Here is a 57,671-nt window from a genome sequence, read left to right on the forward strand (position 1 = left end):
CCAGGCTGCCCTGGATGGACCACCGCCGCGACGGCTTCCAGGCGGGCGTGCGCCGCCACGGTCTGCGCGGCCAGGAGATCTCGGCGCCCGGCGACGACCCCGGCGAGATCGTCGCGGCGACGCGCGAGCTCCTGGGCGGGCGCGCCAGGCCGACGGCCGTGGTCGCCGCCGGCGACTGGCTCGCGCTGGGCGTCTACACCGCCGCCCGGGCCGAAGGTCTCAGCATCGGCGCCGACCTGGCCGTGGCCGGTTTCAACGACCTTCCGGTCACCGCTTTCCTGCAACCCGCCCTGACCACCGTACGGCTGCCGCTGCGCCAGATCGCCGGCGCGCTCGTCAACCGCCTCCTGAAGACCGTCGAGGACGGCGTCACCCCCCAGGCCGGCCTCCTGCTCCCCGGCGAGCTCGTGGTCCGGGCCAGCTCAGGTGGGTAGTCCTCCCCCGAGATCGGAACACCTATGGAAATCAGTTCGTCGTGCCCGGAGATCGTGGCGATGTTCGAATGGGCGCGGGACCGGGCACTGCGCTGGGCGCATCCCGGCGGCTCGCGAGGGCCGCTGAACGTCGACGAACGGCAGCCGTCCGGCACGGGCGAGGGTGTCTACCTGCCGTCCTACTGGGCCGGATACGCCCACCGCAGCGGCTTCTACTCCCGTGACTTCGCCCACCAGTTCGCCGGCGCCCACCTGCTCGGCCTGGCCGAGGCCAACCTGACGATGCTGCGCCGCTTCGCCGCCTCGGCGACGCCGGAGCACGGCTACTACCCGGTGTGGGCGTTCAACTTCGACGGCTCCTACCTGGCCATCGACTACCGGGGCCCCGATGACTTCGTCCGGGAGGTTCCCGCCGTGTTCGAGCTGGTCGAGCGGGCCGAGCTCGGCCACCGCTGGACCGGCGACCCGGCCTACGTGGACGACCCCGTGCTGCGGGACTTCTACCGGCACGCCACAGGGGAGTTCGTCACCCGGCACGGTGCCGGAGGGCCCGTCGCGCGCGGCACGGGCGGCGGCATCTTCCAGGGTGTCGCCAGCTACAACGAGCTGAGCGGCGAGCCGCTGGCCGAGGCGGGGGACGGGATCGCCGCTCAGTACCAGGCGTATCTGGCGATGGCCGCGCTGTCGCGGGCCGGGGGCGCGGACGGTGCCGCCTTCGAGCGGCGGGCCGCCGAGCTCAAACGGTATTTCAACGAGACCTGGAGCGGCCGGGGCACCGGTGCCGAGATGGTCAGGGCCTACACGGTGGACGGGCGGGCGATGACCGGCTGGGGCCGGGAGAACAGCTGGTTCATGCCGCTCAAGGGCATCGTCGACTACGGCCCGCGCAACGACGACTACCTCGACTTCGTCGACGCCCAGGCGTCCGGCCCCGGCCGGCCGGAGAACGTCGAGGCGCTCACCTACCTGCCCGACACGTTCTTCCGCCACGGCCGCGGTGGCACCGCCTGGAAGTGGATGCGGGAGATCTTCGCCGTACGCGACCGGCCGCACGTGGCCGGCGGGCTGAACGGCGACTACCCCGAGGTGCCGTTCACCCTGGTCGGGCAGGTGGTCGAGGGTCTGCTCGGGGTCCGCCCCGACGCCCCCGACGGCGCCGTCAGCACCCGTTCCCACCTGCCGGAGGGCATCGACCAGCTGGAGGTGAGCGGCATCCCGCTCGGCGACGGGCACCTCGCCGTCCGGCACGACCGGCACGCCAGCACCCTCACCAACCTGTCCTCCCACGTCTCCTACCGCTGGACGGCTCACCTCCCCGGCGGCCGCACCCGTGTCCAGCACGTCCCTCCAGGCCGCACGGTCACCGCGAGCTAGTGACCTCGGCCGGGCCCGCCGTACAGGGGGCGTCGCCGCAGACGTCGACCACCAGGCCGTCGCGGAGGAAGTGGGCCTTCTGCACGCGGGCCCGCGGGTCGTTGCGCGGGTCCTCGTGGGGATCGCGACCGTACTGCGGGCCGAGCGGCGGGAGGTTGGCCGCCGGGGTCGCCGGGGCGCCGCTGTCCCAGACCACCATGGCCGAGCCGGCGTACGGCCTGCGGGGCATGGACCTGATCCCCCAGTAGGGCGCCAGGTCGGGGCTCCGGCCGGCGGCGACGGCGGGCTGGCGGACCCGCGCCCCGACCGTGCGCGCCTCCACCTCGGCCGTCACCGTGGAGACCTGGTGGTCGCCGAAGGCGACGTGCAGCAGCACGCGGTGGCGGGGCGAGCCGGGCAGGGGGTCGTCGGCCAGGTGCTGGGCGTAGCCGTCGGTCTCGGCGCGGTCCCAGAGCATCTGCATCAGCGCGAAGCAGACCTGCTGAGTGAGCCTGTCGGGGTAGGCGCCGTCCATCAGCCGCTGGAACGGTTGGAAGTCCACGCTGCGGTTGAGCAGCGTGCTGTAGTTCATCCCCGGCACGCCGAGCACGGCGTTGCGCACGTCGGGCGAGACGGCGACCAGCGCGCCGCCCGCGATGGCGCCCTGGCTGTTGCCGTCGTAGGCGAGATCGGCCCGCCGGTCGATCAGCGATCTGCCCCGCCCGTCCTGGAAGGCGACGTGACCGGCGAAGCCGTCCCGGGTGAGCATCGCCCGGCCGAGGAGGACGAAGTTCAGCAGGCTCTGCTGGAGCCGGTCGGTGACCGTGCCGAACCGGGATAAGTCTCCGAACACGCCCGCCACGTGCTGAACGTCCTCGTCGGACATGCCGATCCACTTGGTGGCGCAGAAGGCGAAGCCGTGCTCGCCGGCCATCGCCCGCACGTTGCGGGCGCGCACCTCGGTGGCCTTGCCGAGCAGGCCGTGGCCGTACAGCGCGGGATGCGCGGGCCGCCGGAAGGCCGAGCGCGGGATCTCGCACTGGTACTGGGCCTTCACCGTGTCACCGAGCGGGCGTGGCAGGCCGTCGGGCCCCCGGTTGAGGTTCGAGCCCGGCGGACCGCCCGGCCTGTCGAGATAGTTGGGGACCAGGATCTCCCCGGTGACCTCGCGGGCGATCGAGGGGTCCTGCTCGGGGGTGAGGTCGGTGACGGAGGAGACCGTGAACTTCGGTGAGCGGCCCCTGAGCCCGCGCAGCGCCTGGTCACGCATCGTCAGCACGGGACCGGCGATGCCCTGCTCGCTGGCCACGGTGAAGTCCCAGGCCAGGTGGAGTCCCTCGGTGTCCACCCCGGCCCTGGCGAGGTCGGCGAGCGTCCGGTGGAGCGCGTGCTGCCGCGCGGCGAGCGGGTCGCCGGCGGGCAGTTCCTCGCCGAGGAGCCTGGCGAAGGTCTGCGGGACCGGCAGCTCCTGGCCCGCGGCGTCCTTCAGCCGGCGCAGGGCGACGGCGTAGCGGTGGCCCTCGCGGAAGTTCTTCGCCGGCCTGACGATCAGCGCCTGCCGGGCGGGGTCGGCGGTGCCCGCGTCGAGCTCCGCCCAGTACGGCCAGCTCTCCCCGGTCCTGGTGTCGACGATCACGATGGGGGCGTCGTTGCGCAGGGACCACCCGATGTCGGTGACGGGCGCGGCGCCGGTCTTGGCCAGGTCGAGGCCGGGCACGTGGGCCAGGAGCATGGAGCCCGGGGAGAACCCGTCGGCGCCGTTCCACCGGGCCGGGTCGATCGGGGTGCCCGCCGCGTTGCGGGGCATGGCCTCGGCCGAGAGCGTCACCCGCACTCCGGTGCGGGTGCGCGCGGTCTCGGTGAACCAGTCGTTGGGGAACGGCAGCAGGCACTCCGGACCGGCGACGGGATCGCAGCCGCCCGCGGACGGCGGCGGCGGGGCCACGAGACCGGGGGCCGGACCGGGGGCGGGACCGGCCCAGGCCGGTGCGGTCGTCGACGTCACGGCCAGCGCGAAAGCCGCCACCATCGTGCGCAGGCGCATGCGCCTCCCTCCTCGAACCTCGACATGATCTAGCCGCAGCAGACCTCAGGACGGGGCGCTCGTCAATGGATGGGGTGGGAAAACGATCTGAAACGCCACCTCTCCCGGACGGCCGACGGCGTTGAGGACCTCCGGGCGCGTCCCCCGCCGGGCGGGGACCGAGGTGATCACGGATGGCGTGCCGCCGCCGGGCCGTCCCGGCTCGGCGACGCCAGGGGACGCCAGGATTTGACTTCCGCCACCACTCCCCTTAAACATTTCACTAATCAAATAGTGAAAGGTGTCGGCGGTGATCGAATTCCACCTCGACCGGGGGTCGGGGGTGGCGACCTACCTCCAGCTCGTCCACCAGGTCCGGCACGCGCTCCGGCTCGGCCTGCTGCGGCCCGGTGACCGGCTGCCGACGGCCAAGGAGGTCGTGACCCAGCTCGCGATCAACCCGAACACGGTGCTGAAGGCCTACCGGGAGCTGGAGCGGGAGGGGCTGGTCACCGGGCGGCCCGGGCTGGGCACGTTCGTGGAGCGGTCGCTGGGCGCGGCGTCCATGAACGACCGCGCGCGGCTGCGCGCGGAGCTGGTCCAGTGGGTGCGCAACGGCCTCCAGGCCGGCCTGGACCAGGAGGACCTGCGGGCGCTGGTCGCCACGGTCCTGACCGACACCTTCCGGGAGGAGATCGCATGAGGGCGGCACTGGAGGCCACCGGCCTGGGCATGCGCTACCGGCGGACCTGGGCGCTGCGCGACTGTTCGGTGACGGTGCCGCCCGGCCGGGTCGCCGCGCTGGCCGGACCCAACGGCGCGGGCAAGACGACCCTGCTCCAGCTGGCCGTGGGCATGCTCACCCCGACCGCGGGAGAGGTGCGGATCTTCGGCGCCCCGGTCCGTGAGCACATGGAGCGGGTCGCGTTCATGGCCCAGAGCAAGCCGCTCTACCCCGGGTTCCGGGTGGAGGAGATGCTGAGGTTCGGGCGCGGGCTCAACCCCCGCTGGGACGAGGCCTCGGCCCGACGGCGGCTGGCGGAGCTGGGCATCCCGCTGGAGCGCAAGGTCGGCCGGCTCTCGGGTGGCCAGCGGACCCAGGTGGCGCTGACCGTCGCGCTGGCCAAGCGCCCCGACCTGCTGGTGCTGGACGAGCCGCTGGCCGACCTCGACCCACTGGCCCGCGACGAGGTGATGCGGAGCCTGATGGCGGCGGTGGCGGAGACGGGGCTGACCGTGCTGCTGTCCTCGCACGTCGTCTCCGAACTGGAGGGCATCTGCGACTGGCTGATCGTGGTCAACGGGGGCCGGGTCCAGGTCAGCGGCGACATCGACGACCTGGTCGCCGGACACCGCCTGCTGACCGGACCCGCCGGGACCGCCGACGCGCTCGCCGCCCGGCTGCCGGTGATCTCGCGGGGCGGCACCGGGCGGCAGGCCACCCTCCTCGTCCGCGACACCGGGCCGCTGCCCGACCCGCGCTGGAGCGCCCGCCCGGTGAACCTGGAGGAGACGGTCCTGGCCTACCTGCGCGCCCCCGACCTCGCCGCGCTCCCCCGCCCCGCCCTGGCTCCGGCACGCTGACCCGTCCGGCCCCGCACGGATCCGAAAGGAACCCCTCTTGCTCTGGCTGACCTGGCGACAGCACCGCGCGCAGATCCTGGCGACCGGCGCGCTGCTGCTCGTCCTGGGAGTCCTGCTGCTGGTCTCCGGACTGCGGGCCTCCGCCCACATCGCCGGGCACGCCCCGCCCGGCTGCCCCGGCCCGGCGGCGGCCTGCTCGGATGTGAACACGACGCTCTACCAGGACTACTACAGCCCCGTCTTCCTGGTCTTCGGCCTGCTGCCGTTCTTCGGATCCGCGCTGATCGGCGCGTTCTGGGGCGCGCCGCTGCTGGCGGCCGAGTTCGAGCGCGGCACCAACGCGCTCGCCTGGACCCAGTCCGTGCCGGCCGGGCGCTGGCTGGCGGTCAAGCTCGGCGTGCTCGGCGGCCTGGCCGCGCTCGCCGCCCTGGTCCTGTCGGCGATGGTCAGCCTGTGGCTGCCGGTCTTCCGCGGCGTGATCGGCGACAAGTCGATGGAGCCCGGGACGTTCACCATCACCGGGGTCGTCCCGGCGGCGTGGTGGCTGTTCGCGTTCGTCCTGGGCGCCGCCGCCGGGACGCTGCTCCGCCGCACCGTCGCCGCGATGGCGGTCACCGTCGCGGTGGTCTCGCTGGCCGTCCCGGCCGTCTTCTTCTCCCGTGACTCCTACGCCGAGCCGGTGCGGGCCGTCACCGGCGACCGCCTGGCGATCTATGACAGCGGCGCCGATCTGGTCCGCGAGGCGTGGGTCGACCCGGCCGGCCGGGAGGGGGCGGCCCCGCCGGCCGACGTCTGCCCGCCGCCCCCCGGGATGGACGCCCGTTCCGAACGGGCCCAGCTGCTGAAGGACGAGTGCCTGATCGACGCCGGCTACCGGATCGCCGTCTATCACCACCCGACCGACCGCTTCTGGCGCTTCCAGTGGACCGAGACGGGCATCCTGCTCACCGGCACCCTCGTCGTCGGCGGCCTCGCCGTCACCCGCACCCTCCGCCGCCGGAACTGACGGCTCCCCGCCGAGCCGCCGAGCCGCCGACGTACGCGAGGAGCACGCCGGTCGCGTCGACGGCCCGGCGTGGCCGTCCGTCACATGAAGTCCACCTCCGCGTGCGGCAGGCCGCCCGACAGCGAGGGGAAGCCGGGGCCCCGGTCGAAGAACGGGGCCCCGTCCGGCGCGAGCGCCCGGAGCTCGGCGCGGCGCAGGGCGGTGGCCTCGGCGTCGACCCGGAGGTCGTCACGGGGACCGCTCAGGACGACCCCGTAGTCGTCGCGGGCCCCCTCGGCCGAGACCTTGCCGTCGCGGACGTCGGCGGCCACCAGCGCGGGGTCGCGCTCCAGCGGCGAGCCCCAGCCGCCGCCCCCGGTGGTGCGCACCCGGATGACCTCACCGGCGCGGACCGGCGAGTCGTCCACCAGGCCCTCCATCTCCCGCCCCTCGATCTCCACGACGAACGGCCGCCCGGCCCGCCCGCCGTTCACACCCCAGCAGGACAGGATCGAGCGGTCGGCGATGGACATGAACGAGGCGTCGCGCAGCATCCGCAGGTGCTTGTCGTATCCGAGGCCGCCGCGGTAGAGGCCGGGGCCGCCGGAGTCCTGGGCCAGGCCGAGCCGTTCGACCCGGAACGGCCAGCGGGACTCGGCGAACTCGACCGGTATGTTGCGCGAGTCGGGGACGACGTGGATGGTGTCCTCGCCGTCGGCGTACCATCGGCCGCCGGAGCCGCCGCCCAGCACCTCTCTCATCAGGTACGGCCTGCCGTCGGCGTCGTCGCCGTAGACGCCGGTGTAGCGGATGGTCTCCTGGTCGGCGGGCATCCGGCCGCCGGTGGCCTTGGCCAGCACCCCGGCCAGCACCCCCAGCAGCCGCAGGATCACGAAGGTGCGGGCGTTCGTCGGGGCCGGGAAGACCGGGGTGAGCAGCGTCCCCTTCTCCGGGAAGCGCATCTCGATGAGCGGGACGACGCCCTCGTTGACGTCCAGCTCCGCCATCCGCTCCGGGGTCTCGGCCAGGTTGCGCAGGATCGGCGCGAGCCATTTCTTCAGGAACACCCCGTCGGCGTAGTCGCCCGCGTGGTTGATCGGCCCCTTGGCCTGCGGTGACGTGCCGGTGAAGTCGATGACCAGCGGCACCCGCGCGCCGTGGTCGACGGTGAGGGTGATCCGCTGGGTGTGCAGGCGGGGCTCGTCCACGCCGTCGTGCTCGGCGTAGTCCTCCCACACGTGCGTGCCCTCGGGGATCCTGGCCAGCAGCTCCCTGCGGAACGTCTCGGTGGTCTTGGAGATGATCGCGTCGAAGCACGCCTCGACCGCCTCGCGCCCGTAGCGGTCGAACAGCTCCCCCAGCCGCCGCGCGCCCATCAGACAGGCCGAGCACTCGGCGTCGAGATCGCCGGCGAGGGAGTCGGGCATCCGCGAGTTACGGGTCATGATCGTGAGCGCCGCCCGGTTGGGCACGCCCCGGTCCCAGAGCTTGATCGGCGGGACCATCAGCCCCTCCTCGAACACGCTGCGCGCGTGCGAGGGCATCGATCCGGGGACCGCCCCGCCGATGTCGTCGTGGTGCCCGAACGCCTGCACGAAGGCGACCACGGCTCCGTCGTGGAAGACCGGGACCGTCACGCACAGGTCGGGCAGGTGCCCGATGCCGCCCTCGGACAGGTAGACGTCGTTGTGGAAGAACACGTCGCCGGGGTTCATCCCGTCCACGGGGAAGTCCCTGACGACGGGCTGGACCAGCGCCGAGTAGGACCTGCCGGTCAGCTTGCGCAGCCGTACGTCGTGGATGCCCGCCCTGAAGTCGTGCGCGTCACGGATCATCGGCGAGCGGGCCGTGCGCGCGATGGCGGTCTCGACCTCCTTCTCCACCGACGCGAGCGTGCCCTCCACGATCTCCACCAGCACCGGGTCGGCGCTCGTCGGCTCACCGCGCACGGCGCACCTCCAGATTCCCGAACTCGTCCATGGCGGCCGTGAAGCCGGGGTGCACCGGCAGCGTGGAGCCGTACTCCTCGATGACCGCCGGGCCGGGGACCACCGATCCGGCGCCCAGGTCGGCACGGCGGTGGATCGGCGCCGGGCCCCACCCGTCGTAGAAGACCTCGCGGGCTGTCACCGGCCGGGGCTCGGCGGCGCCGTACGGCCTGCGCCCGATGGCCGGGCGGGTGATGGGGCCGATGCCGGAGACGCGGAGGTTGACCCACTCGACGCCGTGCCGGGGGTCGTCGCGGTAGCCGTATCCGTAGAGTCTTCGGTGCGCCTGGTGGAAACGGTCCAGCACCTCCGCGCGCCAGGTCTCGTCCAGCGGCCCGGCGGGGGCGGGCACCCGCACCTCGTAGGCCTGGCCGTAGTAGCGCAGGTCGGCGCTGCGCGCGTAGATGTGCCGCTCGGCGGCGAACCCCTCGCGGTCGAGGGCCTCGGCCGCCTGCTCCTCCAGGTCGCCGAAGATCTCCGCGGCGTCGTCGAGGGAGAGCTCCCGCGTGACGAAGGTGCGCACGTAGTCGTTCTTGACGTCGACGGTGAGCAGGCCGAACGCCGACACGTTGCCGGGGTCGGGCGGGACGATCACCGACGGCAGGCCGAGGATGTCGATGAGCCGGCAGACCAGCAGCGGCCCCGAGCCGCCGAAGGCGACCATCGGGAAGTCGCGCACGTCCAGGCCGCGCTTGACCGTGATCTGGCGGATCGCGTTGGACTGGTTGAACGCGCTGATCTCCAGGACGCCGGCCGCGGTCCGCTCGGGACTGAGCCCGATCTTGCCGGCCAGCGCCTCGATCCCCTGCCGGGCCGCGTCGGCGTCGAGCGGGATCTCCCCGCCGAGCAGGTGCGGGGGGACCCGCCCGAGGAAGACGTGCGCGTCGGTGACGGTGACCTCGGTGCCGCCCCGCCCGTAGCAGAGCGGGCCCGGGTCCGCCCCGGCCGACCTGGGGCCGACCTTCAGGGTGCCCTCCGGGGAGATCCACGCGACGGACCCGCCGCCCGCCCCCACGGTCACGATGTCGATCATCGGGATCTTGCACGGGTAGCGGCCGATGCCGCCCTCGGTGGTCAGCGAGGGCTCCCCGTCGATCACCACCGCGACGTCGGTGGAGGTGCCGCCGCCGTCCAGTGTGATCACCGACGGGTGCCCGGCGGTGGAGGCGATCAGCGCGGCGCCGAGCGCGCCCGCGGCCGGTCCGGACAGCACGGTCGTGATCGGCTGGTGCACGACCTCGGCGGCGGACAGCACGCCGCCGTTGCTCTTCATCACCGAGAACGGCATGCCGAGCCGGTCGGCGAGGTTGGCGATGTAGCGGCGCATGGTCGGCTTGACCGCGGCGTCCACCAGGGTCGTCACCGACCGTTCGTACTCGCGGTATTCGCGCAGCACGTCGCTGGAGATCGAGACGACCGCGCCGGGGTGCTCACGTTCGATGATCTCGCGCATGCGGAGCTCGTGCCGGGGGTTGGCGTAGGAGTGCAGCAGGCACACGCCGATCGCGGTGATCCCCCGCTCGCGGAACCATCCGGCCACGGCCACGGCCTGCGCCTCGTCGAACGGGCGGACCTCGGCGCCGGTGTGGTCGAGGCGTCCGCCGACGGTCTTGACCCGGTGCACGGGGACGATCCGGGGTGGTTTCACCCAGAAGTAAGAGTTGCCGTAGCCGTCGGGGACGCTCTGCCTGGCGATCTCCAGGATGAACTCGAAGCCCTCGGTGGTGACGAAGCCCAGATCCGTGATGCGGTCTTCGAGGAGCTGGTTGGTGGCCACGGTGGTGCCGTGCACGACCGCCGACACGGTCTCCACGCCCGCCTTCCGCAGGACCTTCCGCACTCCCTCCATGAACCCGTCAGCGGGGTTGGCGGGTGTGGAGGGAGTCTTGGTAGTGGTGATCTCACCGGTCTGTTCGTCCACCGCGACCACGTCGGTGAACGTGCCCCCGGTGTCGACCCCTATACGGACGCTACGCATGCCCCCGTGTCTACCCAGTCCTGCGGAGGCGGCAAATCGGCGGACCCTGCCGAAGCTGGGCCGCGTCCTTGGGCACTGTTAGCGGCGGCGCGGACCCATGGTGGAGCCGATCACCGCGTCGGCGTCGTGCGCGTGCACCTTCGCGGCGAGCCGGATGGCCATCTCGTTGGTACGGCGCAGCTCGGCCTCGACCCGGTCCTTGCCCGACTGGCCGACCTGGACCCCGAAGTAGGCGCCGATGATCGCACCCGAGACGCCGACCAGGCCGGCGAAGGGGGCCGCGGACTCGCCGTTGCGCATCGCGATCACCACGAAGGCGACCAGGAGCACCACCAGGCCCGTGACGACGACGTAGAACCCGTAGCGCCAGCGGGCCGCCTCCGCCTGGGCGGCGACGGCCTCGTCCTCGGTCATCATCGCCGCGAGCGCGACGGGTATCTCAGCGGTCTCCGCCGTGGACGGCATCGCCGGGGACGTGGCCGCGGGGATCTTGTTGAGAGGTGGAGCAGAGGCTTTGGCGGTCGTCACAGACCCTCCCACTTTCCGATAGGCAAAATGAATCTCCCATGCTTTTCGCAGTCAAGCCAAGCCGGACCAGGCTATGTCACCGCGAGGTCTCCCATTCCTACCAGCGCACCGCCTACCCAAACGCTCCCGGCCGACCCACTAGGCTGACCCCCCGTGACCGAATCGTCCGCGCTCTCCGCCGTCCCCCTCAAATCCCGTGACGGGGTGCTGCGCTTCTACTTCGGCCCGATGGACTGCGGCAAGTCCACGCTGGCCCTGCAGATGAACTACAACCACGGCCGTCAGGGCAGGCGCGGCCTGGTGCTGACCAAGCACGACCGCTCGGGCGGTCCCCAGCTCACCAGCCGGATAGGGCTGGGCAGCGACGCCATCGAGGTCGTCGACGACCTCGACCTGGTGGCCCTGGTCCGCGGCCACCAGCAGCCCGTCGACTACGTGATCTGCGACGAGGCGTGCTTCTACACGGTCGCCCAGATCGAGCAGCTCGCCGACCTCACCGACGACTTCGGCATCGACGTCTACGCCTTCGGTCTGGCGGCGGACTTCCGGTCGCAGATGTTCCCCGCCGCCCAGCGCCTGTTCGAGCTGGCCGACGAGATCAGCCGCCTCCAGGTGGAGGTGCTGTGCTGGTGCGGCCGTCCCGGCCGGCTGAACGCCCGCGTGGTCGGCGACAAGCTGGTGCGGACCGGCGAGCAGGTGATCATCGGGGACACCGGTGACGCCCCGATCCGCTACCAGGTCCTCTGCCGCCGCCACTACCGCGCGGGCGACCTCGGCCACTCCTGAGCCCGGCCTCCCGGCCGGGTCCCCGCCCGGGAGGTCCGTGGCGCCGGCGGACGGCGCGTCAGACCGCGCAGTGGCCGTCGTCGTCGCAGGCCTCCCCGGCCGCCCTGGGCGCCGGGCTCCGGCCGGTCCGCTCGGCGACCTCCTCCAGAGCGGCGAGCAGGGTGTCCTCGGGCTGGGCGCCGGAGACGGCGAACTGCCCCTCGAACAGGAACAGCGGGACGGAGCCGACGCCCAGGGCCCGGGCCCGGGCCAGGTCCTCCTTCACCGCCGCCGTGCCGTCCTCGCCGTCGAGGTCCGCCCGGACGCCGAGCCCGGCGGCCAGATCGGCGAGGACCTCCCGCGAGCCGACGTCGAGGCCGTCGGTGAAGTGCGCGCGGAAGAGGGCGTGGAGCGCCTCCTCCCCCTTCCCCTGCTCGCCGGCGAGCCGGATGAGGCGGTGCGCGTCGAAGGTGTTGGCCTGGACCGAGCGATCGAAGTCCAGCCTCAGCCCGTCTTCGGCGGCGACGCCCGTCACGTGCGCGAACATCTGCGCGGCCCGCTCGGCCCCGCCGAACTTGGCCGCCGCCCACCTGAGGGTCGGCTCCCCGGTGGACTCCGCGTCCGGCGCGAGCTGGAACGGCCGGAACTCCACCTCCACCTCGCCCCCCTTGGCACGGTAGCGCTCGACGGCGCGGGCGAAGCGGGTGTGGCCGATGTAACACCAGGGGCAGACGACGTCTGAGTAGATTTCAACCTTCACGGAGTGCTGCAACCGGCACGGCGGCCCGCTGATTCCGTACGGCGCGGTCGCCGGGCACCACGCCCCGGAGGACCAGCCCCACATGATCGCCACGGCCGTCGCGGAACGGGCCGACAGACACGTGCTCCGCCGCCCCCCGCCCTGGGGACCGTGTCCGCGCCCCGGGCCTCAGGGGGAGCTCCGGGCCTCAGGGGGAGCTCCGGGTCGCGGGCGGGCGTCCGCCGTCCGCCCGTGGTCTCTCGGGACTACCTGCGGACCCCCTACTTCAGAGCTACCCGGAAGCCCGCCGAGCTACGCGGAAGGTGCGTTCTCCGTGGGGACGCCGGTCACAAGGGGTGATCCATAACTTCGGTGCCGGAATCACGACAGAGATCCGGTATGGAAGGACCATCCCATGGCGTCCCGCCTGCGCCGTACCCTGCTCGCCGCACTGGTCACCGCCTCGGTGGCCGTGCCGGTGTCGGGTGCGGCCCGCTCCTCGGCCGTCCCGGCACCCGTCCCTGCGGCCCTCGCCCCGATGCGGTCCGCGACCCCCGCCGCCCTCGCCGAGCGGTACGCCGCCGGCCGCGAGGGCATCCGGGCGGCCGAGCGGATGGCCGCCGGCGACGGCCACCGGTGGCGGGCCGCGACGCTGCGCGCCATGGCTGACCCGGCGCGGCAGTTCCTGTTCTTCGACGGCCGCGGCGGCGGCCGCACCGCGGAGGTCTTCGGCGATCTGTCGGCGGCCGAGCGGATCGCCGTGCTGGTCCCCGGCAGCGACACCAACCTCGACAAGTACGGGCTGCTGCGCGGTGGCGCGCTGAGACTGCGGCAGGAGCTCGGCGACCGGTCCGCCGTCATCGCCTGGCTCGGCTACCGGACACCCAGCCTGATGAGTCTTGCGGTGCTGACACCCGGCCGCGCGGATGAGGGCGCCCCCGCCCTGCGCGCGTTCGTGCGGGAGCTGAGCGCGGCCCGGCCCGCCGCCCGGATCTCCCTGGTGTGCCATTCCTACGGCTCGGTGGTCTGCGCGCGGGCCGCGTCCGGGCTGGACGTCGCGGACATCGTCCTGTACGGCAGCGCGGGCGTCGGCGCCGGCAGCGCCGCCGCGCTGCGCACCCGGGCCACCGTCTGGGCCGGCCGGAGCGCCGGCGACTGGGTCGCCGGCGTGCCGCACCTGCGGCTGCGACTGCCCTTCGCGACGGTCGGACTCGGGACCGACCCGGTCTCGCCGGAGTTCGGCGCCCGGATCTTCGCGGCGGGCGACGGCGGTCACAGCGACTACCTCAGACCCGGCTCCACGTCCCTGAGGAACATCGCCCGCATCGTCGCCGGACAGTCCCCGGCCGGTCAGGACCGTGATGCGTGACCTCGCCCGCAGAACCGTCATGCGTGGTCTCGTCCGGCGGATCGCTCAGGGCCGTCATGCGTGACCTCGCCCGCAGAACCGTCATGCGTGACCTCGTCCGGCGGGTCGACGCGGCGACCCCGCCCGGCCGCGACCGTGCCCTCGACGCGCTGCGCGCCCTGGCCATCCTCGGCGTGGTGCTCGGTCACTGGCTGGTGACCGCCCTGGTGGCCGACAGCGGCACGGTGCACACCGCCAGCCCGCTCCGGCACCTGCCCCAGCTCACCCCCGTCTCCTGGCTGTTCCAGACCCTCGCGATCTTCTTCCTGGTGGGCGGGCAGGTGGGCGCGGAGAGTCATGCCTCCGCCCGCGCCCGGGGGACGACGTACGGGCGGTGGCTCGGCGCCCGTACGGCGCGGCTGGCGCGGCCGGTCGTCGCCGTGCCGGCGGTGTGGACCGTGGCGGTGGGCGCGATGCTCGCCTCCGGGGCCGGTCTGGAGACCGTGCGCACGCTGGTCAAGCTGGTGCTGTCCCCGCTGTGGTTCCTGCTGGTCTTCGCGGTGCTGACGGCGGCGACCCCGCTGGTGGCCAGGCTGCATCCGCTGTGGCCGCTCGCCGCCGTCGCGCTCGTCGACCTGGGCCGTTACGGCCTGGGCGGGCCCGCCTGGCTCGGCTGGACCAACGTGGCGGCCGGCTGGCTGGTGCCGTACTGCCTGGGCGCCGCCCGGGCCCGCGGCGCCCTGCGGGGCCGGGCCACCGGATGGGCGCTGCTGCTCGGCGGCGGCGCCGCCACCGCCGGGCTCGTCCTGTGGGCCGGCTACCCGGCGGCCATGGTCGGGGTGCCCGGTGCCCGGATCTCCAACCTCGCCCCGCCCACCCTCGCGGCTGTCGCCTTCGGCCTGGCCCAGTGCGGGGCGGCCCTGCTGCTGCTCGGCCCGCTCCGGCGGGTGCTGCGCCGCCCCGCCGCCTGGGCGCCGGTGGCGCTGGTCAACCTGGCCGCGATGACGATCTTCCTCTGGCACCAGACCGCGATGATCGCCGTCACCGCGACCGGCCTGCTCGCCGGCGGGACCCTGCCCGGCCTGAACACCGCCCCCGACGGTCCCGGCTGGGTGCTCGCCCGGCTGGCCTGGCTGCCGGCGTTCGCGCTGGCCCTGCTGGTCTGCTGGGCCGCGTTCCACGCCCACGAGCGGAGACGGCCCGCGACGGGGCCAGGACCCGGCTGACCCCCGGCGGCCGGGACGCCGGGCGCCCTCCGCGGGCAGGTGCTCAGGCGGGGCACGGTCATGTGCCGCGGGCCGAACGTCCCAGGCCGGGGATGAGCACCGCGGCGACGATCAGGTGCATCCCGGCCAGCGCCACCGTGCTCGCGGTGTCGGCGGCGCCGAGCGGGCCGGCCAGCGACAGCGCGAGCACGACGGCCGCGATGACCGTCCAGGTCCGCCCCGGCCGTTTCAGGATCCGCTCCAGCAGCGCGAGCAGCGCCCAGCCCGCCAGCCCGGCGAGCAGGCTAGCCGTGGCGACCGCGGCCGGCCCGACGGGCTGAACCGCCCCGTCGAGCCGGACGGACAGGCCGATCCCGGCCACCGGGCCGGTCAGCGCCCAGAGGACGAGGGCCGCAGCCGTCGCGCCGGCCACTGTCAGCGCCCGCCGGGTGGCGGTGCGGCCGGCCCGCTCCGGCGCGGCACGGGTGGGAATGGTCTCACCGGACACGCGTTTTCCCCTCTCGGAGTCGGACGGGGCGGGCCGTCCCGCACGCCATCCGCTGATGGCGGCCGCGGCGGCCCCGTCTGGTCCATGAGCGTCGCCGTCGCGGCGCGGTCGCCGCATCGGCCGCGCGGCCGGGGCGAGTCCGACCGTGGTAGGGCCGGCCACCGACTTTGGTAGGTGTCGGCGCCGCCGTACCCGGAGCTACCCTTGGTCGGTGCGCGGCGAGATCCACTGCGAGGCGGGGGCGGAGCCCGAGGGGCGACACGCCTCCGAGCCCCTCGCCGTGATCGGCATGACCGTAGGGGTGGGGAGCCTGGTCGCGCTGACGATCTGGGGCCGCTTCGACGCGCACCCGGCGGAGGGGCTGCTCGGTCTCGACATCGCGGCCGGGGTGCTCGGGTGCGCCCTGTCGCCCGTCCTGCTGCGGCGGCCGGTCACCGGCGCGCTGGGGCTCACCGCGTTGGCGGCGCTGTCGATGGCGGCCACCCCGGTGGCCACACTGGGCGCGCTGCTGGTCGCTCAGCGGCGCAGCTTCCCCGTCGCGGCCGCGGTGGCCGCGGCGGGGGTCGCGGCGCACGCGGCGCAGGGCGTGTGGCGGCCGAGCGGAGGGATCACCTTCGGCTGGTGGCTGGCCCTGATCACCGTCGGATACTGCGCGCTGGTCGGCTGGGGCGCGCTGACCCGGGCGCGGCGCGCGCTCGTCATCTCGCTGTACGAGCGCGCCCGCCGCGCCGAGGCCGAGCAGGGCCGACGGGTGGCCGAGGCCCGGATGCTGGAGCGGACCCGGATCGCCCGGGAGATGCACGACGTGCTGGCCCACCGGCTGTCGCTGCTGGCCACATACGCGGGCGCGCTGGAATACCGCCCGGACTCCCCGCCCGAGCAGCTCTCCCGCGCCGCCGGCGTGGTCCGCGCCGGGGTGCACCAGGCGCTCGACGAGCTCCGCGATGTGATCATCCTGCTGCGCGACGAGGACGACGGTCCCGACGGATCGCCCCAGCCCGTGCTCGCCGACCTGCCGCGCCTGGTCGAGGAGACCCGCGACGCCGGAGAGGAGATACGGCTGCGCAACGGGGTGGTCGACCCGGCCGCCCTGCCCGCCGCCGCCGGCCGGACGGCCTACCGGGTCGTGCAGGAGGGGCTGACCAACGCCCGCAAGCACGCCGCGGGTCGACCGGTCCAGGTTGTGCTGGAGGGCCGGCCCGGCGGCCGGCTTGTGATCGACATCCGCAACCCGCTGCCGGAGGGCGGGGCCGCCCCGCCGATCACACCCGGCACCGGGACCGGCCTGGTCGGACTGACCGAGCGGGTGCAGCTCGCCGGCGGGCTGCTCGACCACGAGGTGACCGCCGGCGGCGAGTTCCACCTGCGCGCCTGGCTGCCATGGCCGACGTGAACCGTCCGCTGCGCGTGCTCATCGTGGACGACGACGCCCTCGTCCGCGCCGGGCTGTCCATGATGCTCGACGGGATCCACGGCATCACCGTGGTCGGCGAGGCCGCCGACGGCGACGAGGTGCCCGCGGCCGCCGACGCGCACGCCCCCGACGTCGTGCTCATGGACCTTCGGATGCCGCGGGTGGACGGCATCACCGCCACCCGCAGACTACGGAGCCGGCGGCACCCGCCCGAGGTCATCGTGCTGACCACCTTCGACAGCGACGAGAACATCCTGCACGCGCTGCGCGCCGGTGCCAGTGGTTTCCTGCTCAAGGACACCCCGCCGGCGCAGATCGTCGGAGCGGTCCGCCAGGTCGCCGCCGGAGACCCGATCCTGTCCCCCGGGGTCACCCGCCGGCTCATGGACCGCGCGGCCACCCAGGCCGGCACCTATCAGCGGGCCCGTGCCGCACTGGCCACCCTCAGCCCCCGCGAGCACGAGGTGGTCCTCGCCGTGGCCCGGGGCCGGACCAACGCCGAGATCGCCGCGGAGCTCTTCATGACCGTGGCCACGGTCAAGGCCCACGTCTCCCACATCCTCAGCAAACTCGACCTCGACAACCGGACCCAGATCGCCCTGCTCGCACACGACGCCGGCCTCGCCTGACCTGCGGCGGAGGTCCGCGGTCCGGCTAGGGCTCGGTGGCCATCTCCTCCAGGCGGGCGGCGAGCCGGTCGGGCTCCCCGTCGGCCAGCGCGGCCGCGGCGCGCCACCAGGCGAACCACTCGCCGCTGCGCCACATCCAGTCGACACGCTCGATGGCGGCGATGACGTCGCCCGTGACCTGCCACGGCCCGCCCGCCTGCGCGGCGGTGGCCCCGTGGCGCAGGGCCCAGGCGTGCAGGGTCTCGGCGGCGGCCCCGTCGACCGGCTGCGCGTAGGGGTCGGGGTGCTCATCCAGCCGGTGCGGGCCGAGACCGGCCGCCACGCCCCAGCTCCACTGGGCCTCGGCCGGGCGGGAGTAGCGCAGCGACTCGAAGTCGAGGTTGGAGCCGAGGCCGCCGTCCCGGCGCCTGACCACCACCGCGTCGAGCCGGCCGCCCGCGTCGAAGGAGACCACGATCCGCCGGCCGGGGGCGGCATCCTCGGGCAGCGCGACCCGGTCCTCCACCTGCCAGGAGTTCAGGTCGGTCACCGCGGCGGGCCGGCCCCAGACCTCGTCGGCGGCGTCGTCGGCGATCCAGGCGGCGAGCATCTCCAGCACGGTCAGGTCGGTCCACGGATCGACGGCGGTCGCGCTGCGGAGCACCTCGTCCGGCGCCGGCAGCTTGCCGCCGCGGGTCCGCCGCCACCACTGCCCGCCCAGGTCACGGGTGCCGACCAGCAGCCCGGCCAGCGCGGCGAGCTCGGTGGACCTGCGGGTCAGCGGGGCATAGCGGGCGAGCTCGGCACAGCGGGCGGCACGGTCGGCGCCGAACACGGCCTCCATCTCGCGGAGCAGGGCACCGGCCGCCAGCCGCTCCTCGCCCAGAAGGTCGCGGATCAGTCGTCTGGCCTCGGTCCGGGCATCCTCCGCACGTGCCTCGCGCATACGGGCCACGCTACGCCCGGCGCTCCCCACGCGCGAGAGCCGCCGGCTTCGCCCAGGGGGCCGGCGGGTCGCGCACGAGGACCGACGGCTCACCCCGCGAGACCGGCGGCTCACCCGCGGGGCCAACGACTCTCACGCCGCGAGGCCGGTGGCCCACACATGACAGGTGGCAGCCCTGGATGATCGATTCCAAGGGGTTCAGTGGTCGTATGCGGTGAGTGCCCGCACGGGCCTGTCGCAGCCACCGGGCCTCGGAGATGAAGCCGAGCATTGCCGCATCATCGCCAAGGTGACCAGCTCGGCATCGCTGAGCCGCGGCGCGATGCCCACGGCCGGCCGCCAGGGGGCGAGCTGCGGTGAATCCTTCAGTAGATCGTCGGTCTTGACGTGAAGTGCGGCCGCGAGGGAGTCCAGCTCTGTCTTCACACACCTACGTCGGACTCCCTCGTCGCATGCGCGCAGACGATGTCCTGAAATCGATCATCTATGTGATCGTGCGTCTGCGGGCCAGTTCCCTGTCCTCCTCGATCAGCGCGTCAGCGACCAGCAGTCGCGGCAGTAGGTCCGGTTCGAGTGTCATCGCGCGAAAGACAAGCGCGACGGTCACGTCGTGGTCGGGCCGGTGCACGATCTCGACGGGGTCGGAAACCCGGATGTCTCCCGGCTCGATCACGCGCAGATAGGCGCCCGGCACTGCGGCCTGGGTAAACCGCTTGATCCACCCCTCCCGCTCCAGCCAGCCCTGAAACGTCGCGCACGGGATCCGCGCGCACGACACCTCTAGGACCACCTCTGGCCCGATGCGCCAACGTTCACCGATCAGGGCGCCGTTGACGTCGAGGCCGAGGGTCGTGAGGTTCTCCCCGAAGACGCCGTTGGCGAGCGGCCTGCCCAGCTCGGCCTCCCACCCGTCGAGATCCTCGCGGGCATAGGCGTAGACGGCCTGGTCGGAACCGCCGTGGTGCTTCACGTCGTAGACGCGGTCGCCTACGAGACCGACCTCGCCGGTGCCCTTGGGTCCGGGCGCGATGACGGCAACCGGGCCGTCGACAGGCCGCTTGTCGATACCTGTCGCGCTGAGCCCCTTCCACGGGTTGGGTCGGGGCTTGCCGACATTGACGGAGAGCAGCTTCATGCGCGCGACGGTACGGTCTTCTACCCGCCGGGGCGACTCATTTCCCTGCGAACCCCTTGGAATCGATCATCCAGGCGCGTGGGCCGGCGGCCTCACCTGTGGGAGCCGGCGGCCTCACGCGCGGGGGTCGGCGGGCGGGACGGCCGTGCCGTCGTCGCCGGGCGAGCGCGCCCGGTAGGCGGCCCGGCCCACCATGTAGGCGGCCACCGCCGCGGTGACCACCTGGAAGACCGCGACCAGCGCCAGCGTCCCGGCGATCGCCCAGGTGGGCCGGCGCAGCCACATGGCCAGCAGGATCAGGTGCAGGCCGAGCACCTGCGGCTTGGTCGCCGGGTGCATGCGCGACAGGGTGCCGGGAAACCTGACCATCCCCACCCCCGCCACGAACGCGAGCGCGGCGCCCAGCAGCAGGCACGCCGCGGCGGCCACGTCCAGCGCGGTCAACGCGCCCTCCCCGGGAAGGGCCCGGTCCACGCGGTCAACGCGCCCTCCCCGAGAAGAACCTGGCCAGCGAGACCGATCCGACGAACCCGACGAAGGACAGCACCAGCAGGACCGGCAGCGCCGAGTACTCCCCCACCATCGCCGCCCCCGTCCCGATCCCGCACATCACCACCGCGGTGAGCACGTCCAGCGCGACCGCCCGGTCCAGCATGGAGGGGCCGCGCACCAGCCGGTGGAGCGTCAGCGCCGCCGCGCAGCCGAGCAGCGCCAGCGCCGCCAGATATACTGCCGTCACCGCAGTTCCTCCTGGTCCGCACCGGTGCCGAAGGCCGCCACGATGCCCTTCTCCAGCCGCGTCACGTCCGCCTGGACGGTCGCCTGGACGTCCCCGGTGATGCCCAGGACGTGCAGCACCAGCTCCCTGTCGCCGAAGTGCACCTCCAGCACCAGGCTGCCCGGCAGCGCCGACAGCGCCACGGTGATCAGCACGGCCATCACCTCCGACGACGTGCGCAGCCGTACCTCGACGATCTGGACCGGCGGCCTCGTCCCCAGGCGCAGCGCCCAGAACGCGACGCGGAAGCTGGAGGCCACCAGGTCCACCGCGAAGCGGACCAGGAAGACGAGCGCCGCGACCGGGTGGATCCGCAGGCCGGTGTCCAGCACCGGCAGGGGCAGCAGCCAGACGACGACCAGCCCGCCCAGCAGGCCGCCGAGCACGTTGCCCACGCTGAGGTCGCCCCAGAGCAGCAGCCAGACCACCGTGAGCCACGCCACCTGCGACAGCGGGACGGGCCTGCCCAGCAGTCGGGGGGTGAGCCCCCGGCCGCTCACCGCAGGCTCCCGAGCACCGACGAGATGTACGGCTCGCGGGCCATCAGCTCGCCGGCGGTCCGTCGCGCCAGGGCGGACAGCGGCCCGGCCAGCACGGTGAACGACAGGGCCAGCGCCACCAGGGCCATGGCGGAGCCGAGCATCGGCAGCGGGATGCTCGCGCTCGTGACGATCGCCCGGCCGGTGATCCCCTCGGTGCCGGAGGCCCGGACGACGGGGGCCTCCTCGCCCTCCAGCACGGTCCCCATCTTCTTGATCATGCCGGGGGGCGGCGTCCGCCAGAACGCCTTGTTCCACGTCGTGGCCACGGCGTACAGGGTGAGGAGGCTGGTCAGCAGTCCCCCCGCCACCAGGATGAGCGCCATGGGACCGCCGTCGGCCACCCCCGCCTGGATCAGCGTCAGCTTGCCGAGGAAGCCGGACATCGGCGGGATGCCCGCCAGGTTCATCGCGGGGACGAAGAAGAGCACCGCGATCAGGGGCGCCAGCCTCATCAGGCCCCCCAGCCGCTCCAGCGCGGTCGTGCCGGTGCGGCGCTCGATCAGCCCGGTCACCAGGAAGAGGCTGGTCTGCACGGTGATGTGGTGGACGACGTAGAACACTGCACCCGCCAGGCCGAGGACCGAGGAGAGCGCCACCCCGAAGACCATGTAGCCGATATGGCTGACCAGCGTGAAGGAGAGCATCCGTTTGATGTCGGTCTGGGCCACCGCGCCGAACACCCCGACCAGCATGGTCAGCAGCGCCACCCACATCAGCAGGCCGCTCACCGGCCCGCCGGGGAACAGCAGCGCCTCCAGCCGGATGATCGCGTAGATGCCGACCTTGGTGAGCAGCCCGGCGAACAGCGCGGTCGCGGGGGCCGGCGCGGTCGGATAGGAGTCGGGCAGCCACGCCGACATCGGGAAGATGGCCGCCTTGACCACGAAGACCAGCAGGAGCAGGAGCTCGACCAGCAGCTTGACGTGCCCGGGCAGCACGGAGAAGCGCTCGGCGAGCTGGGCCATCGACACGGTGCCCGTCGCCCCGTAGGCCACCGCGATCCCGACCAGGAAGAGCATCGAGGAGGTCAGGCCCATCACCACGTAGGTGGCGCCCGCGCGGATGCGGGACTCGGTGCCGCCGAAGGTGAGCAGCACGTAGGAGCCGCTGAGCAGCATCTCGAAGGCTACGAAGAGGTTGAACAGGTCACCGGCGAGGAAGGCGTCCGACACCCCGGCGATCATGATGAGGTAGGCCGGGTGGAAGATCGACAGCGGGGCGATGCGCTCCTGGTCGGCGTAGGCCTGTGAGATGGAGTAGATCATCACGCACAGCGTCACCGCCGAGGAGACCACCAGCATCAGCGTGGCGAGCCGGTCGGCGACCAGGGCGATGCCGATCGGCGCCGGCCAGCCTCCGGCGTAGGTCACCAGCGGCCCCCCTCGGTCGGCCGCCAGCAGCAGGACGCATGACACCACCAGCACGGTCGTGAGCGTGACCACGCTGATGAGCGCCTGCAGCCTGCGCAGCCGCCCGCCGATGGCCAGCTTGAGCCCGGCGGCCAGCAGCGGCAGCACCACCGGGGCCGCGACCAGTCCCCCTTCCGGGACCGCGATCAGCTCCGCCACCGGCCCTCCCCGCCCGGCACGGTCCGTGTCCTCGGCGCCCCCCGCCCCGCGTCCGGCAGGGCATGCGGCACAGCCATCAGTCGTCCCCTTCCAGGTCCGGATCCTCTGCCCTGGCCTGCCGCTCCCGGTCGGCCCGGATGGCCGCTCGCATCTCCTTGCGCGCCTCGCGCTGGCGGAGCCGGAACCGCCTGCGGATCTCCCGCTCCCGCTCGGCCTGCTCCCGCTCCCGCCGGGCGAAGTCCGCGCGCAGCTTGTCGATCCGCTCCTGCCGGCTCTCCTTGGACACCGCCTCCTCACGCCGGGCCTCGGCGAGCCGTTCCTCGATCTGCTCGCTGGACAGGCCGGCGTCCTTGTGCGCCTGGAGCCAGCGGCCCAGGTCCACGTTGACGTCCAGGATCCGTCTCTCCAGCTCCTGGGCCTCCCGGTGTTCCCTTTCGCGCCGGGCGGACTCCAGCTGGGCGAGTTCCGCGCGCTGCTCCTGGACCAGCCGCCGGTACGCCTCCTGCTTGGCGAGCACGGCCTGGGTGAGCTCCCCGCGCCGGGCGCGCAGCCGTACCATGCGGTCCTCGGTGTCGTCCTGGACCTCGTCGCCGCCGGTGAGCTGCCAGGACCGGTGGACCACGGCGAGCAGGAACGCGGTGATGCCCAGGGTGATCACGATGGAGGTGAGCACCATCGCCTGCGGCAGCGGGTCGGCCATCCGCGCCGGATCGGACCTGCCGAGGATGGGCGGCTCCCCGGCTGGGCCGCCGACGGTGAGGATCAACAGGTTCACCCCGTTGCCGAGCAGGATGACACCGACCAGCAGCCGGACCAGGCTCCGCTCCAGCAGGAGTGTCACCCCGGCGGCCGCCAGGGTCCCCGACACCAGCAGGGGCAGCAGCGAGACGGTCACCGCTCCTCCTCGGCGTCGATCTGCCGGTCCAGCTCCGCCCCCAGGCTGCGCAGGACGTCCTGCGCCATGCCGACCACCGTGACGTAGATCCCGATGTCGAACAGCAGCACGGTCGACAGGTGAAGCTTGCCGATCAGCGGGACCGCCAGGTCCGCGGAGAGCATGTCCAGCGGCGCGCCGGTGGCCAGCAGCCCCCAGAGCGCGGTGACGGTGGACAGCAGGAGTCCCAGGCCGATCAGCACCCCGGCGTCCACCGGCGCCGCGACGGCCAGCTCGTAGCGGCCGCCGGCGAGATAGCGGATGACCAGCGCCAGCCCGGCCACGATGCCGCCGGCGAACCCGCCTCCCACCGAGCTGTGCCCGGTGAACAGCAGGAAGAGCGAGATCAGCATCACCGTGTGGAAGATCAGCCGGGCCACGACCTCCAGGACGACCGCCTGCTCCCCCGCGGGGAGGGTCGCCGCGAGCCAGTGCGTCCGGTCCTCCCGCCTCGCCTCCGCGGGCGGGCGCTCCAGCGCGTACGTACGGCGGCGCAGGAAGACCAGACTGGTCACCCCGAGAGTGAGGACGACGATCACGGAGCTCTCCCCCATGGTGTCCCACGCCCGGATGTCCACCAGCAGCGCGCTGACGATGTTGGAGGCCCCGGACTCCTCGGCCGCGCCGGCCATCAGCCGGCCGACCGGCATCGCCGTGCGCGCGCTCGCCGCCAGCATCCCGGCACCGACGATCATCACGCCGCTCACCACTCCGAGGGCGACGCGCACGCCGAGGGGCACCCGGGGCGAGCCCTCCCTCGGCCCCACCGGGAGCCTGCGGAGCACCAGCACGAACACCACCAGGCTCAGCGTCTCGGTGAGGAACTGGGTCAGCGCCAGGTCCGGCGAGCCGTGCACCAGGAACAGCAGCGCGACGCCGTACCCGGTCACCCCCGCCAGCAGCGCGAGCACGATGTGCGAGCGCACCCGCGGCGCGACGAGCGCCGTGGCGATGAGCAGGACGCCGATCACGGGCTGCTCGACGCGCTCCCAGGGCACCACGTCCAGCCGGACGTCGCGGACGGGCCCGTACAGCAGCGAGAAGCCCCCGATCCCGGCCATGGAGACAAAAGCGATCATGAGGTAGTCGGGGAGCGAGCCCCGCTGGGTGACGCCGGTCAGTTGGAGGGCGGAGCGGTCCAGCGCCCGGATGACGCTCCAGTAGACGTGGCCGGAGTCGACCAGGCGCAGGATCCGCCCGGTCCGCTCCACCGCGGGACCGGCCAGGAGGAGGAGCACGCCCCCGGCCAGGGCGACGGCCGACAGCAGCAGCGGCACGGGCGCGCCGGTCCACAGCGCGAGGTGGGTGCCGTGGCCGGGCCCGGCGAAGGTGTCGGTGTAGCTCTCCATCGCGTGGCCGTACCGCCCGGCGAAGGGGGCGGCGACCAGCCCGAGTACGGCGAGCAGCGCGGGCGGCAGGAACGTCGCGGCGGCGGAGCCGTGCGCGGGGACCGGCTCCCGGCCCGGCCGGTCGCCGAAGGCCCCCCACAGGAAGCGCAGGCTGTAGCCGGCGGTGAGCACCGAGCCGACGACCACCCCCGCCAGCGTCACGGTGTCGGCGGTCCGTCCGGTCAGCAGCGACTCGAACGCGGCCTCCTTGCCGACGAACCCCAGGAACGGCGGGATCCCCGCCATCGAGGCCGCCGCCGCCACGGCCGTGGCGCAGAGCCAGGGCGCCGAATGCCGCAGGCCGCTCAGCTCGCGCAGGTCGCGGGTGCCGGTGGAGTGGTCGATGACGCCGACGACAAGGAACAGCGACGCCTTGAACAGCGCGTGCGCGAGCAGCATGGCGACGCCCGCGATCGCGGTGTCCCTGGTGGCCGCGCCGAACAGCACGGTCAGGAAGCCGAGCTGGCTCACCGTGCCGTAGGCCAGCAGCCTCTTGAGGTCGTGCTCGCGCAGGGCCCGCCAGCCGCCCAGCACCATCGTGAGCAGGCCGAGCGGCACGACGATCAGCTGCCAGGCGGGCAGCCCGCCGAATGCCGGGCCGAGCCGGGCGATCAGATAGACCCCCGCCTTCACCATGGCCGCGGCGTGCAGGTAGGCGGAGACCGGGGTCGGCGCGGCCATCGCGGCGGGCAGCCACATGCTGAACGGGAAGATCGCCGACTTCGACAGCGCCCCGACCAGGATCAGCGCCATCGCCACCGGGACGGAGCCACCGGCCGGCGGGTCCGCGACGATCCGCGAGATCTCGTAGGTCCCCGCCGCCTCAGCGAGCACGACCATGCCGGCCAGCATGGTCAGACCGCCGAACGTGGTGACGGTCAGCGCCTGTATCGCCGCCCTGCGGCTGGTCCTGCTCGCGGGGTCCTGGCCGATCAGCAGGTAGGAGAAGACCGTGGTCAGCTCCCAGAAGACGTACAGCAGGAGGAGGTTGTCGGCGACCACCAGCCCGAGCATCGCCCCGGCGAACGCCACCAGCACCCCGCCGAACCGGCCGAGCCCCTCCTCCCCGGCGTCGAAGTAGCGGGAGCAGTACAGCAGGACCAGCGCGCCCACGCCGGTGACCAGGAAGGTCATGAGGAGGGCCAGCGCGTCGACGCGGAAGGACAGCGCGAAGCCCAGCGTGGGCGCGTAGGGGTGCTCGGATCCGGCCGGGACGCCGTTCAGCGCCACCCACAGCGCGTAGCCGAGCCCGCAGGCCGGCGGCACGGCGAGCACGGGGAAACCGTTGCGGCCGAGACGGCGCATCAGCGCCGGCGCGCACACCGCCGCGACGGCGTGCAGGATCAGCAGCGGCTCCATGTCCCCCCGGGCAACCGTCGTGGCCGACGTATCCCAAACTGCCAGGAGCCACCCGTTTCACCACCTGAGCACACCAGGGGCTTGACCCGAACACCGCCGGTTCTTCACCGGCGCATGATCAGCTCTTCCGGCCGGTACGGCCGAGCAGCCAGCCGATCACGGCACTGCCGAGCGCGACGCCCGCGCCCATGCCGAACGCGGTCAGGACCGGCCACACCCGAGCGCCCGCGGGGGGCTGCTCGGCGGGGCGTTCGAAGATCCGCGGGACCGTGAGCGGCCCGGCGACGTCCCCGGCGGGGGACGGCACGGCGGAGGACGGCGCCACCGGGGACGGCACGGCCGGGGACGGCGTCATCGGGGACGGCGCCCCTGGAGACGGTGCGGCCGGGGACGGTGCGCCGGAGGAGACGGGGGCGGCGGAGAGGTGGCCCTCCACCGCGGAGAAGAACTCCCCCGCGGTCTTCTTGGCGACCGAGCCGAGCATGCGCTGGCCGATCCCTCCGATCATGCCGCCGATCACGGCCTCGGCGTCGTAGTCGATCCGGGTGCCGCCCTCGACCTCGTTGAGACGGATCTCCACGGTGGCGTCCACGGTCCCGGGCGCGCCCTGTCCCCGCGCCCGGAGCACGAAACGCTGCGGGGCGTCGGGCTCGGACAGGGCGACCTCTCCCTGATAGACGCCCTTGATCGAGGCGACTCCGGCGGTGACCGTCATCCGGTAGATGCCGGGCCCCGTCTCCTCCAGGCGCTCGCAGCCCGGGATCGTGCGCACGAGCACGGCCGGATCCTGGAGCGCGGACCACACGCGGTCCCTGTCGATGCCGAGTACGGCACTGCCTGCGAGCTTCACAGCAGCACCATAGGCAATCGCCCGCCGTGCCGATAACAGCAACATCTGCCCGTCGGCGGGGCGCGCGATTGTCACAGGCCCCGCGTGGCGTCGTCGGCCCGCGACCGGCGCCCCCGGCCGGCCCCTCTCACGGCCGGGGATCTCGGTCCGGCCCCTCTCACGACCTGTGACCCCGGCCGCCCCTTCTCACGGCCGGGGATCTCAGCCGAGTCCCTCCTGCCGGCGGGGATCCCGGTTCACCGACGGGGATCTCGGCCGGACGTCTCTCAGGGACGGGCCGCCGTGGAGGGGCGGCCCCGCAGCGGCGCCCCCACCTCGTGCAGGTGGCGCAGCGCCTGCGCGTAGGAGCTGAGGAGCCCGCTCTCCAGGTAGGGGATGTCCAGTTCCTCGCAGTATTTCCGCACGATCGGCTGGGCACGGCGCAGGTTCGGCATCGGCATGCTCGGGAAGAGGTGGTGCTCGATCTGGTAGTTGAGCCCGCCCAGCACCGTGTCCAGCACCCGCCCGCCGCGCACGTTACGCGAGGTCAGCACCTGACGCCGGAGGAAGTCGAGCCGGTCGTCGCCCCTCAGCATCGGCATCCCCTTGTGGTTGGGCGCGAACGTGCAGCCCAGGTAGACGCCGAAGACCGCCTGGTGCAGCAGGAGGAAGGCGATGGCCCGGCCGGGCGACAGCACCGTCAGCAGCGCGGCGAGGTAGGCGGCCACGTGCGCCGTCAGCAGCACCGCCTCCAGCCCGCGGCGCTTCAGCGACGGGCGCGCCAGGGCCCGGAAGCTGGACACGTGCAGGTTGAACCCCTCCAGCGTGAGCAGCGGGAAGAACAGCAGCGCCTGCCGGCGTCCCAGGAACCTGGGCAGCCCCCGGCTGGCGGCGGCCTGCTCGGTCGACCAGATCAGGAAGTCGGGCGAGACGTCGGGGTCGTGGTCCTCATGGTTGGGATTGGCGTGGTGGCGGGTGTGCTTGTCCATCCACCAGCCGTAGCTCATGCCGATGGCGAGGTTGCCGGCCACCAGGCCGGCGATCCCGCTGGCGCGCCGGGAGCGGAAGACCTGCCGGTGGGCCAGGTCGTGGGCGACCAGCGCGATCTGGGCGAAGACCAGCGCCAGGAAGGCCGCCACCAGCAGCTGGTACCAGGAGTCGCCCACCGCGAAGAACGCGGCCCAGCCTCCGGCGAAGGCGGCGGCGACGAGAGCCAGCCGCAGGGCGTAGTGGCCCGGGCGGCGCTCCAGCAGCCCCGCCTCGGCGATCCGGCGTGCCAGGCGGGCGAAGTCGCTGCCCCGGGCGCCGCTGCCCGCGTCCGCGGTGCCGGCGGACCGGTCCGGGGGGTCGATCACGGTCGAATTGGTCACGGTTCTCCTCGGGAGCGCGGACGCCGGACAGGATTGATCGGCTTCAGCGCCGTAGATCGGCGTCAGAGCTGATGTCCTGTCCCAGGATTCCGTGATCATCGTGGCCGTGGACCCCCGCGACCACCCGGATCCGTGGTGGTGCTGACCCTACCCCGGCCTCCGGCCCGACGGCCACGCCGCAGCCGCCTCCGACAGCAGAGCGGCCGTGGTGGCCCAGACGGACCCGGCCGGCTTCCGGCCCGGCGGCCACGCCGCAGCCGCCCCGGACCGCCCCGCCCCGGATCGGGCCGGATCGGACTGGGCCGGGTCACCGTTGGTCGCGCCGCAGGGGGTGGTCGTCGGGGATCTCGACGAGGACGATGGGCAGGCCGTCGGGGTCCTCGATCCACATCTCGATCAACCCCCACGGCTCCCGCCGGGGAGGGCGGACCACGCCGACCCCCGCATCGCGCAGCCGCCCGTGCTCGGCCGACAGGTCGCGGACCTGGAGCCAGACCGCGGAGGTCTGCCCCGGGGCCCCGTCGGAGCGGCCGGAGAGCTCCAGGAAGCCCTGGCCGAGGAAGAAGACCAGGCCCGGGTCCTCGGCGGGGCCGAACTCCCGGTATACCGCCAGACCCAGGATGTCCCGGTAGAACCGGCGGCTGCGCTCGGGATCGGAGGGACGCACGAGGATGCGGCTGCTCAGCACCTCCATGTGTCGGCCTGCCCTCCCTCCGGCGCCTCCGTGCCACCCGGCCCCCGATCCGCAGGACGGTCCACGCGGCCCACCCGGGCCGCCTCCCGTGGGCGGCGCGGGGAGCCCGCGCCCCCGGTCTCAGGCCCGGGTCGGCTCCTCATAGCCCTCATCCTCCCCGTAGACGTGCTTGTCGGGATCGCCCTCGGGCTGGTTGGCCGGGTCGGTGGGAGAGGGAGCGGACTCCTCGGCGAAGTCCGGAACGTCATGATCTTCCGGATTCTCCCGGCGGTCGGCCAGTGGCCGGCTCTCATCGGACTGCGACATGTGTCCTCCTCGCTCGTCCTTGCTCGTCGATACCGGGCACCCTCCCCTCCGGCGGGCCTGCCTATGCCTTCTCCGGCCGCCGTACCGCCGGCGTCTCCCGCACCCGGCCGGTCAGTTGGAGCTCCGGCTGCTGGCAGGATGGTGGCCCATGGCACCGGGGAAATCATGGGCGAGCAGATCGGCGGCGGCGTTCATGGCCCTGGCGGCGGGCGCGGGATGCGCCGGCGGCACCGGCGGCGTCCCGGAGCCCGGTACCGGCCGCACCTCCTCCGCCCCCGACTCCCCGAATGTCAGCGCCTCGCCGGTCAGGCCCTCCCGGCCGCCGGGGGCGCTGCCCAGACCGGGTGAGGTGGGCCGGATCCCGGCGCCCTCCGACGGACTGCCCCGGGTGATCAGCTCCATCCCCACCCGGCGGAAGGTGGTCTTCCTCACCATCGACGACGGCTGGGAGCAGGATCCGGGTTTCCTCGCGCAGGTCAGGGACCAGCGGATCCCCATCGCGGCCTTCGTCACCCGCGACGCCGTGGAGGCCAGGGGCACGACCGACCCGACCGCGCAGGGCGGCAGATTCCTGGGCGCCGGCAAGTGGGAGTACGTACGCGCCCTGCACAAGGCGGGGGCGACGATCGAGAACCACACGCTGACCCATCCGAACCTGCCGGCGCTCGGCTACCAGCGGCAGCGGGCCGAGATCTGCGGCACCTCCACGCTGATCCGCAAGCATGTGGGCAGCAGGCCCACGCTGTTCCGGCCGCCGTTCGGCAACCACAACACCCTGACCCGCAGGGCCGCCAAGGCCTGCGGCATCGACGCGCTCCTGCTCTGGACCGCGACCGTGCAGCCCGGCGGGAAGATCGCCTATCAGGTGCCCGACAAGAAGCTCCGCCCGGGTGACGTGCTGCTGCTGCACTTCCGCCCAGACCTGTCACGCGACTTCCGCGTCCTGGTCAACAAGATCAAACGTCGGGGGTTCGAGATCGGCAATCTGGACGCCTACCTGAAGGCCGCGACCCGCTAGACCCGCCCGGCCCCGCTCCCCACGACCCGCACGTCCGGCCGGGCCTGGGGTCAGAGGATCTCGGCGGCCCGCGCGGCGGCGTGGAGGTAGACGGGGTCGGGGGTGCGGGCGTGCTCACGGAGACATGCCTCCGCGAGTTTGATCGCGTGCTCGTCGCCGTTGTCCACCGCCCGCGCCGCCACCTCCTCGGGGCCGGGCGGCTCGCCGTACGGCGGCGGCTCGGGGGTGGCGCGGGCGGCGAACGCGCTGTGGATCCCGGCGGCCACCTGCCAGAGCGCGTCGTAGGTGGGCCGGTGGAGCGGGCCGGGCAGCAGCGGGAGCACGGACCTGACCGCCACCGGGGCGGTGACCGCGTGCAGGAACGCGATCGGCGCCCGGCGCCCGTGGGTCAGGAAGATCCTCGCGAAGGTCCGGCTGAGCTCGCCGAGGTCGGCGTCGACGTCCACGGGCGGCCGGAGCGCGCCGACCGCCTCGGGGAAGGCTGCCACGGTGCCGAGCCCGGCCAGCTGATCGGTGATCAGCCCGCCCGCCGGGATCTCGCGCATCGGCGGCAGGTTCCGCACCGCGTCGTCCAGGGAGGCGTTCCCGCCGGTGCGCGGCGTCCCGGGCAGCTCGGCGTAGCGGGCGGCCCAGTAGCCCAGCGCGCGTGCGAGCTCCGCCAGCCGCGCGGGCTCCGGGCTCTCGGCGACGGCCCGGATGGCGTGCGCGGCGCGGATGATCCCGTGGGTGGCCCCGGCGGCGAGTCCCGGGACCAGCCGCGGCCACCATTCGGAGGTCACCTCCAGCCAGGGCGCCTCTTCGAACCGGTGGGCGAAGTATCCGCTCCAGTCGGTCACCCGCCGGAAGTCGCCGAGTGCCTCCCGCCAGTCGCCGATGGGCTCCACCCGCCCCGGCTCCGGCTGCAGCCGGGGGAGATAGCCCTCCACCCAGCGTTCCACGGCGTCGGCTCGGTCCAGCCTGACCAGGGCCTCCACAGCCATCGGCCCGTGGCTGGACAGGCCGCCGCCGAACTCGGGGCCGGTGCCGGCGAACCGCTCCAGGGCTCCGTCCAGGACTTCCATATCGCCTTCTCTCTATATAGCTATATCTCTATATAGATGAAAGCCTCAGAAATGTCCACACACCCGTCCCCGACCCCCCGGCGCCGTCGGCATTCTCAAGGCCCCCACTCACCCGGTCCGCACCGTCCGCCGCCCGGCGTACCCCGGAATCACCCCAGCGGCTGATGTCCGGCAGGCACCTCTCGCACCACCATTGGGGTCATGCGCCCCCGGGGCCCGGCAGGCCCGGGGCGCATCAGGCCGGCAGGGCGCACGCCCCGCCGTCCGGGCCGCCCGGGGCACGACCTCCGGCGGCACAGGGGGGAGAACAGGCGCCGCGGGCGGAGGGGGCGATCTCGGCCCGTCCGGGAAGTGCGGTCCCGGACGGACCATGTGACAAAGATCGCAACAGCTCGCGGCGCCAACCCCACCCATTGCTCTACAGCTTGTAGTACTACTTTTAGTAGAACTACAGCTTGTAGAGCTCAGGACCCGTGAGGGGAAGATGGACGCACTGGACCTTGCGCGGTGGCAGTTCGGGGTCACCACCGTGTACCACTTTCTGTTCGTACCCCTGACGATCGGCCTCGGCGTGTTCGTGGCCGGCCTGCAGACGGCGTGGCACCGCACGGGCAAGGAGCACTACCTCAGGCTCACGAAGTTCTTCGGGAAGCTCTTCCTGATCAACTTCGCGATGGGCGTGGTCACCGGCATCGTGCAGGAGTTCCAGTTCGGCATGAACTGGAGCGACTACTCGATCTTCGTCGGCGACGTCTTCGGCGCCCCGCTGGCCCTGGAGGCACTGCTCGCGTTCTTCCTGGAGTCGACGTTCCTGGGGCTGTGGATCTTCGGTTGGGACAAGCTGCCCAAGCGTGTCCACCTGGCCACGATCTGGGCAGCGGTCATCGGCTCCAACCTGTCGGCGTACTTCATCCTCGCCGCCAACGCCTGGATGAAGCACCCGGTCGGCTACGAGGTGGTCGACGGCAAGGCCCGCATGACGGACCTGTGGGCGGTGCTCACCAACTCCACCGCGCTCGCCCAGGTGCCCCACGTGGTGGGCGCGGCCTTCGTGGTCGCGGGCGGGTTCGTGCTGGCGGTCTGCGGCTACCAGGTCCTGCGCGAGCGGCGCGCCGACCCTGACCGGACCACCCCGGTCCGGCGGGGCGCGGTGGACATGTGGCGGACCCCGATGCGGGCCGCGCTGGTCATGACGGCGATCGCCGGAGTCGTGGTCGCCGGCAGCGGGGACATGTCCGCCAAGCTGCTGTACGAGCAGCAGCCGATGAAGCTGGCCGCCGCCGAGGGGCTCAGGCACGACACCGCGGGCGCGCCGTTCTCCCCCGTGCCGGGGGTCGAGGTGCCCATGCTGCTCAGCTTCCTGGCCACCAACGACCCCGGGGCGGTCGTCCAGGGCACCGAGAACCTGCAGGCCCGCTTCACCGAGGAGTTCGGCCCGGCCGACTACCGCCCCAACCTGCCCGTGGTCTACTGGTCCTTCCGCGTGATGATCACCTTCGGGATGGCCACGGTGGCCCTGTCGGTCCTCGGCCTCTGGCTGACCCGCGGGCGCCGCCGCGACCCGCGCCCACCGCGCGAGGTCCCCGCGTGGTTCGCCCGGGCCTGCGTGCTGGCGCTGCCGCTGCCGACCCTCGCGATGATCGCGGGCTGGCTGCTCAGCGAGATCGGCCGCCAGCCGTGGACCGTCCAGGGCGAACTGCTCACGGCCGCGAGCGTGTCACCCGGCGTCAGCCTCACCGAGGTGGCCGTGACGCTGGCGGTCTTCACCGCCCTGTACGGCGCGCTCGCGCTGGCCGAGGCCGTGCTGATCATCCGCCATGTCAGGACGGGCCCCGAGCCCGTCTCGCCCGCTCCCCGCACGCCGCCCTCCCACGACGGTGAGGACGCGGGCGCCCGGCTCCAGCCGACCCTGATGTACTGAGGCGGAAACGATGGAACTCACCACCTTCTGGTTCGCGATCATCGCCTTCCTCTGGACCGGATTCTTCGTCCTGGAGGGCTTCGACTTCGGCGTGGGCCTGCTGGCCCCGGTGCTGTCCAGGAACGAGGCCGAGCGCAAGCAGGTCCTCGGCACGATCGGCCCGGTCTGGGACGGCAACGAGGTCTGGCTGATCACCGCGGTCGGCGCGATGTTCGCCGCCTTCCCCGCCTGGTACGCCGGGCTGCTCAGCGAGTTCTACCTGCCGATCGCGCTGGTCCTCGTCGGGCTGATCGTGCGCGGCATCGGCCTGGAGTGGCGGGGCAAGGTCCACCACTCCTCCGACCGCGCCTGGTGCGACCTGGGCATCCTGGTCGGCAGCGCGCTCCCGGCCTTCCTCTGGGGCGCCGTCTTCGCCGACCTGCTGCACAACAGCGCGCTGGCCGCGCTGGTCGGCGGGGTGTTCTCCCTGTCGCTGTGCGTGCTGCACGGCGCGGTCTTCGTCGCCCTCAAGACGTCCGGCCCGGTGCGTGCCCGGGCCCGCCGTACCGCGATGATCACTTCCGCGGTGGCGCTGCCCGCCGCGGTCGTGGCGCTGTCCAACATCCCGGCCGCCGGCACGGCCGTCGCCGACTGGACGGCCGCCCCGTGGCTGTGGGCCTGCGCGATGAGCGCGATGGCCGCCCTGGCCGCCGCGGTCGCGCTGACCTGGCGCGGCCGGGACGGCTGGGCGTTCGCCGCCACCGCCTCGTCCATCGCGCTGGGCTCGGTCGCCCTGTTCGGCGCCCTCTGGCCGGCGCCCCTGCCCGGCCTCACCGTCGCCGAGGCCGCCTCCGGCCCCTACACGCTGGGCATGCTGACCTGGATCGGCCTGATCGCGCTGCCGTTCGTGCTCGGCTACCAGGTCTGGTCCTACTGGGTGTTCCGCAAGCGCCTGGTCGCCGAGGTGTCCTGAAGCCTCCCGCCGGAACGGACGGGACCCGCGAGGGCCGGGCGCCGCCGTGGCGCTCCGGGCTCCGGCGGGTCCCGCCTCGCCGCGCGCCGTACGGGGGTCCCGCGGTAAAGGCGGTTGATTTGATTTCCCCCGGACGGCTATGAAGGATCCCCTTCATGAAGCCCCCCAGCCTGTTCCGCCACCGGAACTTCATGCTCCTGTTCGGCGCCGACACCGTCAGCCAGCTCGGCACGCAGATCAGCATGCTCGCGCTCCCGCTGGTCGCGGTGCTCGCGCTCGAGGCGAGCGAGTTCGAGACCGGACTGCTGGTCGCGGCCGAGACCGCGGCCTTCCTGCTGGTGGGACTGCCGGCCGGGGTCTGGGTGGACCGGATGCGCAGGAGGCGGATCCTGATCACCGCCGACGTGGTCCGCGGCGCGCTGCTGGCGTCGGTGCCGATCGCGTGGTGGCTGGACGCGCTGAGCCTCCCCCAGCTGTACGTCGTGGCGCTCGGCATGGGCCTGGCCACGGTCTTCTTCGACATCGCCTACCAGAGCTATCTGCCGAGCCTGGTCGGCCGGGACCAGCTGATGGACGGCAACGCCAAGCTGGAGATCGTGCGGTCGGCGGCGGGCGTGGCCGGGCCGAGCGTGGGCGGCGGGCTGGTCCAGGTGCTCACCGCGCCGGTCGCGGTGCTGGCGGACGCCGTCAGCTTCCTCGGCTCGGCGCTGTTCCTGTGGCGGATCGACGCCACCGAGCAGACGCCGGACCCGGCCGGCCGGCAGGGGCTGCTGAAGGAGATCGGCGAAGGGCTCCGCTACGTGGCCACGCACCGGATCCTGCGGATGATCAGCGCCTCCACCGCCACCGCCAACTTCACGAGCGGGATGATGGCGGCCGTTGAGATGATCTTCCTGACCCGGGTGGTGGGCCTCGCCCCCGGCGCCATCGGCCTGCTGTTCTCCGCGGCGGCCCTCGGCGGGCTCACCGGCGCGGCGATCGTGGGCACGGTCAGCCGCCGCGTCGGCACGGCCAGGATCATCTGGCTGTCCGTCCTCGCGACCGCCCCGTTCATGCTCCTGGTGCCGCTCAGCGGGCCCGGCTGGAAGACGTCGCTGTTCGCGGTCGGCATGTTCATGCACGGGGTCGGCGTGGTCCTCTACAACGTCAGCCAGGTCAGCTTCCGCCAGGGCGTCACCCCCGAGCACATGCTCGGCCGGATGAACGCCACCATGCGCTTCGTCGTGTGGGGCACGCTCCCCCTGGGCGGCCTGGCCGGAGGAGTGCTGGGCGAGCTCTTCGGGGCCCGCGCCACGCTGTGGATCAGCGTGGTGCTGGCGCTGCTGGCCGTGGTCCCGCTGCTGCTGTCCCCGCTGCGCACGATGCGCGACCTGCCGGCCCCCGAGGAGGTCAGCGCCTGACCCACCGGATCAGGACGGCGGGCACGGCTCGACACCATCCATCGAAAACACTCCGCTTTCATCCGAACACACCACGCGACAATCTTGCCTCTTTTAGTATGCCTGAATACTATGAAGGAGGCTCTGGTGACATGGAACGTGGAGATGACGGGAGAAGTCCGAGAGTGGTTGCGAGCGATCGAGCGACCTCCCGATTGATCGGCCAGGCAATCCAGACCCTCGCGGAGATAGGTCCGGACCTAGGGCGACCATTGGCCGACAGAATCACGGGCTCCGCCGTACAGAACATGAAGGAGCTGCGGCCAGGCTCATCGGGACAGAGCGAGATCAGGATCCTGTTCGCCTTCGACCCTCGGCGCAACGCCGTGCTCCTCGTCGCAGGAGACAAGGCCGGCCAGTGGAAATCCTGGTATGACAAGGCGATACCACTGGCGGAGGAGCGGTTCGCCGAATGGGTCGCACGGCTGGGAGCATCACCGAAAGGGCATGATCGATGACCACATTCCACGGGTGGGACGACGTCAAGCGTGAAGTCTTCGACGAAGAAGACATCGTCGCCATCAACGAGGGCGCCGCCGAGACGGTCACCGCGATCAGGCTCGCCGCCATGCGCAAACAGCTCGGCCTGCGTCAGGCGGATGTCGCCGAGCGGATGCACGTCCGGCAGGAGAGAGTCTCCGCAATCGAGCGTGGAGACCTGACCTCGGCCACGCTGAGCACGCTGATCGCCTACGTCCGAGCACTCGGCGGGCAGCTCGAGGTCGTCGCCACCGTCGACGACACCCGCTACAGGATCGCCTGATCCGGCCTCCGAAGAGGACGCACGCCGGCATCCCCGCTGCGCACGATGCGCGACCTGCCGGCCCCCGACGAGGTCAGCGCCTGACCCACCGGATCAGGACGGCGGGCACGCGCCAGGCACTGTCCCGGCGGGCACGGGCTCCGGCACCCGCCGTGGCGGGTGCCGGCCGCGTCATGACGAGGCCGGAGGCGAGGGTGTCGCGGAGCGGCGCAGGTCGAACAGCTCCGACGGGGAGATCGGCATCTTGTCGATCCCGATGCCCTCGGCGTCCTCGACGGCCGAGGCGATCACCGCCGACACCGGGATGATCCCCGCCTCCCCCGCCCCCTTGATGCCCAGCGGGTTGAGCGGCGACGGCGTCTGCAGGTGCGCGGTCTCCACGGCCGGGATCTCCGTCGCGTAGGGCATCAGGAAGTCCATGAACGAGGCGTTCAGCAGCTGGCCGTGCTCGTCGTAGACCATCCGCTCGTACAGCGCGCCGCCGACCCCCTGGGCGACGCCGCCGTGGATCTGCCCCTCGACGATCATCGGGTTGATCAGGTTGCCGCAGTCGTGGACGACGGCGTAGCGCAGGATGCGGATCTCGGCCGTCAGCGGATCGGTCTCCACGATCGCCGCGTGCATGCCGGAGGCGAAGGTTGAGCGGAGCGGCGAGTAGTAGTCGCGCCCCTCAAGCCCCGGCTCCTCCCCCTCCCGCACCGGCGGCCTGTCGAAGGACGACGCCCCGGCGAACTGGGTCGCCCGGGCCGCCTCCTCGTCGAAGGCGTAGCGCAGGGGGTTGGACAGCACCGCCACGGTCGCCAGCGGGAGGGAGACGCCGGGCGCGCCCACCACCTTCACCTCGCCGTCGACGATCTCCAGGTCGCGCGGATCGGCCTCCAGCGCGTCGGCCGCGATCCGCAGGGCCTTCTCCCGGACCTTCCGGCAGGCCAGCGCGATCGCGTTGCCGCTCATCACCGCGGCCCGCGAGGCGAACGTGCCGACCGCGTAACCGAACCTGCGGGTGTCGCCGGTCACCACCGAGACCCGCTCCAGCGGGACGCCCAGCTCGGCCGCGGCGATCTGGGCGAAGACGGTCTCGTGACCCTGCCCCTGGGAGGTCAGCCCCGTGGAGACGTGCACCCGGCCGTCGGAGGTGACCTGGACATGGCCGCCCTCGTACGGCCCGACGCCGGTGCCCTCGACGTAACAGCCGATGCCGATGCCGATCCTGCGCCCCTCAGCCGCCGCCCGGGCCTTCAACCCGGGGAAGGAGTCCCAGCCGATGAGCTCCTTGAGCATCCGCAGCGACTGCGGGTAGTCGCCGCTGTCGTAGATCAGCGGGCGGCCGTCCTGGAAGATGAGGCCCTGGTCGTAGGGGAACTCCTCGGGCCCGATGAAGTTGACCTCGCGCACCGCCGTGCGGTCGGCCTTCAGGTGGGCGGCGATGTGGTCCATCGTCCGTTCCATGCAGAAGACGGCCTGCGGGCGCCCCGCCCCGCGGTACGGCGTGACCTGCACGGTGTTGGTGTAGATCGAGGAGAACTCGACCCGGTAGGCGCCGATCTTGTAGGGGCCCAGGAGCTGGGTGGAGGTGATGATCGGCACGATGATCCCGTACGGCGTGTAGGCGCCGTGGTCGTGCAGGATGGTCACCTCCAGGCCGAGCACCCGGCCGTCGCCGTCGAAACCGACCCGGACGTGCTGCACCTGGGCCCGCTCGTGCGCCGAGGAGACGAAGTGCTCACGCCGGTCCTCGGCCCACTTGACCTCGCGGTCGAGCAGCATGGCCGCCCACGGGACCAGGACCTCCTCCGGCCACGGGTGCACGATCTTGACCCCGAACCCGCCGCCGACGTCGGGCGCGATCACCTCGACCTTGGGCAGCGGCAGGCCGAGCTTGGCCGCGATCGCCATGCGGACGCTGGTGGAGGTCTGGGTGCTCGTGTACACGCGCAGGGAGCGGTCGTCGGCGTCCCAGCGGGCGTACACGCCGCGCCCCTCCAGCGGCATGGAGGCGCTGCGCTCGATGTCGAGCCGGAAGGACAGCGTGTGCGGCGCGGCCTCGATCGCCTCCCGCGCGCCGAGGCCGGCCGCGGAGGGCACCTCCTGCACCAGGTGCGCGCCGACGTTGCCCGGCACGTCGTCGTGGACGAGCTGCGCCGACTGCGCCGCCTCCTCCACCCCGACGACCGGCTTGAGGATCTCGTAGTCCACCCGGATGAGCGCGCAGGCGTCCTCGGCGAGGTAGCGGTCGCGGGCGACCACCATCACGACGGGCTCGCCGACGTGCCTGACCAGGTCGCGGGCGAGCGGGTAGGCGGTGCGGCCGTGGGTCAGCGCGGGGTGCGGGATGAGCAGCGGCAGCGGCTGGGCGAGCAGGGCGGGCAGGTCCTCCCAGGTGTAGATCGCCACCAGCCCGTCCACGTCGAGGGCCGCCGAGACGTCGATGTCACGGATGCGGGCGTGCGCGTGCGGGGACCGGACGAACGCCGCCGCCAGCGCGTCCGGCCCGAGGTCGTCCAGGTAGCGGCCCTGCCCGGTGAGCAGCCGGGGATCCTCCCGCCGCCGCACCGGCTCCCCGAACAGTTTCGTCGTCATGTCGCCCCCGTCCGGCGGCCCGCCGTGCCGTCTCTCCCGGCCCGCCCGCTCACGGTTCCTCCGCCATGATCTCGGCCGCGCGGTGGACGGACTTGACGATGTTCTGGTAGCCCGTGCACCGGCACAGGTTGCCGGAGATGCCCTCCAGCACCTCCTCGTCGGTCGGCGCCGGATTGTCCCGCAGCAGGGCGGTGACCGTGCACAGGAAGCCCGGGGTGCAGAAGCCGCACTGCAGGCCGTGGCACTCGGCGAAGGCGCGCTGCACCGGCGACATCGCGCCGCCGGGGGCGGAGAGCCCCTCCACCGTGGTGATGTCATGCCCGTCCACGGTGACGGCGAACGTCAGGCATGACCGGACCGGCTCCCCGTCCAGCAGGACCGTGCAGCACCCGCACACCCCGTGCTCGCACCCGACGTGCGTGCCGGTCAGGCCGAGGTCGTGCCGCAGGCAGTCCGACAGCAGCCGCCGGGCAGGCACCTCGGCCTGCCGGACCACCCCGTTGACGGTCAGTGTGATCGCGATGTTCATCCTCGGCTCACCGTTCCCCGCCGTCCGCGGCGGCTCCGCTCACGCATCGAGGGCCTCCCGCGCCGCGTCCCGGAGGGCCTGCTGGGTCAGGACGCCGGCGAGGTGGCGCCGGTAGTGGGCCGTCGCGTGGATGTCCGCCTCCGGTTCGATCCGCTCCTGCACGGCGCGGGCCGCCGCGGCCCAGTCGGCCGAGGCCGGGGGGCGGTGGCCGCAGGCGTCGGTGACGTCGACGAGCACCGGGACGGGGCCCACGCTCACGCACGCCACCCTGGCCCCGGTGATCCGGAGGTCGTCGTCCAGGCTGATCAGCGCCGCGATCCCGGCCAGGGCGTAGTCGCCGTGCCGTCTGGCGACCTCGCGGAAGGCGGTGCCCGAGCGCGGGGAGAGCAGGGGGAAGAGCGCGGAGACGGCCAGCTCGCCCGGCCCGGCCGCCGATTCCAGGGGGCCGGTGAAGAAGTCCGCGGCGGGGACGTCCCGGGTGGCGCCGCGCCGGGCCAGCCGTACCGAGCCGCCGAGAAGGGTGAGTACGGCGGGCAGCTCGGCGGCCGGGTCGGCGTGCACCAGGCTGCCCACCACCGTGCCCCGGTTGCGGATCACCGGGTGGGCGACCAGCCGGAGCGCCTGGCGCAGCAGCGGCTGGGCGGCGGCGACCCGCCCGGAGCGCTCCACCTGGGCGTGCCTGGCCAGCGCGCCGACCCGGACGCCGCCGGGCTCCACGTCGACGGTGGCCAGTTCGGTGAGCCGGTTGATGTCGACGAGGCACCCGGGGGCGGCCAGCCGCATGTTGAGCATCGGGATGAGGCTCTGCCCGCCGGCGAGCACCTTGCCGTGCTCGCCAGCCGCGTCGAGGGCGTCGAGCGCCTCGCCGACGGAGCGGGGGGCGTGGTAGTCGAAGGGAGGCGGTTTCACCCGGACGCCTCCTCCCGCCCCGTCCCGCCCTCGGAGGGCCGCGCGTCCGCGGCGGGCCTGCCGGATATCGCCCGCAGCAGGTGGTAGCCGCCCACCACCACGATGGTGCCCAGGGCGATGCCCTCCAGGACGAAGTGCGAGCCGATCATCTGCCGGACCGGGCCGATGGCCAGGATGATGCCCGCCCCGACCGGGACCATGTTGACCGGGCTGGAGAAGTCCACCTGGTTCTCGATCCAGATCTTGGCGCCGAGCAGGCCGATCATGCCGTAGAGGATCACGGTGATGCCGCCGAGCACGCCGCCGGGGGTCGCCGCGACCAGCGCGCCGAACTTGGGGCACAGGCCGAACAGGATCGCGATGACGGCGGCGATGTAGTAGGCGGCCGTCGAGTAGACCCTGGTCGCGGCCATGACCCCGATGTTCTCGGCGTAGGTGGTGGTCGGGGAGCCGCCGAAGGTGCTGGCGACCACGGTGGCGGCACCGTCGCCGAGGATCGCCCGGCCCATGTACGGGTTGACGTTGGTACCGGTCATCTCGCCGACGGCCTTGACATGGCCGATGTTCTCGGCGACCAGCGCGATCACGGCCGGGAGCACCAGCAGCACGGCGGAGAACCTGATGTCGGGCAGGAACGTGTCGGGCCAGCCGATCCAGGGGGCCTCCGCCACCGCGGCGAAGCTCACCCGCGGATGCGTGTCGACGGTGGCGGTCGCGGCGTTGTAGGCGGTGATGTCACCGAAGACCCGGTCGGCCGCCCAGGAGAGGGCGAAGCCGATGATCAGCCCGAGCAGGATGCCGATCCGGCCGATGAACCCCTTGAAGAACACGATGATCACGAAGGTGACGAGCATCGTGATCAGGGCGATCCACTGGTCCTGCGGCCAGTAGACGTCGGCGACCACGTAGGCCAGGCCGAACCCGATGAGCATGACGACCGCGCCGGTGACGACCGGCGGGAAGATCCGGTTGATGATCTGCACGCCGAGGAAGTGGATCGCCACGCCGACGAGCGCGAGGACCAGTCCGACGACGAGGATCGCCCCGGTGACGATCGCGTCGGCGGCGGGGGTGTCGCCGCCGTGGATCGCCCGGATGGCCAGGACCCCGCCCACGAACGAGGCGCTCGTCCCGAGATAGCTGGGGATCTTCCCCTTCACGATGAGCAGGAACATGATCGTCGCGACGCCGGAGAACATGATGGCGACGTTCGGGCTCAGGCCCATGACCAGCGGGAAGACGAACGTCGCGCCGAACATCGCGATGACGTGCTGGGCCCCGAAACCGATCATGCGCGGCCAGGACAGTCTCTCGTCCGGTCTGACGACCTCTCCGGGCGCCAGGGACTTGCCGTCTCCGTGCTTGGTCCAACCTGCAACCATCAAGCCCACCTCTCACCGGGCCGTCGGTCGGTGGCCGCCCCGCAGGCATCCCTCCGGCGATCCCCATGCTGTCGTTGCGGGCACATTAGGCCCGTGCTCGCCCCCGTACACCGTCATGATCTGCCAAATCTGAGTCGCCGGCCAGTGACCGCCTCGCTCACCGGCCGCGACGACGTCCGGTGGGGAGATGAGGGACTACGGAGGGTTCCCGGGCGCGGCGGCGCCAAAACCCGGTGCGGGATCACGGCGCGGGCTGTCGCGCCCCGCGGGCCCTCCCGTCCACGGCCCCGGTGACCTGCGGCGTCCCCGGGGCGGGCGGGCCCTCGGGAGCACCGGCGGAGGACCCCCGCACGCCGGGCGGCGGGAGACGACCAGAATGATCGTTCACATCATGTGATCATAGCCCCTGGCCCTGTTCGGAGCGGTCGCAGGCCAGGTCCGGCGGCGGATCGGCGTGGGCGGACCTCCGCCACTCGTCGGCCGACAGGTCGCGGCCGGCGATCTCACACGCCTTCCTCGTCCACGCGGCGGGGTCGACGGCGGTCCGGGCGAGGACGCCTCCCGACGTCGCGGAGAGCAGTTCGCGGCCGTCGGCGGTGAAGGCGATGGCCGTGGCGTCCCACGGATACCCTCCGCCGCCCGTGACGGGCGGGAGTGGGAAGGCGCCGAGGATGTCGCCGGTGCCGAGGCTCGCCAGCTGCACGCTCCCGTCTCCGCGGAGCCGGGCGACCGTCAGGCCGTCCGGGCCGACCGCGGCCGCCGGCCTGTTGCCCGCGTCGCCCGGCAGGGTCGTCAGCCGGGTCCGGCCCGAGCTGTCCCACACCTCCAGGTCGCCGCCGCTCCGCTGGACGAGGAGCCGGTCACCCGCGAACAGGACCAGCTCGGCGGCGCCCGTCCCGACCGTACGCGTCCTGCCCGTGCGGGTGTCGGCGAGGACGACGGGGCCGTCGCCGGCTCTCCAGGCCACCGCGGTGCCGTCCCGGCTGATGTCCGCCGTCTCCAGGTCCGCCACCGCGTCGGGCCGCAGGCCGCCGTGCCCGGCCGGCCGGCCGGCGGTCAGGTCCAGCACGCCGTAGCCGCCTCCGTGCAGGACCGCGACGCTCCTGCCGCCCGGGAGCGCCCGCACGGCCGCCGGTCTCTCCAGGGCGGCAGGTCCGAGCCGGATGTCGCGCACCTGCCGCCCGTCGGGGCCGGCGGACCAGACCCGGACGGACCGGGCGGGCTCCGCGCCGACGGAACCGATCAGCAGGACTCGCGGGCCCGAGTCCGCGGCCGCCACGGAGGCGCCGGACAGCCCCTCGGCGTGGACGAGCCTGCGCGGCTCGCGCCCGCTCAGGTCGTATACGTCTCCCCCGGTGTGGAGGCCGCCCACCACCGCGACGGTCTTGCCCTCCGGGGACACCGCCAGGCGGGGCGGCGGGTCGAAGGTGGGGCCGCTCTCGATCTCGATGCCGGTGGACACGGTGATCCGGCTGGTCTCCCGGAGGTCCCACAGGAACAGGGTGTCGCCGGTCGCGGAGACGAGCCGGTCGTCGCCGCCGAGGAACCGGATCATGCTGACGCTGCCGCCGCCGGTCAGCTCCAGCGGCGGCCGGAGGCGCTCGACGTCGGCGCTCAGCTCCAGGACGTACATCCTGCCGCTCCGCGAGGCGGCGGCGTACCGGCCGTCACCGCTGAGCTCCAGGTTGTCGTACGGCCCGTCGGGCAGCCGGCCGGCCCTGCCCGTCCCCCGGCCCGTCGCCAGGGTGACGACGCCTCCGTACTTCACGTAGCCGTAGTGGCCCGCGTCGGCCGAGATCCCGTAGGTGTAGTTGCCGGCCGGGCTGAAGAGGTCCGAGGATGCGCCGATCCTGCGCAGGTCGGTGAGCCTCCTGCGCTCCCACGTCCCGCTGCTGTTGACCAGCGCCACCGACGAATCGCCCCGTATCCCGATCATCTCGGAGTCGGTCGCGGCGCGCACGGCCCGGCCGGTGCGCCGGTCGCGCACCGCCAGCACGCCGGCCGGCGGCGGCTCCAGCACGGCGACGTAGCGGCCCGTGGCCGACAGGGCGACCTTCGCCGCCCGCCGGGACTCCAGCGGGACCGGCCGGGCGGCCGCCCCCGCCCCCGCCTCCAGGACGGAGGCCCGGACCCCGTCGGCGACGGCGACGGTACGGCCATCCGAGCTGGTCGCGACGCTTCCGACCGCCCTGTCGCCGACCCTGGTCTCGGCGCGGGTCCCGGCCCGGAGGTCCCACCGGACCACGGTGCCGGCGGCGGTCCCGGCGACGATCACGTTCCCGTCGGCCGAGGCGGCGAGCGCGGTGATCACGGCGCCCGCCGGCAGGCAGCGGACGAGACGCGGGTTGGCGGAGACGGCCTGGAACAGCGCGGCCCGGGTCTGCGGGTTGCGGTCCATCCGGTACGCCTCGACCGCGAGGAGCTGCGCGAGGTCGAAGCGCGTCCCCAGACTCGCGATCGCCTCGGCCGCCAGCAGCCGGGAGGTGGCCAGCCTGGCCTGGGTGCGCGCCTGGTCGCGCTGGTCCAGCGCGACCGCTCCCCCCGCGACCGCCACCGCCGCCGCCAGCGCCAGGGCGACCACCGCGGTCCACGCCACGCGCATGTTACGGCGGTGCGACCTCAGGTGCTCGCCGTGCAGCTCGTCCTTGTCCATCCCCCGGACCGGCGCGGCGATCGCGGCGATCCTCTCGTCGGGTATCTCCGGCGGCTCACCCCGGGCGCTCCGGACGTCGCTCAGGTCCACCCAGAGCGGCTCCTCGGCGAAGACCCCCCGCAGCACGGGCGGGACGGCCGCGCCGGCCGCCCAGTCGCCGGTCCCGGGATCCCAGGCGAGCCCCCCTCCGGTCGAGACCAGCAGCAGCCGTCGCACGGACCGGTGCTCCAGCCACCAGGCCAGCTCGCGTTCCACCCAGACCGAACCGGCCGCCCCGGGCGAGGCCAGCAGGATGAGCCACTCCGACGAGCTCAGGGCCGCCTCGATGGAGGTCCACAGGCCCGGGTTGGCCGCCAGGCTCGCCTGGTCGCGGAACACGCGCAGGGCACGCATCCGGTGCCACGGCTTGGCGAACCGCTGCAGGCGCTCCTGCAGCACCCGCGCGAGCAGGCCGTCGTGGCCGTGGCTGTAGGAGATGAACGCGTCGTACGCCGAGCCGCGCGCTGCCGTCATACACGCTCCGTCCGGGCCGCGCCCCGGCTGAGAGGTGTTACCCGCGATCCGGGGACATCGTCAGAGTCGCACGGACGGCGGCGGCGGACCGGCTTTCATCGAAAAATCCCGGCGGCCCGGATGTCAGCTCCGGGCGCCGACGACGCGGATCTCGAAGCCGTCGCCGGTGACGACCTGGCCGGCGCGGATCTTGCAGGTCTTGCGGAGCTCGACCTCGCCGTCCACCATGACGTTCCCCTCGGCGATGAAGTGCTTGGCCTGGCCGCCGGTGTCGGTGACGGCGCAGTATTTCAGCAGGTCGCACAGCGGGATGTAGTCGGTCTCCAGCTCAAAGGTCTCGTTCACGCCCCCGAGTTTAGGGGCCGCGCCTCCGGACGGGGCCGCGGGCTCAGATGCCGCGCATCCGCAGGACGTGCAGCGCGAGGGTGAGGTTCAGCCGCAGATGGGCGTCCTCGGTGAAGTTGCCGAGCATCCGCTCCAGCTTGCCGATGCGGTAGCGCAGCGTGTTGTAGTGGAAGTGCAGCCTGCGGGCCGTCTCGGCGACGTTGAGGTTGGTGTCCAGCAGCACCTGCAGGGTCCGGCGGAGATCGGCGTTCTCGGCGTCGTCGTCGGAGGCGAGCGGGCCGAGGGTCTCGCGGACGAAGGCGTGCAGCTCGGCGGTGTCGTTGACCAGCGACAGCAGGCGGTAGACGCCGAGCTGGTCGAAGTGGGCGACCGCGCCGGGGCCGTGGAGCTGGCGGCCGACCCTGGCCGCCTTCAGGGCCTGGCCGTACGCCTCGGGGAGGGTCTCGGCCCCGGCGGCGACCCGGCTGGCGCCGGTGGAGAAGGTGGCGGGCAGGCATTCGGCGAAGGCCGCGGCGGCGTCCTTGGCCAGGCGTCCGGTGTCGACGGCCGCGTCCACGACGGCGACGACCTCGTGGGAGAAGCCCGCCACCGCGCCGCGCGGGTCGTGGCGGCGCATCGCGGCGGTCCAGCAGGTGACCAGGCGGTCCTGGGCGACGCGCTCGTCGCCCTCCGGGTCGAGCTCGGCCACCAGCACGGTGACCGGGCGTTCCAGGTCCCAGCCGAATGCCTTGGCCCGCGAGGCGACCCGCTCGGAGCCGCCGGCCCGGCCGGTGAGCACGTCGCGCAGGAAGTCGGCGCGGTATTTGCTCTCGACCGCGTTGACCGCCTCCTGCCGGGTCACCACCAGGGCGGCGACGGTAGCGGCACGTTCCAAGATTCCGACGTCGCTGTCGCGCACCGACCCGACGGGGCCACAGGCGACGATCCGGCCGTGGTGGTGGCCGCCCGCCACGACGGGGACCGAGGTGTGACCGCCCTCGGGGGCGCCGCGCAGCGCCGCCAGGTGCTCGGCGGGCCCGGCGGCGGCCAGCACCTGACCGGTCCCGTCCAGCACGGCCACGGCCACGTCGAGCAGCCCGGCCACCTCGGCCGTCACCTCACGCAGCCCGCCCCCGGCGAGCACGACCTGGACCAGGGCCCGGTGCGCCTCCTCGGCCCGGGCCAGCACGGCGGCCTGCCGGTTGAGGATGTCGGTGAGCACCTGGTTGAGGATGTCGTCGAAGCCGACGTCGTCGGGCAGCTGGATCAGCGGGAAGCCCAGCCGGTCGGCCTGCTCCACCATCTCCTCGGGCAGCCGGTCGAGATAGCGGCCGAGCTTGATGGCCAGCGCGGCCAGGCCCCGCTCGTCGAGATCGGCCACCAGCCGGTCGAGCGACTGGGGGGTGTTGCGCAGCGGGTAGCCGGTGGTCAGCAGCAGCTCGTGCGGCTTCACCCAGGCGAGGACGTCGGGGACCTCCATCACGTTGAGCCGCTGCACGATGCGGCCCAGCCCCCGCTCCCCGGCGATCAGCCGGGCTCCGGCCAGCGTCGAGACTCCGAGCACCTCCCCGACGGCGACGCCGTGGATGATCGTGCCGGTGCTTGCCAGACGCACGGGAGGTTCCATGCAGCGATTGTGACTGATGGAGCCGTCTGTCAGGAAGAGCCAACCATCGGGCTGACTGTTGGCATCTTTCTCCGTACGGAGCGGCTCCAGGACCGTTCTACCGTCGGCTCAATGGATGGGGGGATCCGTGATCGAGCGCATCGAGCGAGCCGACGGGCACGGCACCGGCACGGGGCCGCCGAGGGAGGTCCCGTGACCGTTGGAACGCGCCCGAGGGTCCAGCGGGCCCGCCCGCGGACGGAGGCGACCGGCGCGGCCAGCACGGCCCTGCGCCGGCTGCTGGAGTCGCCCCGCCGGCCCGCCCGGGTGCTGGCGGCCTTCCCCTCCGGGGTCTACCTGGAGGTCCGCACCGAGCTCGAACCCCAGGTGATCGCGGTGGTGACGGGGACGGCCACCCGGCTGCCCAACGCGATGGTGGTCACCGGCCCGATGCCGCGGGTCGCCGTGGGGGACGAGGCGTGCGTCGGCGACGGCTCGATCGAGGTCGGGCGGCTCAGCCTGCGGGCGCACCGCTGGTGGGACCCGGCCCCGCCGCTCGGACCGGTGGACCCGGCACGGCTGGCGGCCGCGCTGCCCCAGCTGGCCGGCCTGTGCGAGCGGTCGGCGAGGCGTCCGGGGCTGGAGGGCAACGGCGCGGCCGGCCTGCTGGCCGAGGGGTGTGCCCGGGCCTCGCTGCTGCACGGCGTCACGGCCGCCGAACAGCTCGTCGGGCTGGGTCCGGGGCTGACCCCCAGCGGCGACGACATGCTGGCCGGAGTCCTGGTGGCGCTCCGTCACCTGGGCACGGCGGCCGGGGCCGGCCGGGCTGTCTGGCTGGCCGACTGGCTGGCCGCCGCGGTCACCTTCGACGCCCGGGGCAGGACCACCCCCATCTCGGCGGCGCTGCTGCACTGCGCGGCCCGGGGCCAGGCCAGCGGCGAGGTGCTGGCCGTGCTGCGGGGCCTGGCCGGCCGGCAGGCGCTGGAGCCGGCGCTGCAGCGACTGCTCCAGCTCGGCCACACATCGGGGGCGGACCTGGCCTGGGGGCTGCGCATCGGCCTGGCCGCCGTCGTCAACCTGGGGGTGGGGACGTATGAGCACTGATCTGGTCGACGTACGCACGGGGGTCTACCACGACTCGGTGAGCCTGATGCGGATCAGCCAGGCGGTCACCGCGCTGCCCGGCGTCGAGGTCGCGATGGTGGCGATGGCCACCGAGCTCAACCGAGACCTGGCCACCGACCTGGGCTTCGTCCTGCCCGGGGCGGGCCCGGCGGACCTGCTGATCGCGGTGCGGGGCGGCGGCCCGGCCGCGCTGGAGGCCGCCGCCGCCGAGCTGGAGCGGCTGCTGGGCGGCCTGACCGGGCGGGCCGCGGGCGGCGCCGCGGCCGAACACCCCCCGCGGACCGTCCGCGCCGCCGCCCGCACGGCCGGCGGCCGGACCGCCACCCTGGCGCTGGTCTCGGTGCCGGGGCCGTACGCCTTCGCCGAGGCCCTGGACGCGATCGAGGCCGGCCTGTCGGTGATGATCTTCAGTGACAACGTGCCGGTCGAGCAGGAGGTGCTGCTCAAAAAGCGCGCCGGGGAGCTGGGCGCGCTGGTCATGGGGCCCGACTGCGGCACCGCCGTGATCGGCGGCGCGGGCCTGGGCTTCGCCAACGTGCTGCGGCCGGGGCCGGTCGGGCTGGTGGCCGCCTCGGGGACCGGCGCCCAGCAGGTGAGCTGCCTGCTGGACCTGGCGGGTGTGGGGGTCAGCCACGTGCTGGGCGTGGGCGGCAGGGACCTGTCGCGGGAGGTGGGCGGGCTGTCCACGCTCCGCGCCCTGCGGGCGCTCGACGCCGATCCGGCGACCGAACTGATCGTCCTCGTCTCCAAACCCCCCGCCCCCGAGGTCGCGCACGCCGTACGGCAGGCCGTCGCGGAGCTCGCGACCCCGGTGGTGAGCGCGCTGCTCGGCCCCGGCCAGGACGACCTGACCGCCGCGGCCGAGACGGCGCTGCGCGCGCTCGGCGCGCCGGTGCCGCGGTGGCGCTCCTGGCCCGCGCCCGAGCCGGTGGCCACGGCGGGCACGGGGACGCTGCGGGGCGTCTACTCGGGCGGCACCCTGTGCACGGAGGCCCGGCTGATCGCCGGGGCCGGGGAGTTCACCGACTTCGGCGACGACGCCTACACCCGCGGCCGGGCCCATCCCATGATCGACCCCACGCTCCGCCTGGAGGCCCTGGCGCAGGTGCCGTCCGGCGACGTCGCCCTGCTCGACGTGGTCCTCGGCCACGGCGCCGACCCGGACCCCTCGGCGCGGCTCGCGCCCGGGATCACCGCCGCCGTCGCCGGGGGCGTGGCGGTGGTCGTCGCGCTGGTCGGCTCCGAGGGCGACCCCCAGGGGACGGCGGCCCAGGCGCGGGCGCTGCGGGCGGCGGGGGCGGCGGTGTTCGTCTCCAACGCCCAGGCTGCCCGGCACGCGGCCGGCCTGCTCCGGGACGCCCGATGACCCGCCGGCCGTCCCGGACCGGCGACCGCCCGGCCTCGGGCCGCCGTTGCCCGCTCAGGAGTATCCGATGACACTGCCCATGCTCTCCGGAGAGCCCCAGGTGATCACGGCCGGCGCCGAGCTGCTCGGCGAGGCCCTGGACGCGCAGGCCGTGCCCAGGGTGGGGGTGGACTGGCGCCCGCCGATGCCCGGCACCGCCGGCGACCTGGCCCGGGTGCTGGCCGACCCGCGCCGGGTCCGCGCCAACGAGACGGCCGTCGGCCGCCTGGTGTCGGCGCGTCCCCAGCTCGTCGGGGTACGGCCCGCGCACGAGGTGCTGGACCTGCCCAGGGGCACGTTCCTGCACGCCGGGCCGCCGATCGAGTGGGAGCGGGCGTCGGGCCCGATGCGCGGCGCGCTCATCGGGGCGATGCTGCTGGAGGGGCTGGCCGCCGACGCCGAGGAGGCCGGTGAGCGGCTCGCGGCCGGTCGGGCCCGGCTGGAGCCCTGCCATCACCACCGGACGGTGGGGCCGATGGCGGGTGTGGTCAGCCCGTCGATGTGGATGTTCGAGGTGCGCGACGCCGAGCACGGCGGCACCGCCTACTGCTCGCTCAACGAGGGTCTGGGCAAGGTGCTGCGCTACGGCGCCTACGGCCCGGAGGTGCTGGAGCGGCTGGACTGGATGGGCAAGGTGCTCGGCCCCGTCCTGCGGACCACCCTGGAGCGGACCGGGCCGCTGGACCTGCGGGCGCTGGTCGCGCAGGCCCTGCAGATGGGCGACGAGCTGCACAACCGCAACCGCGCCGCCACCTCGCTGCTGGCCCGGGAGCTGGCTCCGGCGATCGTGGAGGCCGCGCCCGGCCACGCGGCCGAGGTGCTGCGCTTCGTCAACGGCAACGACCACTTCTTCCTCAACGCCGGCATGGCGGCGTGCAAGGTGAGCGCGGACGCGGCCAGGGACATCCCGGGCTCCACCATGGTCGTCGCGATGGCCCGCAACGGCACGGACTTCGGCGTCCAGGTCTCCGGGCTGGGCGGGCGCTGGTTCACCGGCCCCGCGGGCGTGCCAGACGGCCTCTATCTCGGCGCGTACGGCCCGGCCGACGCCAATCCCGACATCGGCGACTCCACGATCACCGAGACGGCGGGCCTGGGCGGCTTCGCGATGGCCGCGGCCCCGGCGATCGTCAGGTTCATCGGCGGTGACGTGTCGGACGCGATGGCGGCCACCCGGTCCATGTACGAGATCACCCTCGCCGAGCACCCCGCCTACCAGATCCCCGGCCTCGACTTCCGGGGGACGCCGGTCGGCGTCGACGTCGCGCTGGTCGCCAGGACGGGGCTGCTGCCCACCGTGAACACCGGCATCGCGGGGCGGGTGGCGGGCACGGGACAGGTCGGCGCGGGTCTGGTGAGCCCGCCCGCCTCGGCCTTCACCGCCGCCCTGGCCGCCCTGGCCGAGGCCGCCGATCAGGGCGGCGGAACGGCCGAGTAATCGTTTCCGCGGGCCGTGATCCGGAAATTCGTGATCGGCGCGCGGTGGGGGCGGCGGCGTATCACGGCCTCCGCGGGGAGTCCTCGGAGAGCAGGTCAGACCTGCGAGAACGGCACCGATTGACAATTAGTGCGGCCTGGTTCCCCCTGCATCAACTTCCATTACCGATTGTGATCCCGATATCGTGTCGAACCTTACAAATGGGGTGGCTCGGGGGGACGGGGTACGATGAGCGATCGCTTGTTCGGTAAGGCCCCGGGGGGAGCGGAGGGCGCGGGCGTCCCGGCGGCACAGGGCAGGCTGGTCGGCAGGCGCTACCGCCTGGTCTCCCCGGTGGGCCGCGGCGGCATGGGCATGGTGTGGCACGCCCACGACGTCCTGCTCGACCGTGACGTCGCGGTCAAGGAGCTGATGCTCCCCTACGGGCTGGACCACGCCGGCAAGCAGCTGGCGCACCGGCGCATGCTGCGCGAGGCCCGGTCGGCGGCACGGCTCAGCCATCCCGGGATCGTCACCGTCCACGACGTCGTCGAGGAGGACGGCCGCCCCTGGATCGTGATGGAGCTGGTGCGGGCCTGGTCGCTGGAGCAGGCCGTACGGCAGAGCGGGCCGCTGCCCGTGCACCAGGCCGCCGAGATCGGCGTCCGGGTGCTCGACGCGCTCCGCCACGCCCACGCCGCCGGGATTCTGCACCGCGACGTCAAACCCGGCAACGTGCTGCTCACCTCCGACCGGGTGGTGCTCACCGACTTCGGCATCGCCGCGATAGAGGGCGACGTCACGATCACCCAGACCGGCCTGCTGATGGGCTCCCCCGCCTACATCCCGCCGGAGCGGCTGTCCGGCCAGCCGGTCACGCACGCCGCGGACCTGTGGTCCTTCGGCGCCACCCTGTACGCGGCGGTGGAGGGCCACCCGCCGTACGAGGGCCCCGACGCGGTGGCCGTGCTCGGCGCGATCCTCACCCAGGAGCCCGCCCGGCCGCAGCGGGCCGGGGCGCTGATCACCGTCATCGAGGGGCTGCTCCGCAAGAACCCGGCCGACCGGATGACCGCCGCCCAGGTGTCGGACCTGCTGGACCGGGTGCTGCGCAGTCACGGCTCCGTCCCCCCGACCCGCGGGCCCGCCGTGCAGGTCCCCGCTCCGGCGCCGGTCCTGGCCGAGTCCGTCGCGGCGCATCTCATGTCACCGGCGGACCCGCCGGCCGGGCCGATGCCCTCACGGATCATCGAGACCCCCTCCGGCCCGGTGCGGGTGCCCTACGATTCGCCGGCCGGCGCTCAGGCCCCCGCCCGCGACGCGCCGTCCGACGCCCCGGGCGGGCACCACGCGGACCTGCTGTCGGTGGCGGGGCGCTCCCCCTCCAGGCTCGCCGATCCGCCGGCCACCCCGGCCGGCGGGCACCAGCGCGGCTACGAGGCGCTGCGCAGCCCCTCGGCCGGCCTCGGGGGCCCCTTCCCGGGCGATCCGCCGGCCACCCCGGCCGGCGAGCCCGCCGGCGCGGCCTCCGGAGCCGGGCTGTGGCCCCTCCCCACCCCGGCCGGCCGGGCCGTCCGCGACGGCGGACAGGGCTCCCAGGCCGTCACGGCGCCCAGCCGGGGCGGAGGCCGCCGGAGCGCGCGCCGCCGGGCGGAGGGCAAGGGCGGCTGGATGCGCGACGGCCGTCCGACACCGCGCCTGCTGCTGGCCGCCGGGGCCGGGCTGCTGGCCGTGCTGGCCGTCGCGCTGTACTTCCTGCTGCCCGGCGACGCCTCCGGCACGGCGGCCCCGGCCTCCCCGGCCCCGGTCCCGGAGGTCTCCACACCCGCCGATCCGCCGCCGCGGGCGCGCGGCGAGGTCCCGGAGGGGTTCAGGACGCTGAGCGGGGGCGGCGTCTCCGGCGCGGTGGCCAAGGGCTGGACGGTCAAGACGGGGGACGACGGCTCCGTCGCCTTCTCCGGCCCGAAGAACAGCGGGCGGAGCATCCTCGTCACCGAGGCCCCGGTCGCCGATCCGGTGGCCGCGCTCAGGCGGGCGAGCAAGAAGGGCCTGGACGAATACATCGAGGTCGGGGTCGCGCCCGTGCGCTACGGGACGTGGAAGGCCGCCGACTGGGAATACACCTACGTCCGGCCCGACAGCGTCGTCCCCATGCACGGGCTGACCCGTTACGTCGCGCTCGACGGCCGGACCGCCTACCAGATCACCTTCGCGGTGCAGGACCTTGAGTGGGAGAAGAGCGCCCCGCTCCTGCAGACCTTCTTCGACACCTTCACCCCGGTCGACTGACTCCGGCCCCCGGCCCACCGATTCCGGCCACCCGGATCCACCGGCTCCGGCCCCCGGTCGGCGGGCGCCGGTCACCCGGTCCACCGGCGCCGGAGCCGGCCGGTCCCGGTGCCCGCCCCCGATCTCCGTCACGAGTGATGACAGACTTCACTCGTGACCGAAACCCGCATAAATGCCGACATTTCCCCTAAGAATGGGGGACAAATCGCCGCCGTCCAGCGGCGGACACTCGCCGTCCTGTCCATCGCGCAGATCACCAGCGGGATCGGGGTCGCGGTGGGGTTCGCCTTCAGCTCGCTGGTGGTCGCCCGCCTGTCCGGCTCCGTGTCGATCAGCGGGCTGGCCGGGACCGCGACCGTGCTCGGCGCCGCGCTGTTGGCACTGCCCACCGCCAAGGTCTCGGGCCGGAGCGGGCGCCGTGCCGGGCTGGCGCTGGCCTACGGCTGCGCCCTGCTCGGCTGCCTGGTCACGGTGGCCGCCATCACCGTCCACTCCTGGCCGCTGCTGCTGGTCGGACTGGTGCTGTTCGGCAGCGCGAGCGCGGGCAGCCTGGCCTCCCGCTACTCCGCGACCGACCTGTCCCCACCCGGACACTCTGCCCGGCACCTGTCATGGGTGGTGTGGGCCGCCACGATCGGCTCGGTCGCCGGCCCGAACCTCGCCGAACCGGCCGACCTCCTCGGCCGGAGCCTCGGCCTGGCCCCGGACACCGGCCCGTTCGCACTCGCCCTGCTGACCTTCGCGATCGCGCTGGGCGTCATCGTGGTCGGCCTGCGTCCTGACCCCCTGCTCCTGGCCCGCTCGGCCGCCCCCGCGGCGCCGGCGCCCGCCGTCCGGCCCCGGGGCACGCTGCGCACGGCCTGGGAGGTCCTGCGCCACTCCCCGGCCGCGCTGCGGGCCCTCGTCGCCATCGCGGTCAGCCACACGGCGATGGTGTCGGTCATGTCCATGACGCCGGTCCACCTCAACCACGGCGGCGCCACCTACTCGGTCATCGGGATCGTGCTCAGCCTGCACATCGCCGGCATGTACGTCCTGTCACCGCTGGTCGGCTGGCTGGCCGACCGGATCGGCCGGCCCCGGGTGCTGGTGCTCGGCATGGTCCTGCTGCTCGCAGCCGCCGTCCTGGCCGGCACCGCCGGACCGCACGGCGTCATGCAGGTCTCGGCCGGCCTGGCCCTGCTCGGCCTCGGCTGGTCATGCGGGCTGATCTCCGGCTCCGCGATGCTCAGCGAGGCCGTGCCGCTGGAGCACCGCCCCGCCGTACAGGGCCTGTCGGACCTGCTGATGAACATCTGCGGCGCGGGCGGCGCGGTGGTCGCCGGGGTGATCGTGGGAGCCCTGTCCTACGGCGTGCTCGGAACGGTCGTGGCGGTCATGGTGACGGTCACCGGCGCGTGGCTGACGCTGCGGCGCGCATGACGGCTCATTTGGCGTCGGCGTAGCACCGCACCGCGACGGCCTGCATCGGGAAACGCACCGGGGTCGGGCCGAACAGCAGCCGGGTCGCCTCCTCGGCGGCCCGGCCGACCGCCTCGACCACCTCCCCGGCCAGCTCCTGCGGGCAGTGCACCATCACCTCGTCGTGCTGGAAGAACACCAGCCTGGCCGGATCGGGCAGCAGCCCGCGCAGCACGGCCATGAGCACCAGCGCCCACTCCGCCGCGGTGGCCTGGACCACGAAGTTGCGGGTGAAGCGGCCCCGGTCGCGGGCCGCCCGCTTCCCCTCGGGGCCGGAGACCAGCTCCCGCCAGCGGGCCGAGGGCGGCGGGCAGGTGCGGCCGAGCCAGGAACGGACCAGCTTGCCCTCCTCGCCACTGCGCGCGGCGTCCTCCACGAACTGGTAGGCCCGGGGGAAGCGCTGCCGCATCACGGCCAGCAGCTTGGGCGCGTCTCCGCTGGTCCCGCCGTACATCGCCGAGAGCATCGCGATCTTGGCGTGGTCGCGCTCGCCGCCGAACGCCTGGGCCAGCGCCTGGTAGAGATCGATCTGCCCGGCCGCCCTGGCCAGGCCGCCGTCGCCGGCCATCGCGGCCAGCACCCGGGGTTCGAGCTGGGCGGCGTCGGCGACGACCAGCGTCCAGCCCTCGTCGGCCACCACGACCTGGCGCATCACCTTGGGGATCTGCAGCGCGCCGCCGCCGCTGGTGGCCCACCGGCCCGACACGACGCCGCCCACCACGTATTCGGGCCGGAAGCGGTGGTCGCGGACCCACTGGTCGGCCCAGACCCAGCCGTGGAAGCTGTAGAGCCTGGCCATCTCCTTGTAGGCGAGCAGGGGCGCGACGCCCGGATGGTCGACCTTCTTGATCTCGTGGGCCCGGGTGGAGACGACGGGCACGCCCGCCGACTTGAACGCCCTGACGATCTGCTGCGGGGAGTCGGGGTTGAACGGCGTGCCGAAGGCCGCCGCCACCTGGTCGGCCAGGGCCTGGAGCTTGGCCGGCCGCATGCCGTGCACCGGGCGCGGCCCGAGCAGGCCGGTCAGGAGCGTGTCGTGCACGTCCTCCCGCCACGGCATGCCGTCGTGGCCCATCTCCCCCGCGATCAGCGCCCCGGCGGACTCGGCGGCCACCAGCAGCCGGAACCGGTGCGGGTCGGCGGTGGCCTCGATCCGCCTGAGCTGGTCGGCGTGGACCTCGGCGACCAGGTCGACGTCGGGCGCGGGCGGCTCCTCCTCGAACAGCGTCGCCTGCCGCGCCTGCGGCCCCTGGTGGTCCTGCGGCACCGGCAGGCCGTGCAGCCGCGCGTGGGCGGCCGGGGCCGAGCGGGGCTCGTCGTGACGCCCCTCGTAACCCAGGAGCAGACCCTCCGTCAGCGCCAGGTCGTGGCAGCGCGACAGCCGCACCCCGGCGTCGAGCAGCGCGGGATAGATCTCCCGGGTGTCGGCCCAGACCCAGCGCGGCCGCCCGGCCTCCAGCTCGCGCGCGGCCCCCGCCAGGTCGTCGACGGCCCGCACGGCCCGCCCGTCCGGGCGCAGGAGCGCCCCACCACCGGGACCTGCCGCGACTGCCACGTTCATACGCCCAGCCTGCCACGGAGGACCGACATTCCCGATCAGACGAGCGAGATGACGACCTCGTCCTCGAGCGGGGGTTCGATCTCCTGCGGCAGGCATCCGGTGGCGGCGAAGCAGCGGATCTTCAGGGTCTGCGGCGTCACGGAGATGTGCAGGAAGCTCTTGAAGAACGGCGGGGTGTCCCAGTCCGACAGCTCCGACAGGTAGCGGTGGAAGAACCTGCCCACCGGCAGCCGGAACGGCATCGGCCAGCCGCCGAGGATCCGCGCCGCCCACCGCATCCGCCGCGTGATGGGCACGGGCGGGACGTCCCGGACCGGGGTGTTGCCGATCCGCCGCGACATCAGCGTCGCGCTCTGCGCCGGCGTGAGATAGAGCCAGCGCATGCGCAGCCGGTCGCTGTAGAGCTTGCTGTAGAACGACAGCGAGTCGCCGCGCAGCGGGTAGCACCTGTAGTCGTCCTCGTCCACGCCGCCCACCGTGACCCTGGGAGTGGTGTGGGTGGCGTGCATGAAGGCCCCGGAGCCCCCCGCCACGACGTACTGGATCGTCCGGTCGCCGGCCCTGACCGGGAAACGCTGGTAGTTGTGCACGTCGCCGCCTATCGCCGCGACGTAGTTGTGCGCGGGATCGGTGACGATGTCGTCGATCGTGCCGCCCCCCTCGAGCTTGGAGGGCTTGTACTCGTTGCGGGTGTAGATGGGCTTGCCGGTGATCAGCACCTTGGGCCGGGGATCGCGCGAGACCTCGCGCAGCCACCGTGCCTGCTCCCGGTCCAGCGTGCTGTGGATGCCGGTGTCCACGCCCACGATGAGCAGTCCGGGCGTCTCCATCGCCCAGTACGGTCCGGGCTGCACGGCCTGCTGCCCGGGCCGCGCCCGGCGCTCGCGCGCCCTGGCCAGCCCGGCCTCGTCGATCTTCTCCGGCCGGCGCCACAGCAGCCCGCGCAGCCCGGAGGGCGTCAGCCTGAACCCCTCCCGCTCCGCCTTCAGCGCCGGGGCGTCACAGAAGACGCGCATGAAGCCGCCGAGCCCGTCGTACCAGTCGTGGTTGCCGGGGACCGCGTAGATCGGCGCCGGATAGTCCTTGTAGGGACGGAAGAACTTGTCGTCGTACTCGTTGCCGGACCCCGTGGGGTAGATCACGTCGCTGGCGATGACGGCGAAGGCGGTGCCGGCGCCGAGCTTGAGCATCCCGGGGACCACGGCGTACTGCGAGGCGTCGCCCTCCCCCGTGTCGCCGAGGACGAGGAAGGAGAACTCCGGCCCGACGTCCACCGGGATCCGGAAGGAGGGGTCGACGCCCCGCTCCCGCTGGGAGGCCACCCAGCGGGCCCGGACCTGGCCCGAGGGGTCGCCGAACAGGCCCGCGAGGATCTCGTTCCTCGACTTCCAGACGGTGCGCGGGCTGAGCCAGGTGAAGCTCTCCGCGTTGGGCCGCAGTTCCTTGAAGGCGCC

The 57,671-nt window shown here is 73.4% G+C and carries 49 protein-coding genes and 1 pseudogene (1 of these 50 running past the window's edge); 21 read left to right on the forward strand and 29 right to left on the reverse strand.

The window, feature by feature from the left end:
- On the forward strand, window positions 1–434 hold a 434-nt coding region (locus ACWDS7_RS06600; protein WP_451928414.1), incomplete at its 5' end, for a substrate-binding domain-containing protein.
- Between the two features lie 24 nt (window positions 435–458).
- Window positions 459–1,808 (forward strand): hypothetical protein, encoded by a 1,350-nt coding sequence (locus ACWDS7_RS06605; RefSeq protein WP_451928415.1) that lies wholly within the window; start codon window positions 459–461, stop codon window positions 1,806–1,808.
- Here the strand turns inward: ACWDS7_RS06605 and ACWDS7_RS06610 are convergent.
- The gene (locus ACWDS7_RS06610) at window positions 1,795–3,831 is read right to left on the reverse strand and encodes a hypothetical protein (RefSeq protein ID WP_451928416.1); all 2,037 of its coding nucleotides are present in this window, start codon (window positions 3,829–3,831) and stop codon (window positions 1,795–1,797) included. The two genes, ACWDS7_RS06605 and ACWDS7_RS06610, sit on opposite strands and share 14 nt — an antisense overlap.
- A 289-nt stretch (window positions 3,832–4,120) precedes the next feature.
- Here ACWDS7_RS06610 and ACWDS7_RS06615 point away from each other — a divergent pair, with 289 nt between their 5' ends.
- Genes ACWDS7_RS06615 through ACWDS7_RS06625 form a run of 3 tightly spaced genes read left to right on the forward strand, consistent with a single transcriptional unit; the run spans window position 4,121 to window position 6,400 of the window.
- Complete coding sequence (locus tag ACWDS7_RS06615) at window positions 4,121–4,513, forward strand: GntR family transcriptional regulator (protein ID WP_451928417.1); 393 nt, start codon at window positions 4,121–4,123, stop codon at window positions 4,511–4,513.
- Window positions 4,510–5,394 (forward strand): ABC transporter ATP-binding protein, encoded by an 885-nt coding sequence (locus tag ACWDS7_RS06620; protein ID WP_451928418.1) that lies wholly within the window; start codon window positions 4,510–4,512, stop codon window positions 5,392–5,394. Before ACWDS7_RS06615 ends, ACWDS7_RS06620 begins: the two co-directional genes overlap by 4 nt.
- A gap of 37 nt (window positions 5,395–5,431) precedes the next feature.
- A complete protein-coding gene (locus ACWDS7_RS06625) occupies window positions 5,432–6,400 on the forward strand; it encodes a hypothetical protein (RefSeq protein ID WP_451928419.1) in 969 nt (322 codons plus the stop codon).
- Between the two features lie 80 nt (window positions 6,401–6,480).
- Here ACWDS7_RS06625 and ACWDS7_RS06630 read toward each other — a convergent pair whose 3' ends face one another.
- From ACWDS7_RS06630 to ACWDS7_RS06640, 3 genes are all read right to left on the reverse strand, one after another.
- The gene (locus tag ACWDS7_RS06630; RefSeq protein ID WP_451928420.1) at window positions 6,481–8,328 is read right to left on the reverse strand and encodes a hydantoinase B/oxoprolinase family protein; all 1,848 of its coding nucleotides are present in this window, start codon (window positions 8,326–8,328) and stop codon (window positions 6,481–6,483) included.
- The gene (locus ACWDS7_RS06635) at window positions 8,318–10,345 is read right to left on the reverse strand and encodes a hydantoinase/oxoprolinase family protein (protein WP_451928421.1); all 2,028 of its coding nucleotides are present in this window, start codon (window positions 10,343–10,345) and stop codon (window positions 8,318–8,320) included. The genes ACWDS7_RS06630 and ACWDS7_RS06635 overlap by 11 nt, the downstream gene beginning before the upstream one ends.
- A gap of 78 nt (window positions 10,346–10,423) precedes the next feature.
- Entirely contained in the window at window positions 10,424–10,873 is a 450-nt protein-coding gene (locus ACWDS7_RS06640) for a hypothetical protein (RefSeq protein ID WP_306867837.1), read from the reverse strand.
- Window positions 10,874–11,026: 153 nt separating this feature from the next.
- Here ACWDS7_RS06640 and ACWDS7_RS06645 point away from each other — a divergent pair, with 153 nt between their 5' ends.
- Window positions 11,027–11,659, forward strand: a complete 633-nt coding sequence (locus tag ACWDS7_RS06645) for a thymidine kinase (RefSeq protein ID WP_306867835.1) — start codon at window positions 11,027–11,029, stop codon at window positions 11,657–11,659.
- Between the two features lie 58 nt (window positions 11,660–11,717).
- Here ACWDS7_RS06645 and ACWDS7_RS06650 read toward each other — a convergent pair whose 3' ends face one another.
- Window positions 11,718–12,398: a DsbA family oxidoreductase gene (locus ACWDS7_RS06650; RefSeq protein WP_451928422.1), complete on the reverse strand. Its 681-nt coding sequence runs from the start codon at window positions 12,396–12,398 to the stop codon at window positions 11,718–11,720.
- A 394-nt stretch (window positions 12,399–12,792) separates the two neighbouring features.
- On the opposite strand from ACWDS7_RS06650, the gene ACWDS7_RS06655 reads away from it, so the two are divergent.
- Both ACWDS7_RS06655 and ACWDS7_RS06660 read left to right on the forward strand, forming a co-directional pair.
- Window positions 12,793–13,746: an alpha/beta hydrolase gene (locus tag ACWDS7_RS06655; protein ID WP_451928423.1), complete on the forward strand. Its 954-nt coding sequence runs from the start codon at window positions 12,793–12,795 to the stop codon at window positions 13,744–13,746.
- 83 nt (window positions 13,747–13,829) lie between these two features.
- Complete coding sequence (locus ACWDS7_RS06660) at window positions 13,830–14,951, forward strand: acyltransferase family protein (protein ID WP_451928424.1); 1,122 nt, start codon at window positions 13,830–13,832, stop codon at window positions 14,949–14,951.
- 58 nt (window positions 14,952–15,009) lie between these two features.
- Here ACWDS7_RS06660 and ACWDS7_RS06665 read toward each other — a convergent pair whose 3' ends face one another.
- The gene (locus tag ACWDS7_RS06665) at window positions 15,010–15,438 is read right to left on the reverse strand and encodes a DUF6069 family protein (RefSeq protein ID WP_451928425.1); all 429 of its coding nucleotides are present in this window, start codon (window positions 15,436–15,438) and stop codon (window positions 15,010–15,012) included.
- A gap of 211 nt (window positions 15,439–15,649) precedes the next feature.
- Here ACWDS7_RS06665 and ACWDS7_RS06670 point away from each other — a divergent pair, with 211 nt between their 5' ends.
- A complete protein-coding gene (locus ACWDS7_RS06670) occupies window positions 15,650–16,831 on the forward strand; it encodes a sensor histidine kinase (protein WP_451928426.1) in 1,182 nt (393 codons plus the stop codon).
- Window positions 16,819–17,481: a response regulator gene (locus ACWDS7_RS06675; protein WP_451928427.1), complete on the forward strand. Its 663-nt coding sequence runs from the start codon at window positions 16,819–16,821 to the stop codon at window positions 17,479–17,481. Before ACWDS7_RS06670 ends, ACWDS7_RS06675 begins: the two co-directional genes overlap by 13 nt.
- Before the next feature lie 25 nt (window positions 17,482–17,506).
- Here ACWDS7_RS06675 and ACWDS7_RS06680 read toward each other — a convergent pair whose 3' ends face one another.
- The 13 genes and pseudogenes from ACWDS7_RS06680 to ACWDS7_RS06740 form a co-directional block, all read right to left on the reverse strand.
- Entirely contained in the window at window positions 17,507–18,406 is a 900-nt protein-coding gene (locus ACWDS7_RS06680; RefSeq protein ID WP_451928428.1) for a hypothetical protein, read from the reverse strand.
- 193 nt (window positions 18,407–18,599) lie between these two features.
- Window positions 18,600–18,832: pseudogene (locus ACWDS7_RS06685) on the reverse strand (IS982 family transposase); the annotation flags it as partial.
- Window positions 18,833–18,890: 58 nt separating this feature from the next.
- Window positions 18,891–19,541, reverse strand: coding sequence for an MOSC domain-containing protein (locus ACWDS7_RS06690; RefSeq protein WP_451928429.1), 651 nt, complete (start codon window positions 19,539–19,541; stop codon window positions 18,891–18,893).
- A 114-nt stretch (window positions 19,542–19,655) separates the two neighbouring features.
- Entirely contained in the window at window positions 19,656–19,985 is a 330-nt protein-coding gene (gene mnhG, locus ACWDS7_RS06695) for a monovalent cation/H(+) antiporter subunit G (protein WP_306867818.1), read from the reverse strand.
- A 34-nt stretch (window positions 19,986–20,019) separates the two neighbouring features.
- A complete protein-coding gene (locus tag ACWDS7_RS06700; RefSeq protein WP_451928430.1) occupies window positions 20,020–20,280 on the reverse strand; it encodes a monovalent cation/H+ antiporter complex subunit F in 261 nt (86 codons plus the stop codon).
- Window positions 20,277–20,819 (reverse strand): Na+/H+ antiporter subunit E, encoded by a 543-nt coding sequence (locus ACWDS7_RS06705; protein WP_451928431.1) that lies wholly within the window; start codon window positions 20,817–20,819, stop codon window positions 20,277–20,279. The genes ACWDS7_RS06700 and ACWDS7_RS06705 overlap by 4 nt, the downstream gene beginning before the upstream one ends.
- Window positions 20,816–22,429: a Na+/H+ antiporter subunit D gene (locus ACWDS7_RS06710; RefSeq protein WP_451928432.1), complete on the reverse strand. Its 1,614-nt coding sequence runs from the start codon at window positions 22,427–22,429 to the stop codon at window positions 20,816–20,818. Before ACWDS7_RS06710 ends, ACWDS7_RS06705 begins: the two co-directional genes overlap by 4 nt.
- Window positions 22,430–22,505: 76 nt before the next feature.
- Window positions 22,506–23,324: a Na(+)/H(+) antiporter subunit C gene (locus tag ACWDS7_RS06715; RefSeq protein WP_306867811.1), complete on the reverse strand. Its 819-nt coding sequence runs from the start codon at window positions 23,322–23,324 to the stop codon at window positions 22,506–22,508.
- The gene (locus ACWDS7_RS06720; RefSeq protein ID WP_451928433.1) at window positions 23,321–26,110 is read right to left on the reverse strand and encodes a Na+/H+ antiporter subunit A; all 2,790 of its coding nucleotides are present in this window, start codon (window positions 26,108–26,110) and stop codon (window positions 23,321–23,323) included. Before ACWDS7_RS06720 ends, ACWDS7_RS06715 begins: the two co-directional genes overlap by 4 nt.
- A gap of 118 nt (window positions 26,111–26,228) precedes the next feature.
- Window positions 26,229–26,960 carry an SRPBCC domain-containing protein gene (locus ACWDS7_RS06725; protein ID WP_451928434.1) on the reverse strand — a complete coding sequence of 244 codons (732 nt, stop codon included), beginning with the start codon at window positions 26,958–26,960 and terminating at the stop codon, window positions 26,229–26,231.
- A 266-nt stretch (window positions 26,961–27,226) separates the two neighbouring features.
- Window positions 27,227–28,309, reverse strand: coding sequence for a fatty acid desaturase family protein (locus ACWDS7_RS06730; protein ID WP_451928435.1), 1,083 nt, complete (start codon window positions 28,307–28,309; stop codon window positions 27,227–27,229).
- A 307-nt stretch (window positions 28,310–28,616) separates the two neighbouring features.
- Window positions 28,617–29,003, reverse strand: a complete 387-nt coding sequence (locus ACWDS7_RS06735) for a VOC family protein (protein ID WP_451928436.1) — start codon at window positions 29,001–29,003, stop codon at window positions 28,617–28,619.
- 120 nt (window positions 29,004–29,123) lie between these two features.
- Window positions 29,124–29,309, reverse strand: coding sequence for a hypothetical protein (locus tag ACWDS7_RS06740; RefSeq protein ID WP_306867803.1), 186 nt, complete (start codon window positions 29,307–29,309; stop codon window positions 29,124–29,126).
- Window positions 29,310–29,457: 148 nt separating this feature from the next.
- Here ACWDS7_RS06740 and ACWDS7_RS06745 point away from each other — a divergent pair, with 148 nt between their 5' ends.
- Window positions 29,458–30,327, forward strand: coding sequence for a polysaccharide deacetylase family protein (locus ACWDS7_RS06745; protein WP_451928437.1), 870 nt, complete (start codon window positions 29,458–29,460; stop codon window positions 30,325–30,327).
- A 50-nt stretch (window positions 30,328–30,377) separates the two neighbouring features.
- On the opposite strand, the gene ACWDS7_RS06750 is transcribed toward ACWDS7_RS06745, so the two are convergent.
- Window positions 30,378–31,388 carry a hypothetical protein gene (locus ACWDS7_RS06750; protein ID WP_451928438.1) on the reverse strand — a complete coding sequence of 337 codons (1,011 nt, stop codon included), beginning with the start codon at window positions 31,386–31,388 and terminating at the stop codon, window positions 30,378–30,380.
- A 484-nt stretch (window positions 31,389–31,872) separates the two neighbouring features.
- On the opposite strand from ACWDS7_RS06750, the gene ACWDS7_RS06755 reads away from it, so the two are divergent.
- From ACWDS7_RS06755 to ACWDS7_RS06775, 5 genes are all read left to right on the forward strand, one after another.
- Window positions 31,873–33,309: a cytochrome ubiquinol oxidase subunit I gene (locus tag ACWDS7_RS06755; protein WP_451928439.1), complete on the forward strand. Its 1,437-nt coding sequence runs from the start codon at window positions 31,873–31,875 to the stop codon at window positions 33,307–33,309.
- Window positions 33,310–33,319: 10 nt separating this feature from the next.
- Entirely contained in the window at window positions 33,320–34,261 is a 942-nt protein-coding gene (gene cydB / locus ACWDS7_RS06760; protein ID WP_306867795.1) for a cytochrome d ubiquinol oxidase subunit II, read from the forward strand.
- A 155-nt stretch (window positions 34,262–34,416) separates the two neighbouring features.
- On the forward strand, window positions 34,417–35,661 hold the full coding sequence (locus ACWDS7_RS06765; protein ID WP_451928440.1) for an MFS transporter: 1,245 nt from the start codon (window positions 34,417–34,419) through the stop codon (window positions 35,659–35,661).
- A gap of 131 nt (window positions 35,662–35,792) precedes the next feature.
- Window positions 35,793–36,158 (forward strand): type II toxin-antitoxin system RelE/ParE family toxin, encoded by a 366-nt coding sequence (locus ACWDS7_RS06770; RefSeq protein WP_451928441.1) that lies wholly within the window; start codon window positions 35,793–35,795, stop codon window positions 36,156–36,158.
- The gene (locus tag ACWDS7_RS06775) at window positions 36,155–36,463 is read left to right on the forward strand and encodes a helix-turn-helix domain-containing protein (protein ID WP_451928442.1); all 309 of its coding nucleotides are present in this window, start codon (window positions 36,155–36,157) and stop codon (window positions 36,461–36,463) included. Before ACWDS7_RS06770 ends, ACWDS7_RS06775 begins: the two co-directional genes overlap by 4 nt.
- 171 nt (window positions 36,464–36,634) lie before the next feature.
- On the opposite strand, the gene cutA is transcribed toward ACWDS7_RS06775, so the two are convergent.
- From cutA to ACWDS7_RS06810, 7 genes are all read right to left on the reverse strand, one after another.
- Window positions 36,635–39,043 (reverse strand): aerobic carbon-monoxide dehydrogenase large subunit, encoded by a 2,409-nt coding sequence (gene cutA / locus ACWDS7_RS06780; protein WP_451928443.1) that lies wholly within the window; start codon window positions 39,041–39,043, stop codon window positions 36,635–36,637.
- 49 nt (window positions 39,044–39,092) lie between these two features.
- Window positions 39,093–39,572: a (2Fe-2S)-binding protein gene (locus tag ACWDS7_RS06785; RefSeq protein WP_306867790.1), complete on the reverse strand. Its 480-nt coding sequence runs from the start codon at window positions 39,570–39,572 to the stop codon at window positions 39,093–39,095.
- 39 nt (window positions 39,573–39,611) lie between these two features.
- Window positions 39,612–40,481, reverse strand: a complete 870-nt coding sequence (locus ACWDS7_RS06790; RefSeq protein ID WP_306867788.1) for an FAD binding domain-containing protein — start codon at window positions 40,479–40,481, stop codon at window positions 39,612–39,614.
- Window positions 40,478–41,863, reverse strand: coding sequence for a uracil-xanthine permease family protein (locus tag ACWDS7_RS06795; protein WP_451928444.1), 1,386 nt, complete (start codon window positions 41,861–41,863; stop codon window positions 40,478–40,480). Before ACWDS7_RS06795 ends, ACWDS7_RS06790 begins: the two co-directional genes overlap by 4 nt.
- A gap of 397 nt (window positions 41,864–42,260) precedes the next feature.
- Window positions 42,261–45,029, reverse strand: coding sequence for a hypothetical protein (locus ACWDS7_RS06800; protein ID WP_451928445.1), 2,769 nt, complete (start codon window positions 45,027–45,029; stop codon window positions 42,261–42,263).
- 123 nt (window positions 45,030–45,152) lie between these two features.
- The gene (locus tag ACWDS7_RS06805; RefSeq protein ID WP_306867781.1) at window positions 45,153–45,374 is read right to left on the reverse strand and encodes an RNA-binding S4 domain-containing protein; all 222 of its coding nucleotides are present in this window, start codon (window positions 45,372–45,374) and stop codon (window positions 45,153–45,155) included.
- Between the two features lie 43 nt (window positions 45,375–45,417).
- Window positions 45,418–46,980 carry a PucR family transcriptional regulator gene (locus tag ACWDS7_RS06810; RefSeq protein WP_306867780.1) on the reverse strand — a complete coding sequence of 521 codons (1,563 nt, stop codon included), beginning with the start codon at window positions 46,978–46,980 and terminating at the stop codon, window positions 45,418–45,420.
- Between the two features lie 192 nt (window positions 46,981–47,172).
- Between ACWDS7_RS06810 and ACWDS7_RS06815 the strand changes: the two genes are divergently transcribed.
- The 5 genes from ACWDS7_RS06815 to ACWDS7_RS06835 all read left to right on the forward strand — a co-directional run bounded on the left by ACWDS7_RS06815 (window position 47,173) and on the right by ACWDS7_RS06835 (window position 54,617).
- Window positions 47,173–48,063, forward strand: a complete 891-nt coding sequence (locus ACWDS7_RS06815; protein WP_451928446.1) for a DUF2877 domain-containing protein — start codon at window positions 47,173–47,175, stop codon at window positions 48,061–48,063.
- Window positions 48,053–49,450, forward strand: a complete 1,398-nt coding sequence (locus ACWDS7_RS06820; protein WP_451928447.1) for an FdrA family protein — start codon at window positions 48,053–48,055, stop codon at window positions 49,448–49,450. The genes ACWDS7_RS06815 and ACWDS7_RS06820 overlap by 11 nt, the downstream gene beginning before the upstream one ends.
- A gap of 67 nt (window positions 49,451–49,517) precedes the next feature.
- A complete protein-coding gene (locus ACWDS7_RS06825; RefSeq protein ID WP_451928448.1) occupies window positions 49,518–50,927 on the forward strand; it encodes a DUF1116 domain-containing protein in 1,410 nt (469 codons plus the stop codon).
- Window positions 50,928–51,155: 228 nt separating this feature from the next.
- Window positions 51,156–53,195 (forward strand): protein kinase domain-containing protein, encoded by a 2,040-nt coding sequence (locus ACWDS7_RS06830; RefSeq protein WP_451928449.1) that lies wholly within the window; start codon window positions 51,156–51,158, stop codon window positions 53,193–53,195.
- A 153-nt stretch (window positions 53,196–53,348) separates the two neighbouring features.
- Window positions 53,349–54,617: an MFS transporter gene (locus tag ACWDS7_RS06835; protein ID WP_451928450.1), complete on the forward strand. Its 1,269-nt coding sequence runs from the start codon at window positions 53,349–53,351 to the stop codon at window positions 54,615–54,617.
- A 4-nt stretch (window positions 54,618–54,621) separates the two neighbouring features.
- Here ACWDS7_RS06835 and ACWDS7_RS06840 read toward each other — a convergent pair whose 3' ends face one another.
- Window positions 54,622–56,217 (reverse strand): bifunctional 3'-5' exonuclease/DNA polymerase, encoded by a 1,596-nt coding sequence (locus tag ACWDS7_RS06840; RefSeq protein WP_451928451.1) that lies wholly within the window; start codon window positions 56,215–56,217, stop codon window positions 54,622–54,624.
- Window positions 56,218–56,252: 35 nt separating this feature from the next.
- Window positions 56,253–57,671: the 3' portion of a metallophosphoesterase family protein gene (locus ACWDS7_RS06845; RefSeq protein WP_451928452.1), read on the reverse strand. 90 nt of this gene lie beyond the right edge of the window; the window shows 1,419 of its 1,509 coding nt (coding positions 91–1,509); the start codon falls outside the window, past its right edge; its stop codon occupies window positions 56,253–56,255.

It is taken from the genome of Streptosporangium sp. NPDC003464 (genome assembly GCF_053588315.1).

Bases quoted from the DNA above. Each gene is read 5' to 3' on its own strand.
- ACWDS7_RS06605 (WP_451928415.1), top strand. From the start codon at position 459: ATGGAAATCAGTTCGTCGTGCCCGGAGATCGTGGCGATGTTCGAATGG.
- ACWDS7_RS06610 (WP_451928416.1), bottom strand. From the start codon at position 3,831: ATGCGCCTGCGCACGATGGTGGCGGCTTTCGCGCTGGCCGTGACGTCG.
- ACWDS7_RS06620 (WP_451928418.1), top strand. From the start codon at position 4,510: ATGAGGGCGGCACTGGAGGCCACCGGCCTGGGCATGCGCTACCGGCGG.
- ACWDS7_RS06635 (WP_451928421.1), bottom strand. From the start codon at position 10,345: ATGCGTAGCGTCCGTATAGGGGTCGACACCGGGGGCACGTTCACCGAC.
- ACWDS7_RS06655 (WP_451928423.1), top strand. From the start codon at position 12,793: ATGGCGTCCCGCCTGCGCCGTACCCTGCTCGCCGCACTGGTCACCGCC.
- ACWDS7_RS06660 (WP_451928424.1), top strand. From the start codon at position 13,830: ATGCGTGACCTCGTCCGGCGGGTCGACGCGGCGACCCCGCCCGGCCGC.
- ACWDS7_RS06675 (WP_451928427.1), top strand. From the start codon at position 16,819: ATGGCCGACGTGAACCGTCCGCTGCGCGTGCTCATCGTGGACGACGAC.
- ACWDS7_RS06680 (WP_451928428.1), bottom strand. From the start codon at position 18,406: ATGCGCGAGGCACGTGCGGAGGATGCCCGGACCGAGGCCAGACGACTG.
- ACWDS7_RS06690 (WP_451928429.1), bottom strand. From the start codon at position 19,541: ATGAAGCTGCTCTCCGTCAATGTCGGCAAGCCCCGACCCAACCCGTGG.
- ACWDS7_RS06720 (WP_451928433.1), bottom strand. From the start codon at position 26,110: ATGGAGCCGCTGCTGATCCTGCACGCCGTCGCGGCGGTGTGCGCGCCG.
- ACWDS7_RS06735 (WP_451928436.1), bottom strand. From the start codon at position 29,003: ATGGAGGTGCTGAGCAGCCGCATCCTCGTGCGTCCCTCCGATCCCGAG.
- ACWDS7_RS06740 (WP_306867803.1), bottom strand. From the start codon at position 29,309: ATGTCGCAGTCCGATGAGAGCCGGCCACTGGCCGACCGCCGGGAGAAT.
- ACWDS7_RS06745 (WP_451928437.1), top strand. From the start codon at position 29,458: ATGGCACCGGGGAAATCATGGGCGAGCAGATCGGCGGCGGCGTTCATG.
- ACWDS7_RS06750 (WP_451928438.1), bottom strand. From the start codon at position 31,388: ATGGAAGTCCTGGACGGAGCCCTGGAGCGGTTCGCCGGCACCGGCCCC.
- ACWDS7_RS06755 (WP_451928439.1), top strand. From the start codon at position 31,873: ATGGACGCACTGGACCTTGCGCGGTGGCAGTTCGGGGTCACCACCGTG.
- cydB (WP_306867795.1), top strand. From the start codon at position 33,320: ATGGAACTCACCACCTTCTGGTTCGCGATCATCGCCTTCCTCTGGACC.
- ACWDS7_RS06765 (WP_451928440.1), top strand. From the start codon at position 34,417: ATGAAGCCCCCCAGCCTGTTCCGCCACCGGAACTTCATGCTCCTGTTC.
- ACWDS7_RS06770 (WP_451928441.1), top strand. From the start codon at position 35,793: ATGGAACGTGGAGATGACGGGAGAAGTCCGAGAGTGGTTGCGAGCGAT.
- ACWDS7_RS06775 (WP_451928442.1), top strand. From the start codon at position 36,155: ATGACCACATTCCACGGGTGGGACGACGTCAAGCGTGAAGTCTTCGAC.
- cutA (WP_451928443.1), bottom strand. From the start codon at position 39,043: ATGACGACGAAACTGTTCGGGGAGCCGGTGCGGCGGCGGGAGGATCCC.
- ACWDS7_RS06785 (WP_306867790.1), bottom strand. From the start codon at position 39,572: ATGAACATCGCGATCACACTGACCGTCAACGGGGTGGTCCGGCAGGCC.
- ACWDS7_RS06795 (WP_451928444.1), bottom strand. From the start codon at position 41,863: ATGGTTGCAGGTTGGACCAAGCACGGAGACGGCAAGTCCCTGGCGCCC.
- ACWDS7_RS06800 (WP_451928445.1), bottom strand. From the start codon at position 45,029: ATGACGGCAGCGCGCGGCTCGGCGTACGACGCGTTCATCTCCTACAGC.
- ACWDS7_RS06810 (WP_306867780.1), bottom strand. From the start codon at position 46,980: ATGGAACCTCCCGTGCGTCTGGCAAGCACCGGCACGATCATCCACGGC.
- ACWDS7_RS06820 (WP_451928447.1), top strand. From the start codon at position 48,053: ATGAGCACTGATCTGGTCGACGTACGCACGGGGGTCTACCACGACTCG.
- ACWDS7_RS06825 (WP_451928448.1), top strand. From the start codon at position 49,518: ATGACACTGCCCATGCTCTCCGGAGAGCCCCAGGTGATCACGGCCGGC.
- ACWDS7_RS06830 (WP_451928449.1), top strand. From the start codon at position 51,156: ATGAGCGATCGCTTGTTCGGTAAGGCCCCGGGGGGAGCGGAGGGCGCG.
- ACWDS7_RS06840 (WP_451928451.1), bottom strand. From the start codon at position 56,217: ATGAACGTGGCAGTCGCGGCAGGTCCCGGTGGTGGGGCGCTCCTGCGC.